40 protein-coding genes and 1 pseudogene (2 of these 41 cut by a window edge) are annotated in these 57,671 nt (G+C 70.9%); 16 read left to right on the forward strand and 25 right to left on the reverse strand.

What is annotated here, in order from left to right:
- The 13 genes from ACIBK4_RS36230 to solA form a co-directional block, all read right to left on the reverse strand.
- Positions 1-168, reverse strand: partial view of a DUF3592 domain-containing protein gene (locus ACIBK4_RS36230; RefSeq protein ID WP_399001799.1) — the start only. The gene continues 276 nt to the left of window position 1, outside the view; 168 of the gene's 444 nt are visible here — the first part of the coding sequence; its start codon is at positions 166-168; its stop codon lies off the left edge, out of view.
- 141 nt (positions 169-309) lie between these two features.
- Positions 310-1,593 (reverse strand): NAD(P)/FAD-dependent oxidoreductase, encoded by a 1,284-nt coding sequence (locus tag ACIBK4_RS36235; RefSeq protein ID WP_399001801.1) that lies wholly within the window; start codon positions 1,591-1,593, stop codon positions 310-312.
- Between the two features lie 13 nt (positions 1,594-1,606).
- Positions 1,607-2,272 (reverse strand): haloacid dehalogenase type II, encoded by a 666-nt coding sequence (locus ACIBK4_RS36240; protein WP_399001803.1) that lies wholly within the window; start codon positions 2,270-2,272, stop codon positions 1,607-1,609.
- 73 nt (positions 2,273-2,345) lie between these two features.
- The gene (locus tag ACIBK4_RS36245; protein ID WP_399001805.1) at positions 2,346-3,290 is read right to left on the reverse strand and encodes an aldo/keto reductase; all 945 of its coding nucleotides are present in this window, start codon (positions 3,288-3,290) and stop codon (positions 2,346-2,348) included.
- The gene (locus ACIBK4_RS36250) at positions 3,287-4,741 is read right to left on the reverse strand and encodes an aldehyde dehydrogenase family protein (RefSeq protein ID WP_399001807.1); all 1,455 of its coding nucleotides are present in this window, start codon (positions 4,739-4,741) and stop codon (positions 3,287-3,289) included. Before ACIBK4_RS36250 ends, ACIBK4_RS36245 begins: the two co-directional genes overlap by 4 nt.
- The gene (locus ACIBK4_RS36255) at positions 4,738-5,691 is read right to left on the reverse strand and encodes a succinylglutamate desuccinylase/aspartoacylase family protein (protein WP_399001809.1); all 954 of its coding nucleotides are present in this window, start codon (positions 5,689-5,691) and stop codon (positions 4,738-4,740) included. The genes ACIBK4_RS36250 and ACIBK4_RS36255 overlap by 4 nt, the downstream gene beginning before the upstream one ends.
- A 26-nt stretch (positions 5,692-5,717) precedes the next feature.
- The gene (locus ACIBK4_RS36260; RefSeq protein ID WP_399001811.1) at positions 5,718-7,112 is read right to left on the reverse strand and encodes an aminotransferase class III-fold pyridoxal phosphate-dependent enzyme; all 1,395 of its coding nucleotides are present in this window, start codon (positions 7,110-7,112) and stop codon (positions 5,718-5,720) included.
- The gene (locus tag ACIBK4_RS36265; RefSeq protein WP_399001813.1) at positions 7,112-7,975 is read right to left on the reverse strand and encodes an ABC transporter permease; all 864 of its coding nucleotides are present in this window, start codon (positions 7,973-7,975) and stop codon (positions 7,112-7,114) included. Before ACIBK4_RS36265 ends, ACIBK4_RS36260 begins: the two co-directional genes overlap by 1 nt.
- Positions 7,972-8,904 (reverse strand): ABC transporter permease, encoded by a 933-nt coding sequence (locus ACIBK4_RS36270; protein ID WP_399001815.1) that lies wholly within the window; start codon positions 8,902-8,904, stop codon positions 7,972-7,974. Before ACIBK4_RS36270 ends, ACIBK4_RS36265 begins: the two co-directional genes overlap by 4 nt.
- Before the next feature lie 2 nt (positions 8,905-8,906).
- Entirely contained in the window at positions 8,907-10,040 is a 1,134-nt protein-coding gene (locus ACIBK4_RS36275; RefSeq protein WP_399001817.1) for an ABC transporter ATP-binding protein, read from the reverse strand.
- Positions 10,033-11,133, reverse strand: coding sequence for an ABC transporter substrate-binding protein (locus tag ACIBK4_RS36280; protein ID WP_399001819.1), 1,101 nt, complete (start codon positions 11,131-11,133; stop codon positions 10,033-10,035). Before ACIBK4_RS36280 ends, ACIBK4_RS36275 begins: the two co-directional genes overlap by 8 nt.
- Before the next feature lie 131 nt (positions 11,134-11,264).
- On the reverse strand, positions 11,265-12,245 hold the full coding sequence (locus tag ACIBK4_RS36285; protein WP_399002192.1) for a succinylglutamate desuccinylase/aspartoacylase family protein: 981 nt from the start codon (positions 12,243-12,245) through the stop codon (positions 11,265-11,267).
- A gap of 5 nt (positions 12,246-12,250) precedes the next feature.
- Positions 12,251-13,384 (reverse strand): N-methyl-L-tryptophan oxidase, encoded by a 1,134-nt coding sequence (gene solA / locus ACIBK4_RS36290; protein ID WP_399001821.1) that lies wholly within the window; start codon positions 13,382-13,384, stop codon positions 12,251-12,253.
- 142 nt (positions 13,385-13,526) lie between these two features.
- On the opposite strand from solA, the gene ACIBK4_RS36295 reads away from it, so the two are divergent.
- Positions 13,527-14,273 carry an IclR family transcriptional regulator gene (locus tag ACIBK4_RS36295; RefSeq protein WP_399002194.1) on the forward strand — a complete coding sequence of 249 codons (747 nt, stop codon included), beginning with the start codon at positions 13,527-13,529 and terminating at the stop codon, positions 14,271-14,273.
- A 29-nt stretch (positions 14,274-14,302) separates the two neighbouring features.
- Here the strand turns inward: ACIBK4_RS36295 and ACIBK4_RS36300 are convergent, their stop codons facing one another.
- Genes ACIBK4_RS36300 through ACIBK4_RS36315 form a run of 4 tightly spaced genes read right to left on the reverse strand, consistent with a single transcriptional unit; the run spans position 14,303 to position 20,901 of the window.
- Positions 14,303-15,292, reverse strand: a complete 990-nt coding sequence (locus ACIBK4_RS36300; RefSeq protein WP_399001823.1) for a D-2-hydroxyacid dehydrogenase — start codon at positions 15,290-15,292, stop codon at positions 14,303-14,305.
- Positions 15,285-16,769, reverse strand: a complete 1,485-nt coding sequence (locus tag ACIBK4_RS36305) for an NAD-dependent succinate-semialdehyde dehydrogenase (protein ID WP_399001825.1) — start codon at positions 16,767-16,769, stop codon at positions 15,285-15,287. The genes ACIBK4_RS36300 and ACIBK4_RS36305 overlap by 8 nt, the downstream gene beginning before the upstream one ends.
- The gene (locus ACIBK4_RS36310) at positions 16,769-19,648 is read right to left on the reverse strand and encodes an FAD-binding and (Fe-S)-binding domain-containing protein (protein ID WP_399001827.1); all 2,880 of its coding nucleotides are present in this window, start codon (positions 19,646-19,648) and stop codon (positions 16,769-16,771) included. The genes ACIBK4_RS36305 and ACIBK4_RS36310 overlap by 1 nt, the downstream gene beginning before the upstream one ends.
- Positions 19,645-20,901, reverse strand: coding sequence for an aspartate aminotransferase family protein (locus ACIBK4_RS36315; RefSeq protein WP_399001829.1), 1,257 nt, complete (start codon positions 20,899-20,901; stop codon positions 19,645-19,647). Before ACIBK4_RS36315 ends, ACIBK4_RS36310 begins: the two co-directional genes overlap by 4 nt.
- A gap of 349 nt (positions 20,902-21,250) precedes the next feature.
- Between ACIBK4_RS36315 and ACIBK4_RS36320 the strand changes: the two genes are divergently transcribed.
- The 4 genes from ACIBK4_RS36320 to ACIBK4_RS36335 all read left to right on the forward strand — a co-directional run bounded on the left by ACIBK4_RS36320 (position 21,251) and on the right by ACIBK4_RS36335 (position 26,555).
- Positions 21,251-22,609 (forward strand): MFS transporter, encoded by a 1,359-nt coding sequence (locus tag ACIBK4_RS36320; RefSeq protein ID WP_399001831.1) that lies wholly within the window; start codon positions 21,251-21,253, stop codon positions 22,607-22,609.
- Between the two features lie 47 nt (positions 22,610-22,656).
- Positions 22,657-23,322 (forward strand): HAD-IA family hydrolase, encoded by a 666-nt coding sequence (locus ACIBK4_RS36325; protein ID WP_399001833.1) that lies wholly within the window; start codon positions 22,657-22,659, stop codon positions 23,320-23,322.
- Positions 23,323-23,366: 44 nt separating this feature from the next.
- Entirely contained in the window at positions 23,367-24,761 is a 1,395-nt protein-coding gene (locus ACIBK4_RS36330; protein WP_399001835.1) for an NAD(P)/FAD-dependent oxidoreductase, read from the forward strand.
- Positions 24,762-24,962: 201 nt separating this feature from the next.
- The gene (locus ACIBK4_RS36335) at positions 24,963-26,555 is read left to right on the forward strand and encodes a PucR family transcriptional regulator (RefSeq protein ID WP_399001837.1); all 1,593 of its coding nucleotides are present in this window, start codon (positions 24,963-24,965) and stop codon (positions 26,553-26,555) included.
- 48 nt (positions 26,556-26,603) lie between these two features.
- On the opposite strand, the gene ACIBK4_RS36340 is transcribed toward ACIBK4_RS36335, so the two are convergent.
- From ACIBK4_RS36340 to ACIBK4_RS36360, 5 genes and pseudogenes are all read right to left on the reverse strand, one after another.
- The gene (locus ACIBK4_RS36340) at positions 26,604-27,482 is read right to left on the reverse strand and encodes a TauD/TfdA dioxygenase family protein (RefSeq protein ID WP_399001839.1); all 879 of its coding nucleotides are present in this window, start codon (positions 27,480-27,482) and stop codon (positions 26,604-26,606) included.
- 81 nt (positions 27,483-27,563) lie between these two features.
- Positions 27,564-36,919 (reverse strand): annotated as a pseudogene (locus ACIBK4_RS36345) (SDR family NAD(P)-dependent oxidoreductase).
- On the reverse strand, positions 36,919-40,896 hold the full coding sequence (locus tag ACIBK4_RS36350) for an amino acid adenylation domain-containing protein (protein WP_399001841.1): 3,978 nt from the start codon (positions 40,894-40,896) through the stop codon (positions 36,919-36,921). The pseudogene ACIBK4_RS36345 and the gene ACIBK4_RS36350 overlap by 1 nt, the downstream one beginning before the upstream one ends.
- Before the next feature lie 522 nt (positions 40,897-41,418).
- A complete protein-coding gene (locus tag ACIBK4_RS36355) occupies positions 41,419-41,817 on the reverse strand; it encodes a signal peptidase I (RefSeq protein ID WP_399001843.1) in 399 nt (132 codons plus the stop codon).
- 45 nt (positions 41,818-41,862) lie between these two features.
- The gene (locus tag ACIBK4_RS36360) at positions 41,863-43,083 is read right to left on the reverse strand and encodes a glycosyltransferase (protein ID WP_399001845.1); all 1,221 of its coding nucleotides are present in this window, start codon (positions 43,081-43,083) and stop codon (positions 41,863-41,865) included.
- A gap of 509 nt (positions 43,084-43,592) precedes the next feature.
- On the opposite strand from ACIBK4_RS36360, the gene ACIBK4_RS36365 reads away from it, so the two are divergent.
- Complete coding sequence (locus ACIBK4_RS36365) at positions 43,593-44,282, forward strand: hypothetical protein (protein ID WP_399001847.1); 690 nt, start codon at positions 43,593-43,595, stop codon at positions 44,280-44,282.
- A 236-nt stretch (positions 44,283-44,518) separates the two neighbouring features.
- Here ACIBK4_RS36365 and ACIBK4_RS36370 read toward each other — a convergent pair whose 3' ends face one another.
- The gene (locus ACIBK4_RS36370; protein ID WP_399001849.1) at positions 44,519-44,956 is read right to left on the reverse strand and encodes a RidA family protein; all 438 of its coding nucleotides are present in this window, start codon (positions 44,954-44,956) and stop codon (positions 44,519-44,521) included.
- A gap of 185 nt (positions 44,957-45,141) precedes the next feature.
- Here ACIBK4_RS36370 and ACIBK4_RS36375 point away from each other — a divergent pair, with 185 nt between their 5' ends.
- The 7 genes from ACIBK4_RS36375 to ACIBK4_RS36405 all read left to right on the forward strand — a co-directional run bounded on the left by ACIBK4_RS36375 (position 45,142) and on the right by ACIBK4_RS36405 (position 52,815).
- Positions 45,142-45,981: a fumarylacetoacetate hydrolase family protein gene (locus ACIBK4_RS36375; protein ID WP_399001851.1), complete on the forward strand. Its 840-nt coding sequence runs from the start codon at positions 45,142-45,144 to the stop codon at positions 45,979-45,981.
- A 2-nt stretch (positions 45,982-45,983) separates the two neighbouring features.
- Complete coding sequence (locus ACIBK4_RS36380; RefSeq protein WP_366431923.1) at positions 45,984-46,469, forward strand: cupin domain-containing protein; 486 nt, start codon at positions 45,984-45,986, stop codon at positions 46,467-46,469.
- Between the two features lie 5 nt (positions 46,470-46,474).
- A complete protein-coding gene (locus ACIBK4_RS36385) occupies positions 46,475-47,419 on the forward strand; it encodes an acyl-CoA thioesterase (RefSeq protein ID WP_399002196.1) in 945 nt (314 codons plus the stop codon).
- Between the two features lie 61 nt (positions 47,420-47,480).
- Positions 47,481-49,145 carry an AMP-binding protein gene (locus tag ACIBK4_RS36390; RefSeq protein WP_399001853.1) on the forward strand — a complete coding sequence of 555 codons (1,665 nt, stop codon included), beginning with the start codon at positions 47,481-47,483 and terminating at the stop codon, positions 49,143-49,145.
- Positions 49,142-51,511, forward strand: a complete 2,370-nt coding sequence (locus ACIBK4_RS36395; protein ID WP_399001855.1) for a bifunctional salicylyl-CoA 5-hydroxylase/oxidoreductase — start codon at positions 49,142-49,144, stop codon at positions 51,509-51,511. Before ACIBK4_RS36390 ends, ACIBK4_RS36395 begins: the two co-directional genes overlap by 4 nt.
- 29 nt (positions 51,512-51,540) lie before the next feature.
- Positions 51,541-51,945, forward strand: coding sequence for an acyl-CoA thioesterase (locus ACIBK4_RS36400; RefSeq protein WP_399001857.1), 405 nt, complete (start codon positions 51,541-51,543; stop codon positions 51,943-51,945).
- A gap of 12 nt (positions 51,946-51,957) precedes the next feature.
- Positions 51,958-52,815, forward strand: coding sequence for a PaaX family transcriptional regulator C-terminal domain-containing protein (locus ACIBK4_RS36405; protein WP_399001859.1), 858 nt, complete (start codon positions 51,958-51,960; stop codon positions 52,813-52,815).
- A 10-nt stretch (positions 52,816-52,825) separates the two neighbouring features.
- Here ACIBK4_RS36405 and ACIBK4_RS36410 read toward each other — a convergent pair whose 3' ends face one another.
- Both ACIBK4_RS36410 and ACIBK4_RS36415 read right to left on the reverse strand, forming a co-directional pair.
- Positions 52,826-53,446, reverse strand: coding sequence for a hypothetical protein (locus ACIBK4_RS36410; RefSeq protein ID WP_399001861.1), 621 nt, complete (start codon positions 53,444-53,446; stop codon positions 52,826-52,828).
- Complete coding sequence (locus tag ACIBK4_RS36415) at positions 53,443-54,009, reverse strand: RNA polymerase sigma factor (protein ID WP_399001863.1); 567 nt, start codon at positions 54,007-54,009, stop codon at positions 53,443-53,445. Before ACIBK4_RS36415 ends, ACIBK4_RS36410 begins: the two co-directional genes overlap by 4 nt.
- 115 nt (positions 54,010-54,124) lie before the next feature.
- Here ACIBK4_RS36415 and ACIBK4_RS36420 point away from each other — a divergent pair, with 115 nt between their 5' ends.
- From ACIBK4_RS36420 to ACIBK4_RS36430, 3 genes are all read left to right on the forward strand, one after another.
- Positions 54,125-54,580, forward strand: a complete 456-nt coding sequence (locus ACIBK4_RS36420) for a MarR family winged helix-turn-helix transcriptional regulator (RefSeq protein WP_399001865.1) — start codon at positions 54,125-54,127, stop codon at positions 54,578-54,580.
- A gap of 42 nt (positions 54,581-54,622) precedes the next feature.
- Positions 54,623-56,344, forward strand: a complete 1,722-nt coding sequence (locus ACIBK4_RS36425; protein ID WP_399001867.1) for an MFS transporter — start codon at positions 54,623-54,625, stop codon at positions 56,342-56,344.
- Between the two features lie 419 nt (positions 56,345-56,763).
- Positions 56,764-57,671: the 5' portion of a hypothetical protein gene (locus ACIBK4_RS36430; RefSeq protein ID WP_399001869.1), read on the forward strand. 124 nt of this gene lie beyond the right edge of the window; the window shows 908 of its 1,032 coding nt (coding positions 1-908); its start codon is at positions 56,764-56,766; the stop codon falls past the right edge of the window.

The following is a 57,671-nucleotide window of genomic DNA, read 5'->3' on the forward strand; positions in this document are numbered from 1 at the left end:
GGGGTCGCTCTCGTCCCCGGAGACCCACCGTTGCTCGACCACCACCCCGGTGGTGTCCTTCAGATGGGGCCGCACGAACGAGAGGCGTATCCGCATCAGCACCGCGACCACCGTGACCAGGGCCACGCACGCAGCCCACAGCCCCACCAGAGGCAGGAACCAGCTCAATTCGAGACTCCTTCCCGATGGCACTCGGACGGCACACCACCGCCGCTCCAGGCCGATGCCACAAGTCTGGGAGGTCATACCCGTGTGTCATCGGTGGAACCACGTACAAATGCGGACTCGCGTCCCATCGGCAGGACACGCTCAGCGCAGCCGGTCCTTGGCCTTGTAGTAGGCGCCGCCGAAGGGCAGGAACCAGGCGGTGCCGTTGTAGAAGGGGACGGGGACCTTCGGGAAGCCGAGGCCGCGCAGGGGGTTGGCCTCCGGGTGGCCGTCCATGACCTCGGCGATCGCCCGGCCCATGTAGCTGGCCATCTGGACGCCGTGGCCGCAGTAACCCATGGAGTAGTACAGGCCGTTCTCCTCGCCCGCGTGCGGCATGCGGTCCCAGGAGAAGCCGACGTTGCCGCCCCACACGTAGTCGATCCGGACGTCGGTCAACTGCGGGAAGATCTCCGCCAGTTCGCGCTTCAGGACGTCGCCGCTCTTGACGTCGGAGGCCGGGTTGGAGGGCGCGAAGCGGGCCCGGCCGCCGAAGGCCAGGCGGTGGTCCGGGGTGAGGCGGACGTAGTGGCCGATGTTTTTGGAGTCGACCACCAGACGGGCGTTCGGGATGAGTTCGCGGGCGCGCTCCTCACCGAGCGGCTCGGTGACGACGACGAAACTGCCGACGTTGATCAGCCGCTTGCGGAACCAGGGCATCGCCTTGTCGGTGTAGGCGTCGGTGGCGGCCATGACCTGCTTGGCGCGGATGGTGCCGTGCAGGGTCTCCACCAGGAAGCCGCCGCTCGGCAGGCGGGTCAGGCCGGTGGCCGCGTTGCGTTCGTGGATCCGCGCGCCGGCGCGTTCGGCTGCTTCGGCGAGGCCGTGGACGTACTTGCCGACGTGCAGTCCCGCGCTGAGCGGGTCGAGCAGGGCACCGTGGTAGAAGTCCGAGCCGAGTTCGGTACGCAGGTCGCTGCGGCTCAGCAACGTGGTGTCGTGGTCGAAGTTCTCGGCCAGGTCGCGCTGGGTGGCCTTCATCGCCTCGAAGTGCTGTGGTTTGTACGCCACTCCGAGGCGGCCGGAGCGGTTGAAGTCACAGGCGATCTGCTCCTTCTGCGTCAACTCCTCGACCACGTCGACGGCTTCACGGAACGCGTCGTACAACTCGCGGGCGCGGTCCTGCCCGTAGCGCTTGCGGGCCTCGCCCACGCCGATGGTGATGCCCTGCGTGCACATGCTGCCGTTGCGCCCCGAGGCGCCGGAGCCGATCTTGTCCTTCTCGACGAGGACGACGTCGGCGCCCTTGCCGGCGGCGTGGTAGGCGGTGGACAGGCCGGTCAGGCCGCCACCGATGACGACCACGTCGGCCGACTCGGGCAGGTCCTTGCCCGAACGGTCGGGCAGGGGCGGGGCGGTGTCCAGCCAGTACGGGATCTGCTTCATGCGGGGCTCCTGTTCAGCAGCCGAGGAGGGCGGGCAGGCCGGACAGGTCGGGCAGTTCGTCGTACGGCTGGTAGGCGGTGCTGCCGGGGCGGCCGTAGCGGTTGATCCACACACGGCGCTTCAGGCCCAGGTCGCGGGTGGGGATCAGGTCGTACTCCCAGCCCTGCGCGGTGTGGATGACCTGGGACGGGTCGACGCCGATGGTCCGGTAGGCGTGCTCGAACGTCCGACGGTCCGGCTTGTACGCCTTCGCCTGCTGGGCGGTGATGACGTGGTCGAACTCGACGCCGATGTTGGCGATGTTCCGCGCGATCAGTTCGTCGTCGGTGTTGGAGATGACGGCGATCTCGTAGCGGGACTTCAACGCCCGCAGGGCGTCCGGGACTTCGGGGAAGGGGCCGAAGGTCGGTACGGCCTCGACGAGGGCGTCGCCGTCGGATGTGCGGTACTCCAGTCCGTGCAGGCGCATCGCCATCCGCAGGCTGGAGTGCAGGACTTCGTGGTACGGGCGGTAGGGCTCCAGGACGGCCTGGAAGCGGATGACACGGAAGTCGTCGAGGAACTCGTCGACGTCCAGCCCGTCCAGGTCGAGCCGGTCGGCCAGGACCTTGAGCGTGGTCGGGCCGAGCTGGAAGTCGACCAGGGTGCCGTAGGCGTCGAAGGTGACGATCTCTCGCATGAAGTGCAGCCTCGTTTCAGGGAGTTCGGGGGACGGACTTCGGGGAGCGGACCTCAGTGAGGGGGCTTCGGGGTCAGACGACTTGCTCGCCGGGGCGCACGATCTCGTCCAGTGCCGCGAGGTCGGTCGCGTCGGGGATCCAGTCGGCCGCCGTCGCGTTGGCGGTGACCTGCTCGCGGGTCATCGCACCGGAGATCACCGAGCCGACGGCCGGCAGCGCGGCGAGTCCGCCGACGGCCACCTGGAGCAGGGTCAGTCCGCGTGCGGTGCCGTACGCGGCGAGCGCCTCGGCACGGTCGAGGGCCGCGTCGGTGAGCCAGCCCTGCCGCCAGGACAGGCGGCTGCCGGGCGGGGGCTGTTCGCCGCGCCGGTACTTGCCGCTCAGCAGGCCGTTGGCGAGCGGGTAGTACGGCAGCAGGCCGACGCCGGTGCGCAGGCAGGCGGGGACCAGGTCGGTCTCGGCGCCGCGGTCGAGGAGGTGGTAGCGGGCCTGGGTGCTGACGAAGGCGTCGGTGAGCTGTGTGGCGGGGAGGCCGGAGCAGCCGAGATGGAGAATCTTGCCTTCGGCGACGAGTTCGCACAGGACCGCGATCGTGTCGTCGAGCGGGGTGACGCCGTCGGGCTCGTGGTACTGGTACAGGTCGATGCGGTCGGTGCCCAGGCGACGCAGGGAGGCTTCGACGGCGTACCGGATGTAGGGGCGGGAGCCGCGCGGACCGAGCCGGGCGGCTTCCCCGTCGGGGGTCATCTCCATGCCGAACTTGGTGGCGAGGACGACGTCGTCGCGGTGGCTCTTGAGGGCGGCGCCGAGGAGGCGTTCGCCGTCGCCGCGCACTGCCCCGCTCTCGCCGGAGCCGCCGTACATGTCGGCCGTGTCGAACAGGGTGACGCCGGCGTCGAGTGCCGCGTGGACCACGGCAGTTGTGGCCTCCTCGTCGAGTCGGGAGCCGAAGTTGTTGCCGCCGAGGCCGACCACCGAGACGGTCGGCCCGCGCTCGCCGAGGGTGCGGTACCTCATGACCCGTTCCCGAATCCGATGCAGACGTTCTTGGTCTGTGTGTAGCTCGCCAGCGCCTCCAGGCCCTTCTCCCGGCCCCAACCGCTGTGCTTGTAGCCGCCGAAGGGGAGCTCGATGCCGGTGCCGACTCCGGTGGCGTTGACGTAGACCTGGCCCGCCCTGATGCCTTCGGCCATGCGCAGCGCCTTGTCGATGTCGCGGGTCCAGACGTACGAGGCAAGGCCGTACGGAGTGTCGTTGGCGATCGCGAGGGCTTCCTCGGCGTCGTCGAAGTCGATGACGGTGACGACGGGGCCGAAGATCTCCTCGCGGGCGCAACGGGCCCGGTTCGTGAGGCCGGTGAGGACGGTCGGCTCGATGTAGTAACCGTCGGCGAGCGCGGGGTCGGCGGGGGCGCCGCCGCCGGTGCGTACGTCGGCGCCCTCCTGCCGGGCCAGGTCCAAGTAGCCCTGCACACGGTCGCGTTGACGGGCGGCCACCAGGGGTCCGACGTCGGGGTCGTCCAGGCCCGGGCCGAGGCGCAGCGAGGCGGCGTGGGCGACCAGGTTGTCGAGGAACTCCTCGGCGCCGCGTTGCAGCAGGATCCGGGTGCCGGCCGAGCAGGTCTGTCCGGCGTTGCCGAAGGCGGAGCCGGCGACGGCGCCCAGGGCCAGGTCGAAGTCCGCGTCGGCGAAGACGACGACGGGTGACTTGCCGCCCAACTCCACTACAGAAGGCACCACGTTGGCCGCCGCCGCCTGGGCGACCTTGATGCCGGTCGGCACCGAGCCGGTGAACGTGACCTGGTCGATGTCCGGGTGTCCGGCGAGGGCGGCGCCGGTCTCGCCGTCGCCGGGGAGGACGTTCAACACCCCTGGCGGGAGGCCGCATTCGAGGGCGATACGGCCGATCTCCAGCGGGGTGAGGGGTGCTTCGGGAGAGGGCTTGAGGACGACGGTGCAGCCTGCGGCGAGTGCCGGGGCCGAGCCCCTCGCGGTGTTCTGGAGCGGGTAGTTGAAGGGGATGATCTGTCCGGAGACGCCGATCGGTTCGCGGACGGTGTAGTCGATCAGGCCGGGGCCGAGCGGGATGGTGGAGCCGCCGAGCTTGTCGGCCACGCCCGCGTAGAACTCGAAGTAGCGGGCGGCCGCCTCGACATCGGCCTTCGCCTGGCCGAGCGGCTTGCCCACGTCGCGGCTCTCCAGGTGGGCCAGTCGCTCGCAGTCGGCGCGGATCGCTCCGGCGATGCGGTTCAGCAGCCGACCCCGGTCGGCGGCGCGCATCCGGGCCCACTCGGGCGCGGTGAAGGCCGCACGGGCCGCGGCCACCGCGTGGTCCACGTCTGCCGGGCCGGCCAACGCCACTTGGGCAATGGCCGTTCCGTTCGACGGGTCGAGGACAGTGAAGGTGCGGTCGTCCGCAGCGGGGATCTGCTTGCCGTCGACGACCAGCAGCCGCGTGTCGTCACTCATGGCCGGATCTCCCCCTCCACCGTGCCGAAGATGACGACCTCGTCACCGGGGTGGACCGTGCGGATCCGGCGGACCCAGAGCACGATGCCGTCCTGCGGGGCGCGGACCTCCTCCACCGTGTTGCCGTAGTGGTCCACGACGTGGGCGATCAGGTCGCCTTCCTTGCAGCTCTCCCCCGGGTCGGCGTGTCCGACGAAGAAGCCGCCCGCCGCTGAGCGGGCGAAGGTTCCGGTGACCGCCGTGTAGGTGTCGCGCAGTTCGGGCCGGCCGTCGGTCATGCCGAGTTGGCGCATGATGTTGCGCACCGAGTTCATGTGCAGCTCGACGGTCGACTCGCGGTAGGTGCCGCCGCCCGCCTCGATCGTGATCGCGGGCTTGCCCGCCGCGAGGGTGGGGTGGCGGACCGTGCCGCCCCACTTGCCGCCCTTCCAGACGAGTTGGTGTCCGGCGGCCAGACCGATGCCGGTGGCCAGGTCCTCGTAGCCGCCCTGGACGATGACCAGCGGGGCGATCTCGCCGAAGGTGCCGCCGGTGTGCAGGTCGACGAGGGCGTCGACGGCGGGGACGACCTGCTCGACGAAGGTGGCGGCCAGCCGCAGCGAGTACGAGCCCTCGGCGTCGCCAGGAAAGATGCGGTTGAGGTTGAGGTGGTCGAGGCCGCTGCTGCGGGCGGCCGCCTCGAAGGCCGGGGTGTTCACGCAGGGGATGCCGACGAGCGTGCCGCGCAGCGTGGCCGGGTCGGTCTCGGCGAGGACGCGGCGGACGGCCTCCTGGCCGTCGTACTCGTCGCCGTGCACGCCCGCGTCGACGCAGAGCACCGGGCCGGGCTCGGTGCCGTTGACGACGATCAGCGGGATGCCGAGTTCCACGCCGTAGCTGCTGGTGCCGACCGGGATCAGACCCTGGGCGCGCTCGCCGGGGGCGACGGTCAACGGACCGATGGAGTACATGAGTTACTGCCTTTCGGAGGCGGGGGTCACAGGCGGGCGGACGCTTCGTCGAGGGTGTTGGCGATGATGTCGGCGATACGGTCGAGGAGCCCGCGGTCGCTGATCAGCGGGGGCGCTATCTGGACCAGGGGGGCGGCGCGGTTGTAGACACGGGCCAGGAGGCCGGCCTCGCGCAGTCGGCGCGGTATGAGGTCGGCGACGAGTGCGGCGCGGGCGGTGTCGCTGAAGCCGCCGTCGTCCAGGTCGCCGGCGAGTTCGCAGGCGTAGAAGAAGCCGGTGCCTCGTACGTCGCCGACGATGGGCAGGGCCGCCAGGGAGGTCATGCGGGTGGCGAGGTGGTCCTGGAGGCCGCGGACGTTGTCCAGGATTCCGTCGCGTTCCATGATGTCGAGGCTGCGCAGGGCGATCGCCGCGCTCAGGGGATGTCCGCCGAAGGTGTAACCGTGGTTGAGGACGGCGCCGGGGCGGTTGAGGACCTCGGTGACCTTGGTGCCGACGAGGGTGGCGCCCATGGGGGCGTAGCCGGCGGTGATGCCCTTGGCGACGGTGACGATGTCGGGGCGGGCGCCGTAGCGGTCGCCGCCGAACCACTCGCCGAGGCGGCCGAACGCGGTGATCACCTCGTCGGCGACGAGCAGGAAGCCGTAGCGGTCGGCGAGCGTTCTGAGGCCGGGCCAGTAGCCCTCGGGCGGGGTGATGCAGCCGCCGCGGTTCTGCACCGGTTCGGCGATCAGCATCGCGATCGTCTCCGGGCCCTCGGCGAGGATCGCGTCCTCCACCTCGCGCAGCAGCCGGGCCGTGAAGGCGGTGTCGTCCGCCGACTCCCCCGGCAGGCCGAAGCGGTTGGTGTGGGAGACGAACCGGGTCTCGATCGCGGGCGGGCCGTAGGGCTCCTTCAGGCCGGGGTCGTCGGTGAGCGACAGGGTGCCGACGGTGAGGCCGTGGTAGGCGCCGCGGCGGGCGATCGCCTTGGTGCGGCCCGTGTCGCCGCGCAGGGCGTGGTACTTGCGGGCGATCTTCCAGGCGGTTTCGACGGCTTCGGCGCCGCCGCCGGAGAAGAAGGTGTGCTCGATGTCGACGGGCGCGATCCGGGACAGCCGTTCGGCGAGTTCGATGGCCGTCGGGTGGGCGGAGGCGGACCAGAGCGGGCTGAAGCACAGTTCACGGAGCTGCCGGTCGGCGGCCTCGGCGAACTCGGCCGCGTAGGAGTAGCCGAGCTGGCAGCAGTACAGGCCGGAGAGGCCGTCGATGTAGCGTCTGCCGTCCGCGTCGTCGACGTAGGGGCCCTCGCCGCGCTGCACGACGAAGAGGTTGTCGCCGTCGGTGCCGACCGAGCCGTTGGGGGTCATGTTCAGCAGCAGGTGTCGGGACGCGGAGGCCGACAGTTCGCCTGACGAGGTGCGGGTGGTGCTGGTGGTCATCAGGTCTCGATTCCGGCGGGTAGGCCCACGGTGGTCTCCGTCGGCAGCAGGCCGTCCTGCCTGCCGGAGCCGCCGAGCCGGCGCACCGCGCCGACCAGTGCGAGGGCCACGACCGCGACCGCGATGAGCAGCGCGCTGACGGCCGTCACGGACGGATCGACGTCGTACTGCAGGACGTTGAACACCTGGACCGGCAGGGTCACGGTGTCCACGGAGGACAGGAACTGGGAGACGAAGAACTCGTCGAAGCTGGTGATGAAGGAGAAGACGGCGGCGGCGACCAGCCCGGGCATGGCCAGCGGGAAGGTGATGCGCCGGGCGACGGTGAGACGTCCTGCGCCCATGCTGGCCGCGGCGTCCTCCAGCCGTTCGTCGATGCCCTTCAGGGTGGCCATGAGGATCATCACGGCGATGGGTGAGGCCAGCACGGTGTGGCCCAGCGCGATGGCGATCGGGCTGCCGAGCATCGAGGCAGGCTCGAAGAGCAGGAACAGGCCCAGGGCGATGACGACTTGGGGGATCACGAGGGGCGCGAGGACCAGGCCGTAGACCGCGGTGCGCAGGGGCAGTTCGCTGCGGACCAGTGCGGTCGCGGCGGTCACGCCGAGGATGAGTGAGAACACCGTCGTCAGGGCGGCGACCAGGGCGCTCAGGGAGAGGGCGGCCGGCCACTTGCTGCCGTCGGCGAACAGCTGCCGGTACCAGCCGAGGGTCCAGGAGTGGGGTGGGAAGGAGCCGAAGGCGTCGTTGCCGAAGGAGGTGACGACGATGACGACGATCGGCAGGGCCAGGAAGAGCAGGATCAGGGTGGCGAAGACGGTGAGGCCGACGCGTCCGGCGAGGGTGGAACGGAGGCCGATCATGATGCCGTACCCCGCTTCCGGTACGCCTCGCCCGCCGACTTGAGGAGTCGGAGGAGCAGGAGGCCCGCGAAGGTGAGCAGCAGCAGGACGATACCGAGTGCGGAGGCGCCGTTCCACTGGTTCTGCTTCATGACCTGGTCGTCGATGAGCGAGGCCACCATGGTCTGCTTCGCACCGCCCATCAGGGCCGGGGTGAGGTAGTAGCCGAGGCAGAGGATGAAGCACAGCACCCCGGCGTTGACCAGTCCGGGAGCGACCAGCGGCAGATAGACGCGGCGGAAGATGGTGATCCGTCCCGCGCCCATGCTGGCCGCCGCGGCGAGCAGCCTGCGGTCGACACCGCGCATCACGGCGTACAGGAGGAGGACGGTGTACGGGAGCATCACGGAGGTGGTGCCGATGACGACCCCGACCTCGTTGTAGAGCAACTGGAAGGGTGCGCCCGGGAAGTGAAGATCCGTCAGGACATTGTTCACGACGCCGTGTTCGCCGAGCAGGATGATCCAACCGTAGGTGCGCACCAGCGCGCTGATGAAGTGCGGGACGATCACGACCAGCATCACGAGGCCGGCCCACAGGGGCTTCAGCCGGGTCACCGCGTTGGCGAGCAGGAAGCCGATGACGAGGCTGAGCAGGGAGGTCTCGGCGGAGATCCGCAGGGTGGTGAGCAGGATCTCCAGGTTGGCACCCTGGAACGCGTCGGCGTACCAGTGGAGGGTCCAGCCGCCTTCCTCGCCCTTGAGGCTGAGGAGGAGGGTGCTGAAGATCGGGTAGACGAAGAGGATCAGGAGGTAGACGACGACCGGTGCGGCGTTCAACAGGCCGTAGCGGGTGCGGCGTTCGGCCAGCGCTCGGCGCAGACGGTTCATGCGGCCGCGTGTCGCGGTGGGCGTCGGCCGCGGCTTCGCGGCGAGAGCGGTTCCGGCCATGCTCACCCCCCGTGTTCCGCGTCGGCGAACACGCTGACGTCGGACGGCTCGGCGGTCAGACCGACGCGTTCACCGGGCGCCGGGGCCCGCCCGGCGGGGAGCTCCAGTCGTACGACGTCGGTGTCCGCGCCGCCGGTCGGGCGGACCGTGACCCGCACCAGCGTTCCGACGTAGGTGACCGTCTCGACGGTCCCGGTGCAGAAGCCGTCGCCGGCGGGGCAGAGGGTGATCCGGCCGGGCTGGACCGCGCCCCGGACGCGCCCGCCGGATCCTTCCGCCAGGGGGCGGGCCTTCAGCAGGCCGCCTGTGTCGAGGCGCACGAGTGTGTGCTCCGATGTCCGCTCCTGGACGCTGCCGGCAAGGAAGTTGGCCGCGCCGAGGAAGTCCGCGACGAACGGGGTGCGCGGGACCTCGAAGAGTTCCCTCGGGGTGTCGAACTGGTCGATCCGGCCGTCCCGCATCACCGCGATCCGGTCGGAGAGGACGAGGGCCTCTTCCTGATCGTGCGTCACATAGATGACGGTGAGGCCGAGTTCGCGCTGGATGCGCTTGATCTCGGTCTGGAGCTGGTCGCGGAGTTTCTTGTCGAGGGCACCGAGCGGTTCGTCCATGAGGATCACCGGCGGGCGGTAGACCAGCGCCCGGCACAGGGCGACGCGCTGCTGCTGGCCGCCGGACAGCTCGCGCGGACGGCGGCGGGCCATGCCGTCGAGGCCGGCCATCTCCAGGGTCTCGCCGACCCGGCGGCGCAGCTCCGCCTTGGGTATTCCGCGCAGTTGGAGCGGGAAGGCGACGTTGTCCCAGACCGTCATGTGCGGGAAGAGCAGGTACTGCTGGAAGACGAAGCCCAGGCCGCGCTTCTGCGGGGCCAGCCGGGTCACGTCACGGTCGCCCACGACGATGCTGCCGGAGTCGGGTTCGCAGAACCCGGCGATCATCATCAGGGTGGTGGTCTTGCCGGAGCCGGAGGACCCCAGAAAGGTGACGAACTCGCCCGCCGCGATCTCCATGGAGACCTCGTCCACGGCGGTGACACCGCCGTACGTCTTGCGAAGTCCCGTCACGGACAAGGGTTTTCCGGTGCCGCTGTCCGGTGGCCGGGTGATCACCGGAGCTTTCACGTCCAGTTCAGGCATGCGACCACTCCTGCCAGCGCTTGGAGACGGCGTCCTGGTTCTTGATCCACCACTCGACGTCCAGGTCGAAGCCGGACTCCAAGTGGGCGGCGGAGCCTGCCAAGTTGTCGGCGGTGGCCGTGGAGAGCTTCTTGTAGGCGGCGGGCACGGTCGGGGCCATCGGGTACAACTCGGCGTAGGCGGCCTGCACTTCGGGCCGCAGCGAGAAGTCGATGAGCTGGTAGGCGGCGTCGAGGTTGGCGGCGCCCTTGGGGATGGCGAGCCCGTTGCTCTGGCGGCGGGCGCCGTTCCACTGGTAGGCGAGCGGCACGCCTTGCTTGATGAGGGCGTCGAGGCGGCCGTGCCACACGCTGGAGGCGACGACCTCCTCGCGGCCCAGCAGTACGCCGGGGAGGGCGCCGGTGTCCCAGAACTTCTTGACGTGTCCCTTGATCGCGTCGAGGGACTTGAAGGCCCGGTCCACGTCGAGGGGGTACAGCTTGTCCGGGTCCACGCCGTCGGCGAGGAGGGCGAACTCCAGCTCGGGCAGGTCGGCGTCCAGGGCCTGGAGCGCGCGGCTGCCGGGGAACGCCTTGGTGTCCCAGAAGTCGGCCCACGAGGTCGGCTTCCTCCCGCCGAAGGCGTCCGTGCGGTAGGCCATGACGCTGGCCCAGTAGTTCTTGCCGATCGCGTTGGTGGTGAGGAGGGACTTGGCGATGCCGGCGTTCTTGGAGTTCTTCAGCCGGTCGTAGTCCAGTGTCTGGGTGGCGCCCTGCTGCTTGAAGAGCACGAAGTCGGCCATCGAGTCGTCGATGACGTCGAACTGGGGGCGGCCCTGTTTGATCTGGGCGAGCATCTGCGCGTACTCGATGTTCACCACCTTGACCTGGATGCCGGTCTCCTTGGTGAACGGTTCGTAGACCGCCTTCTGGTTGGCGTCGCCGTAGGTGCCGCCGCTGTCGCGCACGACGAGTGTCCTGGAGCTCTTGCCGCCGCTGTCGACGGACCGGCTGGTGCCGGTGCCGCAGGCGGTGAGCGTGGTGGCGGCGATGCCTGCGGCCACTCCGCCGACTCCGCGCAGGAACACTCTGCGGTCTATCCGGGCATCTCTCACCGGGGCCTCCTGGTGGTGCGGTACGTGATGAGGGGCTGGGGTGCGGGTGGAGTGGTTGGGGTGGTTCTCTTCGGTGCGGGTCCGTTGTGGCCGGTCGCGCGGTTCCCCGCGCCCCTTACCGGGCCCTGGTGTCAGTGGGTGGAGGGGCGGGGGACGGCTATGGCGGCCAGTTCGGTGCCGGGGGCTACCGTCAGGCCGTGCATGCCGTAGAAGACTCGGCCGCCGGCCGGGGTGTGGACCTTGTGTTCCCGGCCGTCGGCCGGGTCGATGACGCGGCCGATGACCTGGCCCTCGGTCACGTCGTCGCCGGCGGTGAACTCCGGGTACCACAGGCCGGTTTGCTCGGCGGTGACGCCGGCGACCCAGACCCATTCGCGTACGGGTTCGCCGGCACTGCCGTCGGAGGTGAGGACGTCGAGCCGGCGCAGCATCCCGTGCAGGCCGTCGACCAGACGGCGGGCGGCGTCCGGGTCGCGTTCGCCGAGTTGGCCGGTCTCGACGAGGATCGCCGGGATCCCGGCGCGGGCGGCGGCGGCCTGGCTGTTGCCGCCCTTGGTGTCGAGGCCGATGACGATGTCCTCGATGCCGAGCGAGCGGGCCATGTCGGCGGTCCTCGCGTCGTGTCGCACGTCGCCGGTGAGGCGGTAGCCGACGAAGTTCCGCAGGACCTCGTCGATGCCGCCGGCGTGCAGGTCGGCGTAGGCGTCGGCGCCGTTCACCAGGTGGGCGAAGAGCCACGCGGCCAGCCGTTCGGTGGGGCCGCCGTCGGGGTCGCCGGGGAAGACGCGGTTGATGTTGACGCCGTCGAGCGGGGAGATGCCGAGCCGTCCCCGGTAGACGGCCGGGGGGTTGGCGACGGGGCAGATGATCAACTGACCGTGGACCAGGGCGGGTTCGAGGAGGGCCGCGAGCCGGGTGGCTGCGTCGATCCCGGTGAACTCGCCGCCGTGGACGCCTGCGGTGATCAGGACCCGGGGGCCGGGGTGGGCGCCGTTGACCAGGGTCAGCGGGATGTCGACGGTGAGGGTGCCCAGGTCGGCGGGGACGGTGCCGCGGGTCTTGGTGCCGGGCGCGGCGCTCAGCGTGCCCACAGTCAGCAGGTCGTCGGTCATGGCGCTCACGCGTCTGCTCGGTCGAGGGTGGAGATGAAGTCGATGGGCTGCGGCGAGGCATCGTCCAGCGCGAGGTCCGCGGCGATGTCGCCCATGGCGGGCGAGAGTTTGAAGCCGTGGCCGGAGAACCCGGCGAGCAGCACCACGTTGTCGTGGCCCGGCAGCGGGCCGACGAGGGGACGGCTGCTCTCGGTGTAGCCCTCCATGTAGACGGAGAGGCGGATCGGGTCGGGGTGCAGGTCGGGCATGTACCGGCCCAGGAGTTCGGTGAAGATGTCCAACTCCCCTGGTTCCACGGTCCGTTCGAGCCGGTTCGGGTCGCCGGCCGGACGGTGCAGGGCGCGGGAGAGGCCGAGCTTGACGGAGACGCCGTCCGGGGAGGGCAGGCCGTAGCAGTGGGTGGGGGCCGTGCGGATGAAGGCCGGGCGCTCCTGGCCGGACCAGTCGTCGGTGGTGGGCACGTACCAGGCGTTGACGAGGCGCCTGATGTCCACCTCCCAGGGCAGGTCCGGCAGCAGGTCGTTCACCCACGGGCCGACGGTGACCACGGCGCTGTCGAAGCGTTCGGTGCCGGCGTCGGTGCGGATCTCCACGCCGTTCGCGTGCGGCACGATCTCGCGGACCGGGGTGTAGCGGTGGATGCGGGCGCCGAGCTCCTCCGCTCGGCGGGCGGCGCTCAGGATCGTCAGCTCGGGCCGGATGAAGCCCGCGTGGCGGTCCAGTACGGCCGCGTCGCCGGCCTCGATGCGGAACTGGGGGAAGCGCTTGGCGAGCGCCTCGGTGTCGAGGACCTCGTGGTCGAGGCCGTGCTCGGCGACGGACTCCAGGACGGTCGCCATCTGCTGGTGTTCCGTGGGCCCCATGAGCAGGCAGCCGGTCAGGCGGCGCAGTTCACGGCCGGTCTCCCGCTGCAGCTCCTCCCACAGGATGTCGGCGTGCTTGAGCAGCGGGACGTAGCGGGAGTCCTCGAAGTGGGCACTGCGGAAGATCCTGGTCTCGCCGCCGGCCGCGCTGCGGTCGTGGCCCGGGGCGAAGCGGTCGTACCCGACGACCTCGGCTCCGCGGGACGCCAGGCGCCAGGCGGCCTGGCTGCCCATCGTTCCAACGCCGACGACGGCGACGCGCTTGCTGGCTGCCACCCGGAGTTCCTCTCTTCGGAGACCGTGCCACTATGTGGCACGCTGTGCTAGAATCTGGCACGAGAATGGCAGTGCCGTTGACGGGGGTCAAGAGGCTGTCGTCAGACCATTCGCAGGATTAACAGGGGGAAACCAGATGGAAATGAAGAGCGTCACCAGGTCACTGCGCATTCTGGAGGCGGTGGCCCAGCACCAGCCGGTGACGGTGGGGGAACTGACCAAGCTCTTCGGACTGCCCAAGTCGACGGTGCAGCGCACGCTGGTCACACTGAACGAGGCGGGGTGGCTGCGGGCCAACCGCAAGGACACCACACGCTGGGAGATCGGCGCCCGGGTGCTGGCCGTACGGCCCGCGGCGCTCCAGGGATCGAGTCTGTTCGCGGCCGCGAGGGAACCCATGATCCGGCTACGGGACGCGGTCAACGAGACCATTCACCTCTCGGTGCCGGACGCGTTGCAGTGCATGGTGGTCGTGGACCGGGTGGACTGCGATCACGCGGTACGGACGTTCCACACCATCGGCGACACCTCACCGCTGCACGCCACCGCCACGGGCCGCACGATCCTCGCCCATCTGCCGAGGGCCGACGTGGACGAGCTGATCGACCGCGGTCTGGAGAGCTACAGCGCGTCCACACCTGCCGAACCCGACCTGCTGCGCGCCGAGTTGGAGCGCGTGCGGACCGACGGCTACGCGGTCAACCGCAACCAGTACCGGCCGGACGTGTGCGCGCTGGCCGCCGCGATCCTCGACGAGAACGGCACGCCTCTCGCCGCCGTGGCCGTCTCCATGCCGGACTCGCGGTACGACGCCGAACGGCTCCCCGAATGGGGGCAGTTGGTGGCGGACACGGCCGCGGAGATCGCCGGGCGGCGCATGGGAGGGTGAGCCCGCGCGGCAACCGTCGGCACCCGAACTCAGCACGGCTCCATGGCGGTTCGGTCCCTCACATAGCCCTTCTCCTTGTCGACCACGTTCCGCAGCGGCCGGCCCTGCGCCCTGCGGGTGAGGTTCTCCAGGAACAGGTCCGCCAACTCGACACGCCAGCCGGTCACTTCGCCCGCCGTGTGCGGGGAGACGATCACGCCGGGCATGTCCCACAGCGGTGAGGCGGCGGGCAGCGGCTCCTGCGCGAAGACGTCCAGGGCCGCCCCGGCCAGCCGGCCGTCCGCGAGGTGCTTGACGAGCGCCTCTTCGTCCACGAGACCGCCCCGGCCGACGTTGACCAGCCGGGCCCCGGGTTTCATCGCGCCGAGGACGGACGCGTCGACCATGCAACGGGTGGCCGGGGTGAGCGGGGCCGCGAGGATCACGTAGTCCGCGTCGGCCAGCGCGGTCCGCAGGCCCACGCCCTCGTGCACCGTCCCGAAGTCCGGGTCGTCGGCACGTGCGGTGCGCCCGGCGCCGCACACCCGCATACCCACCGCGCGCAGCATGCGGGCGACCGCACGGCCGATGGGCCCGGTCCCCCAGACCAGCACCTTGCGGCCGCCGATCCGTTCGCTGTCGCGGGGACGCCACTCACGACGCCGCTGGTGCTCCCAGCTGCCGGGGAAGTCCTTGGCGAGGGCGAGGATCAGGCCGAGTACGTATTCGGCGATGGCCCGGTCGTAGACGCCCCGCGAGTTGGTCAGCACCACGTCCGGGTTCTCGACGAGCGCCGGGAAGAGCAGCGAGTCCACTCCGGCGGCGGCCACGTGGACCCAGCCGGGGGCCGGGCCCGGGTCCTTCGGCCAACTCGCCGCGACCGCCGGGGTGATGGAGTGCCAGCACAGCAGGATGTCCGCGCCCGGCAGGAGGAGCGGCAGTTCCTCCTCGGTGGCGTACACCGTTTCCGCGAGCGCTTCGATCTGCTCGGCGTTCGGTGGCAGGACGCCCTGGTGCAGGACGACGAGCCGGTCAGTCACGGCCGTCCACCACGGGGATGGCGAGGTACTTGTACTCCAGGAACTCGTCGATGCCGACCCGTCCGCCCTCGCGGCCGAGACCGGACTGCTTGACGCCGCCGAAGGGTGCGGCGGGGTTGGAGACCAGGCCGGTGTTGATGCCGACCATGCCGGTCTCCAGCCGCTCCCCCACACGCAGGGCGCGGTCGAGGTCGCGGGTGAACAGGTAGCCGACCAGGCCCCATTCGGTGTCGTTGGCGGCGCGGACGACCTCGTCCTCCGTGTCGAAGGTGAGGATCGCGGCAACCGGGCCGAAGATCTCCGCCCGCATCAGCTCGGAGTCCGGGCGGACCTCGGTGATCACCGTCGGCGGATAGAAGTGGCCCGGCCCGTCCGGGACTTCACCGCCGGTCAGTACCTTCGCGCCGCGCGTCACCGCGTCCCGGACGAGACCGTCGGCCTTGGCGCGTCCCGCGGCGTCGATCAACGGGCCCACCTGGGAACCGGGTCGGGTCCCGGGACCGACGGCGAGTGCGGTCATGCGCTCGGCGAGCCGCTCGGCGAACGCGTCCGCGAGCGCGCTGTGCACGAAGAAGCGGTTGGCCGCGGTGCACGCCTCGCCCATGTTGCGCATCTTCGCGACCATGGCGCCCTCGACGGCCCGGTCGAGGTCGGCGTCCTCGAAGACGATGAAGGGCGCGTTGCCGCCCAGCTCCATGGAGGTGCGGACGACGGTGTCGGCGCACTGGGCGAGGAGCAGTCGCCCGACCTGGGTCGAGCCGGTGAAGGACAGTTTGCGCACGCCCCCGCCGCGCAGCAGGGGCTCGATCACTCCGGCGGCGTCGGTAGTGGTCACGACGTTGAGCACGCCCTCGGGCAGTCCCGCCTCGGTGAGGATACCGGCAAGGGCCAGGCTGGAGAGCGGGGTCTGCGGGGCGGGCTTGAGGACCATGGTGCAGCCGGCCGCGATCGCGGGTCCGATCTTGCGGGTGCCCATCGCAAGGGGGAAGTTCCACGGGGTGATGAGGAGGCAGGGGCCCACCGGCTGCCGCATGACCAGGACGCGGTTGGCTCCGTCCGGGGTCCGGGTGAACCCGCCCTCGATCCGTACGGCCTCCTCGGAGAACCAGCGGAAGAACTCCGCCGCGTAACCGACCTCGCCGCGCGCCTCCGCGAGGGGCTTGCCCATCTCCAGGGTCATCAACAGGGCGAGTTCTTCCCGCCGTTCGAGGATGATCTCGTAGGCGCGGCGCAGGATCTCACTGCGGGCGCGGGGCGCGGTCGCCGCCCAGGCCTCCTGCGCCGACACCGCCGCATCAAGGGCGCGTTGCCCGTCGGCCGGTGACGCGTCGGCCACCTCGCACAGCCGCTCGCCGGTCGCCGGGTCGTCCACGGCGAAACGACCGCCGTCGCCCGCGTCCTGCCAACTCCCGCCGATGAACAGCTGCTTGGGAACGGTCTCGACGACAGACGTAGAGGTAGACGTGGTGGTGGTCATCAGCGGGTTCCTCCGGACGGGTTCGGGTCGAGCAGTTGGGCCAGGTGCCGGGCCTGCGGGCCGTCCGGGCCGGTCAGATGGGCCGCCTGGGTACGGCAACTGAAGCCGTCGGCGAGGACGGTGGCGTCGGGATCGAGTGCGGCGAGCTTCGGAGCGAGGGAGAGGGCGCCGACGGCCATGGAGGTGTCGTAGTGCTCGGCCTCGAAGCCGAAGTTGCCGGCCAGGCCGCAGCAACCGTTCGCCTCGTCGACCTGTCCGACGCCGAGTCGTCGCAGCAGTGCGCTCTGGGCGGTCTCGCCGAAGACGGCGTACTCGTGGCAGTGGGTCTGGAGCGTGACGCGGTCGGGGACGGTCGCGGGTTTCCAGTCGGGGTCGGCCAGTTCGGTCAGCGCGCCGGAGAAGGTGTGGACGCGTGCGGCGACCCGGCGTGCGGTGTCCGTGCCGAGGAGGGCGGGTGCGTCGTGGCGGAGTGCGGCGGCGCAGCTCGGTTCGGGCACGACGATGGGCAACTCGCCCTCGGCGTCGAGTCGTTCGACAGTACGGGTCAACACCCGCCGGGCGATGCCGAGTTGGCCGGTACTGATCCAGGTGAGCCCGCAGCACAGTCCGTCGCGCACGGTCGCGGGGACACCGGCGTCGGCCAGGACGCGGGCGGCGGCTCCGGCGACGTCGGGGCGGAAGGCCCGGGTAAAGGAGTCGACGAGCAGGACGGCGGCCGGAGTCGACGGTTGCGCAGGCACCTGGGCCCGGAGGTCACGGCGTCGGGCGAAGCGCGGCAGAGTGCGCTCGGTAGTCACCCCGCCGAGCCGTGCGACCAGTCGGCCGGGCGGTCCACCGAGTACGGCGTTCACGGGGCGGGCGAACCAGCGGGCCAGCGCCGCCCACCAGGGCAGCCAGCCCAGGCTGTAATGGCTGAGCGGGCGCAGCCGGCGCCGGTAGTGCCGGTGCAGGAACTCCGACTTGTACGTCGCCATGTCGACACCCACCGGGCAGTCGGCGGCGCAGGCCTTGCAGGACAGGCACAGGTCGAGGGCGTCCCGTACCTCCGTCGAGCGACTGCCGTCGGTGACGACGGTGCCAGGGCCGTCGCGCAGCATCTCCTGCAACAGCCGGGCGCGGCCCCGCGTGGAGTCGCGTTCGTCGTGGGTGGCGCGGTAGCTGGGGCACATGGCTCCGCCGGTGTCGCTGCGGCAACGCCCCACGCCGATGCACCGACTCGCCGCTTCGGCGAGGCCGCCCGGATCGTCGGGGAAGGTGAAACCCCCTTGCAGAGAAGGGGAGTTGGCCGGCGCACGGGAGGTGATCGGGTACAGCGCGAGGTCGGCGTCGACGGCCGCCGGGTCGACGATCACCCCGGGATTGAGGATGCCGTCGGGATCGTACAGCCGCTTGTAGGAGGCGAACGCGGCTCGCATGCGCGGGCTGTACATGGTGGCGAGGAGTTCGCTGCGGGCGCGGCCGTCGCCGTGTTCGCCGGACAGGGTGCCACCGTGTGCGACGACCAGCGCGGCGGCTTCCTGCAGGAAGGTGCGCATGGCGGCGGCGCCCTCGGGCGTCGCGGGGTCGAAGTCGATGCGGACGTGGACGCAGCCCGCGCCGAAGTGTCCGTACAGCACACCGGTGAAGTCGTGCTTGGCAAGGAGGGTGCGGAAGTCCCGTAGGTAGTCGGCGAGTTGGTGCGGGTCGACGGCCGCGTCCTCCCAGCCGGGCCAGGATGTGCCGCCGTCGACGAGGCGGGCGGCGAGTCCCGCGCCGTCCTCGCGTACGCGCCACAGGGAACGGCGTTCGGCGGGGTCGTCGATGACGCGGCCCGCCACCATCCGTTCCCCGGCCCGGAGTTCGGCGAGGACATCGGTAGCGCGTGCGTCGGCGTCGGCCTGGTCGGTGCCGTCGAGTTCGACGTAAAGCCAGGCGGCGCCCTCGGGCAGACCGGTGACGGCGTGCGGGCCGCGCCGGTGGCGGAGGGTGGCGACGATGGCCTCGTCCATCCCCTCGACGGCGGTGGGCCGGTGGCGCAGGATCGCCGGGACGTCCGAAGCGGCGTCCACGACGTCCCGGTAGCCGAGCGCGAGCAGTGTGGTGGCGGCGGGCACGGGGTGCAGTCGTACGGTCGCGCGGGTGACGATCGCGCAGGTGCCCTCGGTGCCCACCAGGGCACGGGCCGTGTGTCTGCCGTGCTCCGGAAGGAGGTGGTGGAGCTGGTAGCCGGAGACCTGGCGGGGGATGCGGCCGAGTTCGGTGCGCAGGGCGGCGAGGTTGTCGTCGACGAGCCGGGTCAACTCGCCTTCCAGCGTGGCGATCTCAGCCGCGTTCCCGCTCTCGACCGCGCGCAGTCCCCCGACCCCGGCCACCGCGCGCACTCCCGTGGCCGTCACGATCTCCAGCTCCTCGACGTGCTCGACCGTCCGGCCGTAGCGCACCGAGTGGTTCCCGCACGCGTCGTTGCCGATCATGCCGCCGAGGGTGCAGCGGCTGTGGGAGGACGGGTCGGGGCCGAAGAACAGGCCGTGCGGGGCGGCGGCGCGCTGGAGATCGTCGAGGACCACGCCGGGTTCGACGACGGCGGTGCGGGTCTCGGGGTCGACCGCTACGACCTTGTTCAGGCGGCGGGAGAAGTCGAGAACCAGGCCGGGTCCGATCGCGTTGCCCGCCATGCTGGTGCCCGCCCCGCGCGCCGTGAGCGGGATGCGCAGGTCGCGGCAGGCCCGTACGAGCGCCGCCACGTCGTCGGCGGAGCGCGGGAAGGCGACGGCGAGGGGCGGCACCCGGTAGTTGGACGCGTCGTACGCGTACTGTGCGCGCCGCCCCTCCCCCGTGTCGACCTCCAGGCCCGGAGCCGTCCGGGCCAGCAGGTCGACCAGGGAGCGGGCGTCGGTCATCCGCCCGTGCCCGCCGCGACGGCGACCGACCAGGCGCGCAGCCCCTCGTCGATCGAGCCCGCGTCGACGATCAGCGGCGGGATCATACGGACGACGTTGCCCCACGGCCCGCACGGCAGCAGGAGCAGCCCCTCCTCAACGGCCGCGCGCATCACGCGAGTTGCCGCTCCGGGGTCGGGCTCGCCGTCCTCCGTCACGAACTCGCTCGCCAGCATCAGACCGAGCCCGCGCACGTCACCTATCGCGGGATTCTTCGCAGCAACTTCGTCCAGCCCCGCGCGCAGCCGGGCGCCCATGGCGGCGGCGTTCGCAACGAGGCTCTCCTCCTCGACGACGTCGAGCGTGGCGACGGCCGCGGCGCAGGCGACCGCGTTCCCACCGTACGTACCGCCCTGCGAACCGGGCCGGGCCTTTCGCATCAACTCGTCGGAGGCCGCGATGCCGGACAGCGGGAAGCCGCTGGCCAGCCCCTTGGCCGTGATGAGGATGTCGGGGCGGACGTCGAAGTGGTCGTGGCCCCAGAAGCGGCCGGTGCGGCCGACGCCGGTCTGGATCTCGTCGAGGACGAGCAGGATGCCGTGACGGTCGGCGCGTTCCCGAAGTCCTTGCAGGAAGGCGGAGTTGGCGGGGACGTAGCCGCCCTCGCCGAGGACCGGTTCGACGAAGATCGCGGCGGTGTCGTCGGGATCGGAGACGGTCTGGAGGAGCTGGTCGAACTCGCGCAGGGCGAAGCGGGTCGCCGTCTCCTCGTCCCACCCGTAGTGGAAGGCATGCGGGAACGGCGTGATGACGACCCCGCCCATGAGCGGCCCGAACCCGGTGCGCACCTTGGCGCCGGAGGTCGTCATCGACGCGGCGGCGACCGTACGGCCGTGGAAACCGCCGTGGCAGACGACGACGTTGGGGCGGCCGGTGGCCTGACGGGCGAGCCGGAGTGCCGCCTCGACGGCCTCGCTGCCGGAGTTGGCGAAGAAGAGGCTGTCGAGCCCCTCGGGGAGGACCTGGCCGAGCCGCTCGACGAGACGCTGCAACGGCTGGTGCATGACGGTCGTGTACTGGCCGTGGATCAGCGTGGCGACCTGCTCCTGCGCGGCGGCGACCACTTTGGGGTGGCAGTGGCCGGTGCTGGTGACGCCGATGCCGGCGGTGAAGTCCAGATAGCGGCGGCCGTCCGTACCGAAGAGATGCACCCCCTCGCCGCGTTCGACGACGACCGGTGTGGCCTGGCGCAGGTGCTCGGACAGGTGGCTCATACGGCGGTTCTCCCACGACGTGAGGAGGTGCGGGGGACATCTCCCACCCTGTGGGCGGTGCGCCGGGAGGGGCAACGGTCAACGTGTTCCCCCGGCCCGCCCGCTGTGGACGGTCTGTCAACCGGACCGCGGCCGCGGAACACACTGTCAACCCGCCGGTGGCGATGCGAACACGGTGTTCATTGACGGTGGCCGCGCGCTGAACCAGGGTGTTGGCCAACCCCGGACCGCCTCACCTCCCCCACTCCTCACCCCGGTGACCTGTCGGTCCCTCCGGCGTACAGCGGCGTACGCATTCGAATGCTTGACGCACGATCTCCTCCGCCCCGCGTCCCCAGGAGCCTCAAGCATGTCCGTGACCTCGTCCTCCACCACCGGAGGTGCCTCGTCGCTCGACGACGCGCCCGTCAGTTCCTTCCACCGCCGGATCATGGCGGTCGCCATGGGCGGCCCGTTCTGCGACGGCTATCTGCTGGGCGTGATGGGCGTCGCCCTCGGCCTCATCACCCCCGCACTCGCCCTCGACACCCTGTGGACCGGCCTGGTCGCCGCGTCCGTCCTGATCGGCGTGTTCATCGGCGGTGTCGTCTTCGGTCCGATCACCGACCGAGTCGGCCGGCACCTGATGTACGTCCTCAACCTGGCCGCGTTCGTGGTCTTCTCTGCGCTCCAGTTCTTCGTCGCGGAGGCCTGGCAGCTCGTGGTGCTGCGGCTCCTCATCGGCGTCGCGATCGGCGCCGACTACCCCATCGCCTCCGCCCTCACCACCGAACTGGTCCCCCGCCGACTGCGCGGCCCCGCCCTCTCCGGCCTGGTACTGGCCTGGTGGATCGGCTACGGCGTGAGCTACTGGGTCGGCTGGGCGCTGACCGGTCTCGGTGCCGACGCCTGGCGCTGGATGCTGGTCTCCGGCGCGGTCCCGGCGCTGGTGTTCCTCGTCTTCCGGGCCGGGATCCCCGAGTCCCCGCGCTGGCTGGCCTCGCGCGGCCGGATGGACGAGGCGCGAGCCGTCGTGCACCAACACCTGGGCCCCGACATCGACGCCGACGAACTCCTCTCCGAGCCCCGCCGCGAACACAGCGGCGGCTCCGGCCTCGGCAACCTCGTCGAGATCTTCAAACGCGGCTACACGGTGCCGGTCGTCTTCTGCTCCGTGTTCTGGATCTGCCAGGTCGCGCCCGCCTTCGCGGTCCGCTCCTTCCAGCCCCAGATGCTGTCGGCCTTCGGCGTGGAGAGCACGTACGGCGCGAGCGCGCTGATCACCACGCTCGCCGTCGCGGGCATCGCCCTCGGTCTCGTGGTCGTCAACCGGATCGGCCGCCGCCCGCTGCTGATCAGCACCTTCGCCTGCATCACCGTGTCGTTGCTCGCGCTGGCCGTGCTGCCACTGCACTGGGCGTTCCTGGTGGTGACGCTGTTCGCGGCGTTCCAGTTCTTCGAAGCGGCGGGCAGCGGGCTCCAGTTCGTCTACCCGAGCGAACTCTTCCCGACTGATCTGCGAGCCACGGGAGTCGGCATCGCCACCGCGATGAGCCGGGTCGGTTCGGCCACGTCGACGTTCCTCCTCCCCATAGCCGCCGACGACTTGGGCGTACGCGGCACGCTCGGCATCGCGGTGGTGATCACGCTGGCGGGACTCGTCGTGTCGTACTTCCTCGCCCCCGAGACCAAGGACTTGAGCCTGGCGGAAGCCAGCGGCCGCCCCTGAAGCTCCCCGGATTCTGAACGCCCCGCCCCCATCAAGGAGTTCACCCCATGCGCAAGGTCGTCAGCTTCGACTGCTACCGCACCCTCATCAACTTCGACACCCGCGCCGCCACGCACGAGATCGTCGAGGACCGGCTCGCCCGACTCGGCGTCGACCCGGACCAGTTCCACCACGACGCGTACGTCATGCGCTTCCAGGGTGTCGTCGACGCGTACCGCCCCTACCGCGAGATCGTGCGCGGCACCCTGCGCAACGTCATGCTGCTGCACGGCCTGGAGTACCGGGACGAGGACGGCGAGGCGCTGGTCGAGGCCATCAAGAAGTTCAAGCCGTTCCACGAAGTCCCGGACGCGCTGCGCCGGTTGAAGGGCGAGTACGACATCGCGATCCTCTCCAACAGCGAGGACGACCTCATCTCGTACGCCGTCGACGAGTTGGGCGTCGAGTGGGACTACGTCCTGACCGCCGAACAGGCCGGGGCGTACAAGCCGTTGCCGCAGGCCTTCGAGTACCTGATGAAGGCGACCGGGCGCGGCCCGGAGGACATCATCCACACCGCCCAGGGCTGGGAGTACGACATCATGCCGACCAAGCGGTACCCGGGCATGCGGCGGATCTGGGTGAACCGCTACGGCTTCCCCGGCTCGGCCGCGTTCCAGCCGTACGAGGAGATCAAGGACCTGTCCGAGCTGCCCGGCCTGCTCGGCGTCTGAACTCCCGGCACCCGCACGCCCGCCGCTTCGAAAGGAACACCCCCGTGAGCGCGACCACGCTCGGCCGCCCCGGACCGGTCAACGGCCGGATCTCCCACTGGTTCTCCGAACTCCCCACGCCCCGCCCCGCGTTGCCCGGCGACCGCGATGCCGATGTGTGCATCGTGGGCGCGGGTCTCACCGGGTTGTGGACCGCGTACTACCTGAAGCTGGCCGACCCTTCGCTCCACATCACCATCCTGGAGGCCGAGTTCGCCGGGTTCGGCGCCTCCGGGCGTAACGGCGGCTGGGCATCGGGGCTGGTGCCCGGGGCCCGTGACCGGCTGGCCAAGCAGTACGGGCGGGACGCGGTGCTCGACTATCAGCGCGCGATGAACGAGGCCGTCGACGAGATCATCGCCGTCGCGGATCGGGAGGGCATCGACGCCGACATCGTCAAGGGCGGCACCCTGCGCGTGGCCCGGACCCCGGCGCAGGCGAGCCGACTGCGGCACAAGACCGAGGCCGATCACGAGTGGGGCGTCACGGACGCGGTGCTGCTGACACCCGAGGAGGCCGCCGAACGTATCCGCATCGAGGGAATGACGGCGGCCGCCTGGACACCGCACTGCGCCCGCTTGCAGCCGGCGGCCCTGGTGCGGGGGCTTGCCGACGTGGTCGTACGCCTTGGTGTGAGCCTCTACGAGAAGTCGCCGGTGAGCGTCGTCGAGCCGGGGCGCGCGGTCACCGCACATGGTGTGGTGCGCGCGCCTGTTGTCCTGCGGGCGACGGAGGGGTTCACCGCGTCGCTCAAGGGACTGCGGCGGGCTTGGTTGCCGATGAACAGCTCGATGATCGTGACCGAGCCGCTCGCGGAGGGGGTCTGGGAGGAAATCGGGTGGGCCGGGCGCGAGACTCTGGGCGACACCGCCCACGGTCACCTGTACGCACAGCGCACTCCGGACGACCGGATCGCGATCGGCGGGCGCGGGGTGCCGTATCGGTTCGGGTCGCGAACCGACTCCGACGGTCGCGTGGCTGACCGGACGATCGCTGAGCTGACCGAGACCTTGTACAAGGTGCTGCCGCAGACCGCCGGCACCCGTGTCGATCACGCTTGGTGTGGCGTACTCGCGGTGCCGCGGGACTGGTCGGCGACGGTGGGGCTCGACCGGGCGACCGGACTCGGCTGGGCCGGCGGGTATGTGGGACACGGGGTGACCTCCACAAACCTCGCCGCCCGGACGCTCACCGACCTGGTGTTGGGACGAGAATCCCGGCTGACCCGGTTGCCGTGGGCCGGGCACCGATCCGGTACATGGGAACCGGAACCGTTGCGATGGCTCGGGGTGCGCGGGCTCTACGTGGCCTATCGCTTGGCGGACATGCACGAGACGGGCGGGCGAGGCCGTACGTCCCCGATAGCCACGGTCGCGGATCTAATCGCACGCCGCCCCTGACCCCCCTCAGGGGCGCGGGGCTGTGTCGATATGCGGCTCCGCCGCGTGGGCGCGACCAGCCACAACGAGCGCGCACCCGCCAACGCAACAGGCACGCTACGGCGACCAGGCGCACCCTTCTGAGAAGCTTGCACACCCCTCACCCAACCCCGCAGAGTGTTCCGGAGCCCCACCGCCCCACCTCCGGAGGAACCCGCCCTCATGCCGTTTCTCACGGTCGCCGACGTCCTGCGACTCCCTGTCATCGCGGCCGGAATGCCCCGAGTGGCGGCCGGGGAGGGGCAGTTGGGCCGCACGGTCCGGTGGGTCCATGTCACCGAACTGCTCGATCCCGCATCGTTCCTGGAGGGCGGGGAGCTGGTCCTCACCACGGGTATGCCGCACCCCTCGGATCCGACACAACTGCGCGGCTACGTCGACCAGTTGGCGGACGTCGGGGTGGCGGGGCTGGTCGTGGAGCTGGGGCGCCGGTACCAGCAGGCGCCCCCGGATCTCGTCACCGCGTGCAGTGAGCGGGATCTGCCGCTGATCGTGCTGGCGCGCGGGGTGCGGTTCATCGAGGTGACTCAGACCGTGCACGCCCTGATCCTGGACGCGCAGGGCGAGTTGCTGCGCCGCGCCCAGCATGTGCACGAGTTGTTCACGTCGCTCACTCTCCGCGGGGCCGAGCCCGAGGAGTTCGTGCAGACCGCCTCGGACCTCTCGGGGTGTCCCGTCGTACTGGAGAACTTGATCCACCACGCGGTGAGTTGGGCGGTGGCCGGACGCGCGGACGGGCAGGTGCTGGATGCCTGGCCGCGTCGTTCACGCGCCGCCGGGACGCCGGACCGGGCGGCGGCCAGCGGGCCCGAGGGGTGGCTGGTGGCGCCGGTCGAGGAGCGGAGCAGTCGGTGGGGGCGGCTGGTCATGCTGCCCCTCACGGCCGGACCGCCCTTCGGGCCCGAGCACACGATGATCCTCGAACAGGCCGCCACCGCCCTCACGTTGGCCCGGCTCACCGGTGCGCCGGAGTGGGACCGGCGGGCGCACAGTTCCGTCCTGCTCGATCTGCTGCACTGGCGGTATCGCAGTCGGACCGAGGCGCGGTTGCGGGCCGAGGCGCTGGGGCTCCCCACGACCGGGCACCGTCTCCTGCCGGTCGTCGTCGACCACTCGGGGGCGCGAGTCGGTGACGTCACGGTGAGCGCCCACCTTGCCGAAGGGCTCCTCACATCCGGCGTCAAAGCTCTGGTGGGAGACCTATCGGGGCGTCGTACCGGACTGCTCATGGCACTGGCCCGCGCGAGTGCGTGGCAGCCGGTCGTGGAGCGCATCGCCGTCGATCTGCGGGCCACGTTCGGGGAGGACGTGGTCGTCGCCGTCGGCCCGGGGGTCACCGAACTCGGCCAGGTCACACGGTCGTTCCGCGAGGCCGAGGAGGTCGCCGACGCCATCGGGCCCACCTCCCGCGACCGCCCTTTCCATGTAGCCTCCGACGTCGGCCTGCCGGAACTGCTCTACTCCCTGCGCGACGACGTCCGGGTCCAGAAGTACGTGGAACATCGACTCGGTCGCCTGGTCCAGCACGACGCCCGGCACGGCAGCGACCTCCTCAGCACCCTGCGGGAGTACCTCGACGCCGCCGGCAACAAGTCGATCGCCGCCAAGCGCGTGGGACTCTCCCGGCAGGCCTTCTACCAACGCCTCCATACCATCGAACGCCTCCTCGGCGCCGACCTGGAAGCCGGCGCCGAACGCACCCAACTGCACGTGGCCGTCACGGCGTTGGAGGTTCTGCGGACGTCGGAGCCGTGAGCAGTGGTCGTGGGTTCGAGGCACCGTCGCTTCTGTCGGGGAACCGGATCACGCGTGCAGGCGACTGCCGTTGACCGCGATCCGGCGGCCCTCGCGGGTGTGCGGGAAGTAGTCCCAGACGGCGTGGTGTTGGACGCTGCGGTTGTCCCAGAGGACGAGGGTGCGCTCCTGCCAGCGGACCCGGCAGTGCAGCAACTGGGTGCGGGCTATGTGCGCGTACAGCATCTCCAGCAGTGCGTCGCTCTCGACGCGGGACAGCTGGGTGATGTGCGAGGTGTAGGGGGCGTTGACGAACAGCAGCTTGCGGTCGGTCTCCGGGTGGCGGGCGACGACCGGCTGTTCGGTGCGGGGCACCTCGTACTCGGGCGGCGGGGTCTGTCCGGCGGCGGTCCAGGGCAGGGCTCCGTCGTGGACGGCGGTGAGGCTTTCGAGGAAGCCGCGCATCGCCGGTGAGAGCAGTTCGTAGGCGAGGTGCATGTTGGCGAAGACGGTGTCGCCGCCGCTGCCGCCCTCGGGGACGGTGGTGATGTACAGCAGCGAGCCGAGGGAGGGTTCGGCGTCGGCGGTGCCGTCGGCGTGCCAGCCGTTGCCGGCCACGGCCTTGGACTCCTTGGTCGCCTTGATCTCCAGGATGTACGGATCGGATCCCTCGGGCGCGAGGGCCACGGGATGCAGTTCACCGAAGACGCCCGCGAACCGCTTGTGTTCCTCGGGGGTGATGTCCTGGTCGCGGAAGACGAGGACGTGGTGGGTGTGGAACGCGTGCTTGAGTTCCTTCTCCTGTTGCGGTGTCAGCTCCCGCGACAGGTCGAGGCCGGAGACCTCCGCGCCCAGCAGCGGGGTGATCGGGGCGACCGACAGGGTGTCGTAGGGCTCGGCGGGGCGAGTGGTGAGCCGCTCGACGGCCTTGAGTGCGTAGTCCTCCATGAGGGACCTCCGTGGCATCGGTGGGGGCGAGGGTGAGGGAAAGCGCGGGTGCGGGGGGGGGTGCCACGCACGGTGACCGCCTCAGGGTCTCCCGGCGGGGTGCGGCAGTGCGGCAACGGCGTCTTGCGTGCTGGGCGGGGCCGCCGCGAGCGCGGCTGCGATCGCCTGCACGTGGGGTTCCGCGACGAGTTCGTAGTGGGTGGCGTCGACGTGGTGGAGGCGGAAGGGCCGGGGCAGGTGAGCGTCCCACGCGCCGGGGGCGGTCGGTTCCGGGGCCAACACCCCTTCCTCTACGGGGCGTTCGGCGAGCCATACCTCGGCGGGCGTCCGGTCCAGTCGTGGCAACCGGTGCTCGGCCATGGCCGCGAGGTTGGCCCGGCAGCAGTCCGCGAGGCGTTCGGCGTAGGCGCGGCCGGACTCCGAGAGCCGTCCACCGCCGCTGCCATCACCATCAGCATCACCGTTGCCGTTGCCGCTCAGCTCCCGGGCGAATACGGCGTCCACCTGTCGTTCGTCGTAGGCGGCGAGCCGTCGTCCGGCGCCGGGGGGCGGCGGGTCGAGGAGGTGCACGGCGTCGACGGGTCGGCCGTCCGCCTCGGCAAGTGCCGCCATGGACAACGCAGTCCAGGCGCCGAACGACCAACCGGCAAGGATCAGGCGGCAGTTGGGGTCCGGGAACGCGGTCCGGACGGCTTGCAGGTAGTGGGCGGCGCGGTCGGCGATCGACCGGGCGGGGCGCGCCGGGTCGCGCAGTTTCGGGTCGGCGATGAGGCAGACGGTCACCTCGTCGGGCAGGGCCGCGACCAGGGGACGGTAGGCCTGGATGTCGCCGCCGACCGGATGGACCAGGCACAGGACATCAGGGCCGGAGCCGCGCTGCCACACCTCGACGTCCACCGCGTCGGCGGACGCGCGGGTGCCGGTGTCGAGGTGGCCGAGGAGTTCGGCGAGGCTCACCCGGTGGCTGAGCCGGGACAGGTCGATGTCGGTGCCGTAGCGGCGTTTCACCTCGTCGAGGAGTTCCAGCAGGGTGAGCGAGTCGGCGCCGAGGTCGTACAACGCCGTATCCGGGGCGACGGCGTCCACGCCGAGCAAGTCGGCCAGGATCTCGGTGAGTTCGGCAAGGGGATCGCCGTGCACAGGGTGCGCGGAGGCCACCGGTCCGGAGTCAGGGGCCGGTTCGTAGAAGGTGCGAGCCTCCGTCAGGGGCGTCGTGTTGACCATCAGATGCGGCAACTGCAGGTGCAGGGCCCGTGCGAAGACGGCCGCACCGTCCTCGGGGGTGAGCGCCACCTTGAGGTGTTCCTGGTGGCGGGCGTCGGTGGTCAGGGCGTTCTGCGCCATACCTACGTCACGCCAGGCGTCCCAGCCGATGCTCATACGGACGGTGGAGGCGTCGTCACCGGGCGGCGCGTGGTGGGCGTAGGCGTCGAGGCAGGCGTTGGCCGCCGCGTAGTCGAACTGTCCAACTCCCCCGAACCGGGCCGCCATTGACGAGCAGTAGGCCGCGTAGTCGGGGTCGTGCTCGGCGATGAGCCGTTCCACGAGCAGGGCTCCGCGCAGTTTGGCGGTCGTGGCGCGGCGGGCGGTGACCGGGTCGCGGCGGGCGAGGAGGCTCCCGGCGGCCGTGCCCGCGGCGTGGACGATGCCCGCGAGGCCGTCGAGGTGCGGGGCCAGACGGTCCGCGACCGCGGTCAGGTCGTCGGTGGCGAGGTCGGCAGGGATCAGCGTGACGCGGTCCAGGTGGGCCCGGAGCGCGGCCGGCGGCTCCGTCCCTCGGGCGACGAGGACCACGCGGTTGCCGGGGTGTTCCAGGAGGTGTGCCGCCAGGGTGGCGCCGATGCCGCCGGTGCCGCCGAGCACCAGGTGGGTTCCTGGGGCGGCCGACCGGACGGCGGGCGTTGGAGACGCGGGGGCGTGGACCGGCTGGAGGGTGCGCTGCCACCAGAAGCCGTCGCGCAGGGCGGTCGCCGGTTCGGTGATCGTGTCGTCCAGGAGCAGGTCGGGCAGGTGTGCCGCCCAGTCGGCCGGTCGGGGGCCGGGGAGGTCCAACCACCGCAGGAGCACGCCCAGTTCCTGGCGGGGCACTTCGAGGGCGGCGGCGAGCAGGCCCGCCTCAGGGGTGCGGACGGTACCGGTGACCGGCTGCGCCCCGTGGGACAGCAGCCAGACACGGGGCCGTACGGCGTCCGGGACGTCGGCCAGGGCTCGCGCGAGGGCCGCGACGGTGTCGAGGCATGCCAACTGGGCCGTTTCCAGGGCGTGTTCGTCGAGGCTGCCGTCGAGGGCCAGCGGCAGTGCGTGCAGCCAGTCGACGCCGGGTCCCGGGTGTCGGGTGACCGTCTCCAGCAGGGTGGCGAGTTGCCCGGAGTCGGTGGGATCGACCTCGTAGCGGTCCGCGTCGAGACGAGTGAAGGTCTCGCCGGCGCGCACGGTCACCACGCGGGCGTAGTGCCGCTCCAGGAACCGCCACGACGCGTCGACCGCGTCCGCCGGAGTGACCACCACGGCGGTGCGCAGGGGTTCATGGGTGCCGGTACGGGCCCGGCGCAGCCGCGTCCACTGCGGCTGGTGCAGCCACTCGCCGGCGGGCAACCGCCGTGGTCCGACCGGGGATTCGGGCGTACTGGTGTGGGCCGCCACGGGCGGGCGCGGGAAGTCGTACTCCGCCGTCTCGAAGGCGGGCGGCGGGAAGTCCCAGGGCGCGGACGCGGGCCCTTCGGGCCAGACGAGAGTGTGCCCGGCCGTCCATGCCTCGACGAGGGAGGACGCGTCCCCGTCCGCGAGATCGGCCTGCGGATGCGGCGCCACGACCTCCCCCATCGCGTCGAGCCACGCGACGGCGGAGGTGGCGTCCGGGCAGACCGCCGCCGCCCGGTGCCCCAGCGCGGGCCGCCCGGCCTGGAGATGGCGCAGCACCTGCGGATAGGTGTCGGGATGCGCCCTCAGGTAGGCGGCGATACGGCGTCCATCCGCGCGTACGGCGACCTCGGAGCTGCCGGACAACACCAGGCACGGCACCAACTCGCGCGCGGTGTAGGCGACTTCCACCGCTTCGGGCTCTTCCAGCAACAGGTGGGCGTTGGTCCCGCCGATGCCGAAGCTGCTGACGGCGGCCACCCGCGCCCCCTCCTGCTGCCATGGCTCGGCACTGACCGGGATGCGGAACGGCCCGTCGTCGATCTCCGGGTTGAGCCGGTCGAAGTCCGCCATGGGCGGGACGATCCCGTGGTGCACGGCGAGGACCGCGCGCACCATGCCGACGACACCGGCGGCGGCGCCCAGATGCCCGATCTGGCTCTTCACCGAGGACAACGCCACGCGCGCGTCGTCCGCCAGGCCGTACGCCTGGCGCAGCGCGGCCGCCTCCACCGGGTCCCCGAGGCGGGTACCGGTGCCGTGTGCCTCCACATAGCCGAGGTCGGCTCCGCTACGGCCGCTGCGGTGCAGGGCGGTGCGGATCGCGGCGCGTTGTCCGGCCAGGGCGGGGGCACTGTAACTGAGCTTGTCCGAGCCGTCGTTGTTGATGCCCGAGCCGGTGATGACGGCGTAGACGGTGTCCCCGTCCCGGCGGGCGGCGGCGAGGGGCTTGAGGACGACCACGCCGCTGCCGCTGGCGCCGACGGTGCCGGCGGCGTCCGCGCTGAAGGGCCTGCAGTGGCCGTCCGGCGAGAAGATGTGCTGCGGCCGGTAGGTGTAGCCGTCGGTCAGGTCGGTGTCGACGAGGACACCGCCGACGAGCATCACGTCGGCGTCGCCCTGCCGCAGCAGCCCGGCGGCGACGTGCACCCCGACGAGCGAACTGGAGCACGCGGACTGCACGGTGAAGGCGGGGCCGGTCAGGCCGAGGTGGTAGGCGGCCTTGGTGGCCAGGAAGTCCTTCTCGTGGTGCAGCGCGAGCCGGAAGGTGTCGGGCAGCGCGGTCGGGTCGGCCTCGCGCAGCATGTTCTGGAAGTAGGTGTTCTCCCCGCAGGCGGCCAGGAGTCCGACCCGGTGGGCAGTGGGGTCCGCGATGCCGGCGTGGGCGAGCGCTTCGACGCAGTTCATCAGGAGGTGCCGCTGTTGGGGGTCCATGAGCCGGGCCTCGTGCGGGCTGATCGTGAAACGGCCCGGGTCGAAGGCGAGCATCCCCGCGAGCTGGCTGCGGGCGCCGACCCGGCCGTCCGTGGTCGGGAAGTGCTCGATGCCCCGGTGGCCGGAGACCACCAGGTCCCAGAAGGCGGCCAGGTCGGGGGCGCCCGGCAGTCGTACGGCCATACCGACGACGGCGATGGGTTCCTGGGCCCGCTCCCCCGCCGGCTGCGGGGCGTCGGATACGACGGCGGTCGCGCCGGTGCCCTCCATTGCACGCCCCTCGATGAGTCGGGCCAGCGCGCGGAGGCTGACGTGCTCGAACAACTCCGGGACGGAGAAGGCCAGTTCGTCCTCGCCCGCACAGCGGAGCTGGAAGCGCATCAGGTCCAGGCTGGTGGCGCCGGCGTCGAAATACCGCTGCTCCACGCCGATCGCCTTGCCGGTCACCATCTCGAACAGGGCGGCCAGCCGTCCTTCGAGCGGGGAGACGACCGGAGCGGTCACATCGACGGAGCGCAGCTCGCGGCCCGGGGCGGTCTGCGCGGCCCGGCGGTCCAGCTTGCCGCTCGGGGTGCGCGGCAGCTCCGCCAGGCGGCGGAACCGGCTGATGCGCACGTAGGCCGGCAGCAGCCCGGCGAGATGATCCGCGAGCTCCGCCACGTCGGGGTCGCCGCCCCGGCACTGCACACAGGCCACCAGGCGCCCGTCCTCCACCGCCGCGACCGCCTGGGTCACACCGGGATACTGCAGCAACGCGGCCTCGACCTGCCCCAACTCCAGCCTGAATCCACCGAGTTTGACCTGGCTGTCGTCGCGGCCCGCGTAGTGCAGCAGACCTTGCGCGTCGAACCGGGCCAGGTCGCCGGTGCGGTAGAAGGTCCCGAGGTCGGGGTCGTCGGTGAAGCGGTCGTGGTTCGGCGTGTTGTCGCCGACGTAGCAGCGGTCGGCCATCAGACCGCCGATGAGCAACTCGCCGGTGCCACCTGGCAGAACGGGCAGACCGGCCTCGTCGACGACACGCAGGACGGCGTTGGCCACCGGGTGTCCGATCGCGGGGCGCAGTGGCCAGGCGGCGGGGTCGCCGTCGAGGCACAGGCCGCTGACGACATGGGTCTCGGTGGGGCCATAGTGGTTGAACAGCCGGGCGTCCGGCAGGCCGGCGAACCAGCGGCGGACCGCGTCGGTGCACACCAACTGCTCCCCGGCGGTGACGACTTCGCGCAGCCGGGACGGGAACCGCCCGGTGCGCACCCCGTGTTCGGCGAGCAGTTGCAGCGCGACGTACGGCAAGAAGATCCGCTCCGCTCCCCCGGCCTCCAACTCCCTCAGCAGGGAAGGGACATCGTGCCGCCAGTCGGGTTCCACCAGGCGCAGCAGACCGCCGGAGCACAGGGTGGTGAAGATCTCCTGGAAGGAGACGTCGAAGGACAGCATGGAGAACTGCTGGGTGACGGCGGGGCCGCGCAGGCCGCCGTCGGTGCGCTGCCAGGTCAGCAGGTTGCACAGGGTCCGGTCGGGGACCTGGACGCCTTTGGGGGTGCCGGTGGAGCCGGACGTGAACAGGGTGTAGAGCGGGCGCAGCCCCTGGTGCGTGGGCAGTTGGGGCGCCGCGGCCGGGGCGTCGGCGAGGGTGAGGAGGTGCCGGGGCAGGGACGGTGGTGCGATCGCGGCGAGGACGGCTTCGTCCTCGGGTGCCACGAGGACGCACAGGGGGTCGGCTTCGTCGAGCACGTGCCGCAGCAGTGGTGGTGGGTAGGCGGGGTCGAGCGGTACGACGGTGAGGTTGAGGCGGGCCGCCGCCAGGAGCGCCACGAGGTGTTCGACGGAGGGCTGGAGGTAGAGCGCCACGGCCGCCGGCGCGCCGGGATCGGCCGGGAGGCGGGGGCTGAGTACGGCCGCCAACTCGGCTGCCTGGGCGTCGAGTTCGGCGTAGGTGAGAGTGCTCTCGGCGGTGGCGACCGCCGGGGCGTCGGGGGTGCGGGCGACCTGCCGGGCGAAGCCGTCGGCGACGGTGGTGAAGTCCGGTGCCCGCGTGAGGCCTTGGCCGTGGTCGGGCAGGGTGCGACGGTAGTCGGCGACCAGTTCGTGCAGGGTGATGTCGGTATCCGTGTCGCCGGTCAGGTGGTCGAGGGTCTGGCGGAAGAGGCGGGCGGCGGCCTGGGCGCGTTCGGCGCCGATGTCGTCGCGGTACTCCCACAGGCAGTCGAACCCGTCCTCGTGTTCCACCACCGACAGCGTGAGGGCGCACTTGGCACCCAGCGGCTCGGGCCACAGCGGCCGCACCTCGCAACCATCCAGGCGCAGTGCCGAGAAGTCGGTGTTCTCCAGGACGAACAGGTAGTCGAACAAGGGGGTTCGCTCGCGGAAGGCGCGGCCCGCGAGGACGTCGGCGAGGGCGACGTCCTGGTCCTGGAGCACGGCACGGACGGCTTCGGAGTGCGCCGAGAGCTGAGCGTCCAGTGAGCGGTGCGGCTCCATCGGCAGGTCCAGGAGCACGGTGTTGGCGAACATGCCGACCGTGTCGGCGAATTCGGGGCGGGGCCGGTTCACCACCGGCGTGGCGACCAGCGGACGCCCCTGCCCGGTCACGCCGTACAGGCTCGCGGCGAACGCGGACACCAGCAACTGGAAGCGCGTCAGGCCGAGTTGCGCGGCGCGCCGGTCCAGCGCGCCGCGGCGGACCAGGTCGAGCGAGGTGCGCAACAGGCGGGCCCGGGGCGCGGCGGGCGTCGGCAGCACGGGGGAAGGTGCGCCGTCACGGGCGTAGTGGGAACGGAGCCGGGCGCGGCGGTCCTCGTAGGCGGAGCTGGTGTGCCAACTGCGTTGCCAGCGGGCGAAGTCCAGGGGTGTGAGTGCGGACGACGGTGGGACGTCCTCGCCGGCGCAGGCGGCGGTGAGGTCGCTGAGGAGGAGGTTGAGGGACCAGCCGTCCACGGCGATGTGGTGCAGGTGCAGCAGGAGCAGTCCGCCGTCGGGCCGCGTCAGCCAGGCGGCCCGCAGCATCCGGGGGTTGCCGAGGTCGAAGCGATGGTCGAAGAACCGGTCGGCGGTGTCCTGCCACTCCTCTCCGGGGCGGGCTTCGAGCGCGTGCCACGGGTCGTAGGGATCACCGGTCTGCTGGAGCAGCCCGTCGGGGGTGGGCAACAGCCGGGTGCGCAGGGCCACATGCCGTTCCACCATCGCGCGCACCGCGCGGTGCAGGGCCGCCGTGTCGACGTGGCCCCGGACGCGGAAGGCCAACGGCACGTCGTAGGAACGGTTTTCGGGCTCGCGTTGGTGCAGGAGCCAGAGGCGTTCCTGCTCGCTGGTGGCCGGTGCGGTCCGCTCGTCGGAGGGGCCGGGTACGGGTGGGTGTTCTCCCGCGATCGCCTCCGGGGCGTGCACGGCGTCGGCGAGGGCGGCGAAGTCCGAGCGCAGGACGAGGTCGTGCGGCAGGTCGACGGCGAAGCGGCTGAGGATCTCGAAGCGGAAGCGCAGCGCCTTCAGCGAGTCGCCGCCGCTCGCGGCCCAACGGTCCCCGGGCCGCAGGCCGTTGACGGCGAGGATGTCCTCGGCGACCTTCAGCACCCGCAGTTGCTCGGCGCTGACGGGTACGTCACCGTCCTGCGCGCCGCGCCACGGGGTCCCGGCGTCGCGCAGCAGGACGGCCCGGTCGACCTTGCCGTTGGCGTTGCGCGGCAACTCGGCGACGAGGTGGGTGTGATGGGGGCGCATGTACGAGGGCAGGGCGGCGGCAAGGTGACGGTCGTAGGCGTCGTAGGAGAGTTCGTCGCCCAGGACGAGGAAGGCGAGCAGTTCGCTGCGGTCCGCCTCGTCGCGGCGGGTGCAGATGTAGGCCTGGCGGACAGCGGGGTGGGCCAGGATCTGCCGTTCCACCTCGCCCGGTTCGATGCGGAAGCCGCGCACCTTGACCTGGCGGTCGGCCCGGCCGACGTAGGTGATCCGGCCCGCGGTGTCCTGGCGTACGAGGTCTCCGGTGCGGTACCAACGGCGTTCGCCGCCGTCTTCGTGCGGCAGCCGTACGAAGCTCCGACCCGTCTGTTCCGGGAGGTTGCGGTAGCCGAGGGCCAACGCCGGGCCGGACAGCAGCAGTTCGGCCACTTCGCCCGGTTCGGCGGTGCGGTCGTCCTCGGTGCGGAGCAGTACGCCGGTGCCGGGGAGCGGGGTGCCGATCGGGATGGTGTCGCCGGCGAAGTCGCGCGGGATGGGGCAGCAGAGAGCGAAGGTCGTCGCTTCCGTCGGCCCGTACACGTTGTGCAGGACGGTGCGGGACGCTGAGTTGGTCTCGTACCAGCGGCGGACGATGCGCGCGTTGAGCTGTTCACCGCCGACGAGTACCTGTCCGATGCCGGCGAAGCAGTTCGGTACCTGCTCAACGACCGCGTTGAACAAGGCCGTTGTGATGAACAGGGTGTCGACGCGGCGCTCGCTCAGCACCCTGGCGAACCGGGGCGCGCTGTGGACCTGTTCATCGTCGAGTACGACGCAGACGCCGCCGGTCAGGAGCGGGACCCACACCTCGAAACTCAGCGCGTCGAAGGCGGGGTTGGCCAGACAGGCGAAGCGGGCGCCGGGTCGTAGGTCGACGTAGCCGGGCCGAGCGAGGCGCAGCACTCCGGCGTCGGTGACCTCGACCCCCTTGGGGTGCCCCGTGCTGCCGGAGGTGTAGAAGACGAAGCCCGTGGCGGTGTCGCCGGGGTGCCCCGGCGCCACCGCGGGCCGGCCGGCCCCCGCACCCGCCACGGGCAGGGCGGCGTCCAACCCCGCCCCCTGCTGCCGCCGGTTGGGGACGTGGGCGGGGTATGGCGCCGCCCGCGGGGGTGGGGGCCCCCGCCCGCGGGGGGGGGCCGCGGGCGGGGGGTGGTGTTTACCCCGACGCCGGGGGGGGGGGGGGGGGGGGCCCCCGCCCCCACGGCGGGCAGGCCGGCCCCGTCACCGTCCAGGAGCAGGTCGGCGTCCAACGCGGCCACGTGCTGCGGCAGTTGGGGGACGTGCGCGGTGTCATGGACGACGGCGACGGCGCCCGAGTCGTCGAGTATGTGCCGTTGGCGGTCGGGCGGGCTGAGTCGGTCGAGGGGGACGACGGTGGCTCCGGCGCGGCGGATGCCGAGCATGACGCAGACCAGTCGCCAGGAGCGGGGCAGGTGCACGGCGACCGCGTGGCCGGGGCGAACTCCGGCCGCGGACAGGCGCGTTGCCACGCGGCCGCTGGCTCGTTCGAGTTCCGCGTAGTCGAGGACCCGGTCGCCGTCCTCGACGGCGATGGCGGTGGGGGTGCGGCGAGCCTGGCCCAGTACGGATTCGGCGAGGGACGCGGACCTCGTAGGAGCCGGGGAGACTCTGCGGGCATGGCGGAGGTCCATCACGCCTCCCGTATCGGCAGAGCCAACTGGGCACCGTGATGGGCCAGTTCGGCGGCGAGCAGTCCGGCGACCTGCGTCACCCCGACGCCCTCCAGGATCTCCCAGTGATCGCATTCCATCGTCTCGACGCGGTAGTCGCCCTCGGCGCGACGCTGCCAGAAGGCACGGACCTCGGAGTGGAAGGGGGTGTCGTCGCCGTCCGGCACGGCCTGCGCGAGGACCGTGCGCGCCGGGGAGGCCGCCGGGAGGTGTTCGCGGGCGGTGAGGCGGTTGTGGTTGTAGAGGTGGAAGTAGCGGTCGACCTGGGCGTCGTCGATGCCGGGGTACATCCCGTTGAACCTCACGAGTTTGTCGCGGAACTCGGCCGCGTCGACAGCGCCGATCTCCGAGCGTGCGGATGCGTCGTCGGTGGCCTGGGTGTCGAGGAGGACGACGCTGACGGCCCGGTGTCCGGCATCGGCCAGGAGGCGTCCCATCTCGTGGGCGACGAGGCCGCCGTAGGACAGGCCGGTCAGGACCAGGGGGGATGCGCCGTCGGGTTGGATGAGTCGGAGGTATTCCTCGGCCATGGCCTCCACGCTCGGGAGGAGGTCCTCGTCGGGGTTCACGCCCGGGGACTGGATGCCGTACAGGCCGACGCTGTCGGGGAGGAGTGCGGCCAGGGGGAGGTAGCAGAAGGCGGTGCCGCCGGCGGGGTGGACGCAGACGACACGCGGGCCCGTGCCGGGGCGGAACTCGATGAGGCTCCCGGGGGCGCGGGCGGTGCCCTCCTCGCGCAGCAGCGCGGCCAGGGCCTCGATGGTGGGGCGGGTCATCACCTCGCCGACCGGGAGACGGCGGCCGAACGTCTCGGTGACGGCGTGGGCCATCTTGATGGCGGAGAGCGAAGTGCCGCCGATCTCGAAGAAGTTGTCGCTGACGCCGATGTCGGGGTGGAGCAGGATGCGCTGCCATATGCGGTACAGGCCGTGTTCGATGTGGTCGCGCGGAGCAGCCGTGTTGACCTGGTCGGAGCTCGACTCCTGGGCCAGGCGCAGGAGTTGGGGCCGGTCGAGTTTGCCGCTGCGGTTGAGCGGGAGCGCGTCGAGGTCGAGGAAGACGGCGGGGATCATGTAGTCGGGCAGTCGGCGGGCGATGGCGGTGCGCCAGTCGTGAGTGGTGCGGGCCGGTGCGGTGCCCCGGCCGATGCCGGCGAGCAGGCGGGGCTGGCCGGTCGCGTCGTGGTCGACGAGGACGGCGGCTTCGCGGACGCCGGGCAGCGCCATGAGCGCGGCCTCGACCTCGGCGGGTTCGATCCGGAATCCGCGGAGTTTGATCTGGTCGTCGGCGCGGCCCAGGTAGTGCGCCTGGCCGTCGGGCAGGCGTCGGGCGAGGTCTCCGGTGCGGTAGATCCGCTCGCCGGGCTCGAACGGGTCGGGCAGGAAGCGTTCCTTGGTGAGGTCGGGGCGGCCCAGATATCCGCGTGCCAGCGAGGCTCCGCCGAGGTACACCTCCCCCACCACGCCGGGCGGGACGGGTTCCATGCGGCTGTCGAGGATGTACATACGGGTCCCGGGCAGCGGGCGGCCGATGGGGCAGGGCCGATCCAGCGGGTGGGGGTCGTAGTATGCGGTGCTGTAGAGCGTCGCCTCGGTGGGGCCGTAGCCGAAACAGATCCGCAGGCCCGGGAGGTGCTGTGTCATGCGGTGCAGGGCGGCTTCGGTGAGCGACTCAACTCCCGTGAGCAGTGTGCGCAGTTGGAGTCCGCGCAGGCGTACGGCCGGGTCCTCGTCGATCCACTTGACGTAGGCGGGCGGCAAGAAGGCCTGGGTCACGGCGTGTTCGCGCATCCATGCCAGCAACTCCTCGGGGTCGCCGCGCAACTCCGCGGGGACGATGTGCAGTTCGCCGCCGGTGGTCAGGGGCAGCAGCAGTTCGTGGATCGAGGCGTCGAAGCCGATGCTGGACCAGGCGGAGCCGACCTCGCCGGGGGCGGTGCCCATGCGGGCGTGCCAGGTGGCGAAGAGGTTGAGGACGCTGCGGTGCTCCACCGCGACGCCCTTGGGGCGTCCCGTGGACCCGGAGGTGAAGATCACGTAGGCGAGGCGGTCCGGGGTGGGAGCGATACCTGCGGGTGGTTCGTGGCGGGTTGCCCCTTCAGCTTCCGCAGCCGCCAAGTCGAGCCATTCCGGGGCGCGTTCCGCGCTGTCGTGGTCGCTCAGCACGAGGGGGCAGGCCGCGTCCTCGACCATGTTCGCGAGGCGTTCGGTGGGCTGGCCCGGGTCGAGCGGGAGGTAGGCGGCGCCCGCTTTGAGGATGCCCAGGATGCCGACGGCCAGGTCGCGGGACCGTTTCGCGTGGAGGCCGACGACGTCGCCGGGGCGGACGGACCGGGCGACGAGGGCGTGCGCGAGGTGGTTGGCACGGCGGTCGAGGGTCGCGTAGTCCAGCGAGCTGTCGCGGTCGACGACGGCGGTGCGGGTCGGGCGCTCGCGGACCTGGGTCTCGAAGAGTTCGACGAGTCCGGATGCCGCATGCGGGGCGGACTCGGAGGTCCCCGACCGCGTGGCGTCGCCGTCGAGCAGCTCGCGCAGGCGTTCCTGAGGGGCCATCAACTCCAGGGCGCGGATGTCCCGTTCGGGGTGGCGGGCCATGTCGGTGAGCAGGTTCCGCAGATGGCCGGCCCAGCGCTCGGCGGTGGTGTGGTCGAGGAGGGCCGTCGCGTAGTCCAGGTACCCGCTGATACGGCCGTCGGACTCGGTCGCCGAGACGGCGAGGTCGAACTTGGCCGGGGCGTCGGCGATCGGCAGCGGCTGGGCATCGACTCCGGGCAGGTGCAGCAGGTCCCGCCGTTCGGGCACCCAGGCCAGCATGGTCTGGAACAGCGGGGTGCGGGAGGCGCTGCGCGGCGGGTTGACCAGCTCGACGATGCGCTCGAACGGCAGGTCCTGGTGGGCGAGTGCCTGGCGGACGACGGCGCGGGTGCGGGTGATGGCCTCGGACACGGTGAGGGAGCCGGACAGATCGATGCGCAACGGGAGGGAGTTGACGAGGAAGCCGATGAGACCGGCCGCGCCGGGGCCGCGCCGGTTGGCGAAGGGGCTGCCGACAACGATGTCCTCCTGCCCGGAGAGACGCGACAGGAGAATCGCCCAGCCCGCCAGCACGGCTACGAAGGGGGTCGCACCATGCTGTCTCGCGAGGCTCCGCAGCCCGGCGGTGACCTCGGCGTCGAGGCTGAACTCGGCACGGGCGCCCTCGTATTGCTGTTCCGTGGGGCGTGGACGGTCGGTGGGCAGGTCCAGGACGGGCGGCGCGTCGTGCAGCGCGCGGCGCCAGTAGTCCTCATGGGCGCCGAGCGCGCCGTCGAGGACGGCCTGCTCCCGGGTCTGTGTGTGCTCGGCGAACTGCACCGCGAGCGGCGGCAGGGGGTTCGGGGCGCCTGCCGCGAACGCCGCGTAGAGCTTGCCGAGTTCGTCCATCATGACGTTCATCGAGACGCCGTCGTAGATGCTGTGATGGAACGTCAGCAGGAGTACGTGACGCTTGAGCCCCACGGCGAGAAGGCGTCCGCGTCCGAGGGGGCCGGTGTCGAGGTCGAACGGCCTTTGTTCCTCGTCGAGTTGACGGGCGGCCACTCGCGCCTCGGTGTCGTCGGCCGCGGTGAGGTCCTCGAAGGTCAGGGCGAAGCCGGCGCCCGGTGGGTCGATGTGCTGGTGCACCTCCCCTTCGGTGGCCACCAGCCTTGTCCGCAGCGTCTCATGACGATCGGTCAGCTCGTCGAAAGCGCGGGACAGCAGGTCGTTGTCGAGCGGGCCGGTCAGGGAGAAGGCGATCGTCTCGTTGTACGCGGCGTTCGCGCCCGGCAGTTGGGCCAGGAACCACAGTCGTCGCTGGGCGAAGGAGGCCGGACGGATGCGGGGCGCCGACTCGGCATCGTCCGTGGCCGTGTCCGTGGACGCGCGTGGAGTGGGGACAGGGTGGGGGGTGGTGTGCACCGGCGGTTACCTGGCCTTCCCATCGGTGTGGGGCGGGGTGACATCGGGAGTGACGAGCCGGGATCACCGGACTGCCGTCGGTCCTGAAGCGGCGTGCTCGCCGTCGAGCGGGCGTCGTGGTGGGGGCGGGGTCGACGGCCGGGAGGCGCGGGGCGCCGTCAGCGCGGAACCGTCACCGCTGGACGGGGCACACGTCAGGTCGTTGATCGGGGGGCGAGTCCACGGGGCGAAGAGGCCTGAAGCGGCCCGGCGATTCGATAATTCGATTCCCGAAATTACTGGCCAATTACTTGGTCACATCGTTTTCCTGCGCTCCCGGATTCCCTTCCGGAACTCCGTGACACAGCCGTAATCATCAATCACAGGCTCAGGACATGTCAATACTCGACATTCCGCGACACCTCACAGAACACCCACAGCGAAAAAGAGCCCCATGAAACTCCCATATGGGAATAAAGGCTCCACAACGTCGCACACTTTCCCCCGGAGTGCGGCGAAACGCCATTACGGGCAAAGAAGGCCTCATGTTCCGGCGGACGAACTCGCCCGCCCCTCCTCCTGCGGTACGGCGTATCCGGGGACAGAAGGCCAGCGCAGAGTCAGTACGACGGAGTCGTCCTCGGCGGTCCAGGAGTGATCCACTCCCTGGCCCCAGACGACATAGTCGCCCTGTTCTTCCAACAGCACGCTTCGGCCGGGGAACTCCATACGGAAGCGACCCGAGATCAGGACCAGGAGAGCCGCGCGCACTTCGCCCTTCACCCACTGCGCCCGCTGTTCGCCGCGCGGGTGGACGCCCCATTTGACCTCGACAGCGTCGCTGTGGAGAGGAGTGCCTTCCTCTTTGAAGTGCCCGAGCAGCCACCCCCGGTCCAGTGCCGCGTCTTTGCCCGCATTACCCACGTACACGCCGTCTTCCATGCGCCGGAAGGCTAGCAGCCGACCACTGCGGCAGTAACAGGGTGCCTAGCGCATCGTCCCGGGCCGAATGGCGTCGAGCAGCAGGTTCGCGGCCACCGCCGCTCCGTCGGTGCGGATCCTGCCGCCCAGAGCCTTGGCCCGAGCCCGTGTCTCAGGTGCCAGGGCCGTCTTGAACGCGACGCTCAAGGACTCGGTCGTCGGAGCCGGACTGTCGAGTGCCGCACCGAGATCCAGCTCCGCGACCTGACCGGCCCAGTAAGGGTTGTCCGCCAACTGGAGAGGGACCACCACCTGCGGCGCACCCGCCCGGGCGGCCGTCAGCGTCGTGCCCGCACCACCGTGGTGGACGACGGCGGCCACCCTTTCGAACAGCTGCTGATGGCTGACCTCGCCGATGGCGAGGCAGTCGTCCTGGTCGTCACCCAGGTCCAGGTCCGCCCAGCCGCGCGAGACGAGTACGCGGTGATCCTGTGCCCGGATCGCCTCGACGGCCCTGCGGGCGATGTCCGGGGACGGGCGGATGCTGCCGAAACCCACATAGACCGGCGGCGCGCCCGCGTCCAGGAACGCCAACAGGTCGGCCGGCAGCGGGCGTTCGTCCGGCAGCGTCCACGCCCCCGTCTGGATCACGTCGAGGCCCGGGGTCTTCCGCCACGGTCCCAGGACCGGATCCGCCGCCAGCCACGGCCGGTCGGTGAAGACGTGATCGCGGACGTTGTCCACCGGGGACAGACCGAGAACTGCCCGGTGTTCGTTGAGCGGTTCGGCGAATTGCGCGTTCACGTTGCGGGCGTCCAGCTCCCACAGCGTCAGGTTGTCGTTCGCCTCCGGCTCCGGCCAGCCCGGCCGCGGGGGCGGCGCGTGGTACGGCGACGGCAGGTTGACCGCCGAATAGCTCGTGTACACGTAGCGGACGCCCGCGGCCTCGGCCACGGACCGCGCGGCGATCTGCGCCAGGCCCGCCGCCACCAGCGCGTCACATCCGTCGAGCGCCGCGGGGAAGATGTCGAACTGTGCGTCGAGCATTTCGGCCCGGTACCGGGCCAGTTCCGCCGCCGACGGCAGCTTCGTCCCGCTCATCAACGCCCGTACCGGTGGCCCGACCGGCACCAGTCGTACCCCGAGACCTGCCAGCCGCTGCGCGAACTCCTCGTCGGGCGGGGCGCACATCCGCACCTCCACGCCGAGCTCCCGCAGCCGCACCGCGAGTGCCACCAGCGGTTCGACATCGCCCCGCGTCCCGTACGTGGACAACAGCACCCGCATTCCGCGTCCTCTTTCGCTCGGTCTTCCGGTGCGTCTCGGCCCGCGCCCGCCCGGGTTTCGAGCGGTCCACGTCGACGGCGAGGGGTCGGCGGCAGCAGTCTACGTCGCGTGATCCTCAACGCGGCAGTAGTCCTCGAACACCGGAATGCAGGCATCCGCGGCGCCTCACCCTCGCCCGGGTGCACACGCAAGTCAGCGCCGTCGTACCGGATTTGGAGGCGTTAGGCTCCGCCCGAGTGCCGGTTCCGGAGCGCCGTACGGTGGTCGGTCCACTCCCTCATGGCCGGGTGACGAGGGCAGTGTCTCCTTGAACTTCGGAGACCGGCGGCCGGAGTTGCCCCTCCCACGGCCCAACTCGGCTGTTTCCACGCCGACTTCTTCCTTCGTCGGCAACGGCGAATACCCACCGGGCACCTTGGGGACAATCTCGTCGATCAACGTTCGCTCCCTCTCACACGGAGCCGTCGTCGGTGACACAGACTGAGAGCCACTCCATGCGTAGTTCGTCCGTGCCCGTTCCTGACGTTTCGATCATCTTGCCCTGCGCCGGATTCGCGACGCGCTTCGGTGCGCCCTACTCGAAGGAGCTGCACTGTCTGGCTCCCGGGGTCACCGTGCTGGACCGCAGCCTGGAGACCGTGGTCGAGCTGGCCAAGAGCGGACTCAACGTGCGCGTGGTCGTCGTGTTCGGGGCACACAAGCTCGACACAGTGGGCTATCTCGCGCGGTACGCCGAGACCTTTCAGATGGTCTTCGTCTACCAGGACCATTCGCTCGAACCGGATCTCGACGGCGCGATCCGGTCCGCCCTGCCGATGACGCAGGGGCCGGTGGCCCTTGTCCTGCCCGACATCGTTGTCTCCGGCGCGGGCAGTGCCGGCAGTCTCCTGGCCGCACTGCGGCAGACGGAGGTCGCGGGGTGGAGCGTCGTGGCCGCCGAGGAGCGGAACCCCGACACCCTGCGGCAGATGGGCGCGCTCGCCGTGGTCGAGGGGGACGGCATCACGACGGTCCGCGCGGCCACCGACAAGCCCTCGGATCCGTCGGGCTACAACGCGTTCTGGGGCATGGTGGCAGTCACCGAGAAGGAGGCACACCGCTTGCCCGACGTGGCGAGCAAAGGGGCGGACAGCCCACTGGCCGGTGCCGTCGCCCTCATCGTGGAGCGAATCGTCAACTACAACACCACCATGGGCTGACTCCCGGGGCACCGACTCGGGCTCGATGGGAGAACCCGCCGCCCCTGATGTGAACGACACGGGTTCGTCGCGTCGGGCCACAGGTCGTACCGCCACCCCGGTGCCTTCAGCGCCGATAGGTCCACGCGGGGTATCGGGGTAGCGGGGTAATCGCACCCTCGGCCGGACCAGCCCAACCAACCCCACCACCGCGCCCGGCGATCACTGAAGTTCCTCGCCACAGCCACTGCGATCCGTCATGCCCTGGAGTCGTCCCGGCCCTCCGCCCGGATGAGCCGCTCGTCCGGGATCACCGCGACCCCCAGGATCTCGATCATCGCCTCCGGCTGCCACAGCGCGGTCGTGCCGATCCCGGCCATCGCCGGATAGACCGGCCCCGCGAGCTCGCGCCAGACCTTCCCGATCTCCTTGCCGTGCGCCTGGTAGTCGGGGATGTCGGTGAGGTAGATGGTCAGGCTCACCAGGTCCTCGGGGATGCCACCGGCCGCGCGCAACGTGGTGAGCACGTTGCCGAACGCCTGCCGGAACTGCTCGACGATGCCGCCGGAGACGATCCGCATGTCCGCGTCCAGGGCCGTCTGTCCGCCCAGGTAGAGCGTGTTGCCGCTCAGCGTGCCGTGCGAGTAGCCGCTCGGTGCGGGGAGCGAGGGCGGGTTCACCGGGATCGGAGTCATTGCTGGTTGCTCCTCGGATGGATCGGACGGACCGGACTGGGCTGGACTGCACGAGCTGACTCAAGCAGCGTAGCCCATCTATTGACTGTTTTCGACGGTCGTGAAAATCTCGCTATAACGCACCCCGGACATCCCGACCACCCCGGTCGCTCCGGCCGCCGCCCCCACCCCGAGGGAGTACGCCCATGAAGCTCGCCACCGTGGCCCACGGAGGCCGTACCACGGCCGCCGTGCTCGACGGCGACCACTGGCGGGCACTGCCGGCCGACGACCTGTCCGCACTGCTGGCGACCACGGACCCCGACCGCATCGCGAGCCTCGCCGGGGCCGAACTGCCCGGCGCCACACCGGTGTTGCCCCTGCCGTCCCCGCGCAAGGTCGTCTGCTGCGGCCTCAACTACGCCGACCACATCACCGAGATGGGCCGCGAACTGCCGGCCCACCCCACGCTCTTCGCCAAGTACGCCGACACGCTGACCGGCCCCGAGGACGACCTGGTCCTCCCACCCGGCCTCGACGTGGACTGGGAGGCCGAGCTGGCGGTCGTCGTCGGGGCCGAGCTCCGGAACGCGGACCGGCACACGGCCGAACGGGCCATCGCCGGATACACGATCGCCAACGACATCAGCGTGCGCGACTGGCAGAAGCGCACCCTCCAGTGGTTCCAGGGCAAGGCATGGGACCGCACCACCCCGCTCGGCCCGGTGCTCGTCACGCCCGACGAGCTCGACCCGGTCGCGGGCGTCGAGGTGATCTGCCGGGTCAACGGCGTCGAGCGGCAGCGCGGAAACACGAGCACGCTGGTGTTCGACGCCGCCGACCTGCTCGCCTATGTCTCCACCTTCACGGTCCTGCGCCCCGGCGACATCGTGCTCACCGGCACCCCCGGCGGCGTGGGCTCGGGCATGAAACCACCGGTCTTCCTCGCCGACGGCGATCTCGTCGAGACCGAGATCCCCGGCATCGGCACCCTGCGCAACCGCTTCCGCCTCACCGACCACCGCCTCACCGACTCCAGGAGCTGATCATGGAACCCGATTTCTCCAAGTACGTCCTAGAGGGCGACAACTCGTCGTACGCCAACGAGTCCGGACTGGTCGTCCCGGTCGTGACGCGCGGTGGCCTGGAGGTCGGCGCCACGGGTCAGTCCGCAGGCGCGACCCGGATCTCGGGCGTGTCCGTGCAGCACACGCCGGCCACCAAGCTGTGGTTCGGGAAGGTGAGCAACGAGTCGGGCTATCGCTCGGTGCCGCACCACCACGGCGAGGCCGAGACCGGCGGCTACGTGCTCTCCGGCCGGGCCCGCATCTATTTCGGTGAACGCTTCGAGGACTACCTCGACCTCGCGGAGGGTGACTGGGTCTTCGTCCCGCCGTTCATGCCGCACGTCGAGTGCAACCTCGACCGCAACAACCCGCTGACCTGGATGACGACCCGTACTCCGGAGAACATCGTGGTCAACCTGGCCGAGGTCGCCGACGCCGACCTGCGCGACTGGCTGGACCGGCCGTGAACGACATCCAGAGCACCAGCTCAGACTCCTACGCCACCGGCGCCGACCTCCGCTCCGTCCCGACCTCGGCGGCCTTCACCGCGGCGATCGCCCTCACCCCCGTCGAGCCCGAGCACTTCGACCTCGCCTTCACCGCGACCACCCAGCCCTGCCCCTGGCCGAAGGCGTACGGCGGTGACATGGTCGCGCAGGCCACCGCCGCCGCGATGCGCTCGGTCGAGGGCAAGACGCTGCACTCGATGCACTCCTACTTCCTGCGGCCGGTCGACATCGGCGCCGAAGTCCGTTACGAGGTCGAGCTGTTGCGCGACGGCCGGGGCTACGCCACCCGGCAGGTACGCGGCTTCCAGAACGGCAAGCCCGTCTACACCTGCCTAGCCAACTTCGCCGCGGGCGAGCCGGGCGCCACCTACGCCGCCGAACCCCCTGTCGGCGTACCGGGCCCGACCGAACTGCCCAGCTCCGCCTCGTACTTGCGCGACACGGCCGCGCCCCGGGGCACGATGACCGACACCTCCGAGGAGTACTGGAGCGGCGGCCGCAGCTTCGACATGCGGCACGTGCCCGGACCCGTCTACCTCACGGTCGAGGGTGAGCGCGTACCCCAACAGGCCGTGTGGGTAAGGCCGTTCGACACCCTGCGCCCAGTCGCCGGCCTCACCGACGAGCAGCGCGACCTCGCCGCGCTCGCCTATGTCTGCGACTACACGATCCTCGAACCCGTCCTCCGCGTACTGGACCTGCCGTGGGCCCTCCCGGGACTCATCACCGCGAGCCTCGACCACGCGATGTGGTTCCACCGGCCCGCCCCCATGGACGGCTGGCTCCTCTACGCCCAGGAAGCCGTCGCCGCCGACGCCGGTCGCGGCCTCGCCACCGGCCGGTTCTTCACTCCCTCCGGTACCCACCTGGCCACCGTCGTCCAGGAAGGCCTGATCCGCAGCTCTTGATTCCCACGCAGCTCCTGATCCCTGCACGGCCCGCCCCCGGCCTGCGGAAAGGACCCTCCCGATGGACCAGTTGGACCAGATGGGCCTCTCGCCCTCCGCCTATCCGGACACGTTCGCCCGCGACCACCTCCCACCGCGTGCCCAGTGGCCGGTCCTGGAGTTCACCACCGACGAACTCCGCTACCCCGAACGCCTCAACGCCGGCGCCGAGTTGATCGACATCCCCACCGCCACCTTCGGCCCCGACCGCCCGGCCCTGCGCACACCGGAGGGCGAGGTGTGGACCTACGGCGAACTCCTGCACCGCGCCAACCAGATCGCCCACGTCCTCACCGAAGACCTGGGCCTGGTCCCCGGCAACCGCGTGCTACTCCGCTCCCCCAACAACCCCTGGGTCGTGGCATGTTGGCTGGGCACCCTCAAGGCCGGCGGCATCGTCGTCACCACGATGGCGGCCCTGCGCGCCCGCGAACTCACGCCCGTCGTCGAGAAGACCCGCCCGACCGTCGCCCTGGTCGACCACCGCTTCACGGCGGACGTCGAGACCGTCCGGGACACCGTCCTGCCGGACCTCACGATCGTGGCCTACGGCGGCGACGCATCCGACGACCTGACGCGTCAAGTGGCTTCGAAATCAGGGGAGTTCACGGCGGTCGACACCGCCGCCGACGACGTGGCCCTCTTCGGACCCACCTCGGGCAGCACCGGCGTACCGAAGATCACCACCCACTTCCACCGCGACATCCTGTCGATCGACAACACCTTCGGCCGGCACACGCTCCGCCTGCAGCCGGACGACCTGGTCTCGTGCACCGCCCCGCTCGCCTTCACCTTCGGGCTCGGCATCCTGGTCGTCTGCGCCCTGCGGGCCGGTGCCTGCGCACTACTGACGGAGGCCGTAGCGCCGGAGCCGCTGGCCGAGTTGGTCGCCGAGGCCGGGGTCACCGTACTGGCGACCGCGCCCACGGCATACCGGCAGATCCTCAAGGCCGGCAAGGCCGACCGGCTGCACGGTCTGCGCGGTGCGGTCAGCGCCGGGGAGCACATACCGGAAGAAGTGTGGGAGCAACTCCGCACCGAGACCGGCATCAAGGTCATCGACGGCATCGGCGCCACCGAGATGATCCACATCTTCATCTCCGCCGCCGGTGACGACATCCGGCCCGGCTCGACGGGACGGCCGGTCCCCGGGTACCGCGCCACGGTCCTCGACCTGGACGGCGAGGAGGTCGCCCCCGGTGTCGAAGGGCGGCTGGCCGTGATCGGCCCGGTCGGTTGCCGTTACCTCGACGACCCGCGCCAGGCGAACTACGTGGTGAACGGCTGGAACGTCACCGGCGACACCTTCGTGCGCGACGAGGACGGTTACTTCTACTACCGCACCCGCACGGACAACATGATCGTGTCCTCCGGCTACAACATCGGCGGTCCCGAGGTGGAGTCGGCCATCAACACCCACCCGGACGTCGTCGAGTCGGCGGTGGTCGCCAAGCCCGATCCCGAACGCGGCTCTGTCGTCTGCGCGTTCGTCGTCCTGGCCGAGGGCATCGTCGGCGACGCGGCCAAGGTCAAGGACATCCAGGACCACGTCAAGGCGCAGCTGGCGCCGTACAAGTACCCCCGGGCGGTGCGCTTCTGCGATGCGCTGCCCCGCAACACCAGCGGAAAGCTTCAGCACTTCCTGCTGCGTCGGCTCGTAGAGAACGAGAAGGAGACCCAGGCATGAGGATCGCGATCGTTGGCGGCGGGCCTGGTGGGCTGTACCTCGCCGCGCTGATGAAGCAGCTCGACCCCACGCACGAGATCACCGTGTGGGAGCGCAACGCCCCCGACGACACCTTCGGCTTCGGCGTGGTCTTCTCCGACGAGACCCTCGGCGGCATCGAGAACGCGGACACCGTCGTGCACGACGCGATGGAGAGCCGGTTCGCGCGCTGGACCGACATCGACATCGAGTTCGACGGCCACCCCTTCACCGTCGGCGGCCAGGGCTTCGCGGCGATGGCCCGCAAGGACCTGCTGCACATCCTCCAGGAACGGGCCGCCGAACTCGGCGTCACGGTCAACTACCGCACCCTCGCCCCGGAGGTCGACGAACTCCGCGGCTCCTACGACCTCGTGGTCGCGGCGGACGGCATCAACTCGGCGGTGCGCACCAAGTACGCCGACGCCTTCGTCCCCTCCCTGGACCAGCGCACCAACAAGTACATGTGGCTGGGCACCGACCGGGTCTTCGAGGCGTTTCAATTCCTCGTCAAGCAGACCGAGTTCGGAACGATGCAGATCCACGGCTACCCCTACTCCGACGCCGGTTCGACGTTCATCGTCGAGATGGCCGAGGACGTGTGGCGCAAGGCGGGCCTCGACGCGACCGAGGGCACGCAGTTTCCGCCCGGGGTGAGCGACGAGCGGTCGGTGGACCGGATCCGCGAGATCTTCGCCGCCGAACTCGCCGGGCACAACCTCCTTACCAACAACTCCCGTTGGCTGAACTTCACCACCGTCCGCAACGAGCGCTGGCACCACCACAACGTGGTCCTGCTGGGCGACGCGGCCCACACCGCGCACTTCTCCATCGGTTCCGGCACCAAGCTGGCGATGGAGGACGCCCTCGCGCTCGCCGCGTGTCTGCACGAACACCCCACCGTGGACGAGGCGTTGACGGCGTACGAGACCGAGCGCCGCCCGGTGGTGGAGTCCACGCAGCGCGCCGCGCAGGCCTCCCTTGAGTGGTTCGAGAACATCGGCCGGTACGCCGACCAGGACCCCGCGCAGTTCTGCTTCAACCTGCTCACGCGCTCCCGCCGGATCACCTTCGACAACCTCAAGGACCGCGACCCCGGCTTCGCCGACCTCATCGAGCGCGGCTTCGCGGAAGCCCAGGGCCTCACCAAGTCGGTCCCCGCGATGTTCCAGCCGTTCGCCATCGGCGGCCTGGAGCTGAAGAACCGGATCATCGTCTCGCCGATGGACATGTACTCCGCCGTCGACGGCGTGCCGGACGACTTCCACGTCGTCCACCTCGGTTCCAAGGCGCTCGGCGGCGCGGGCCTGGTCATGACCGAGATGGTCTGCGTCTCCCCCGAGGCCCGCATCACCCCGGGCTGCACGGGTCTGTGGAACGACACGCAGCGCGACGCCTGGACCCGGGTGACCGACTTCGTGCACGGCCGCAGCACCGCCAAGATCGGTCTCCAGCTGGGCCATTCGGGCCGCAAGGGCTCAACTCGCCGCATGTGGGAGGGCATTGACGAGCCGCTGACCGAGGGCAACTGGGAGGTCGTGGGCCCGTCTCCGCTGCCCTACGGCACGGGCTGCCACCAGCCGCGCGAGATGACCCGGGCCGACATGGACACGGTCGTCGCCGACTTCGTGGCCGCGGCCCGCCGGGGCGCCGAAGCAGGCTTCGACCTCCTCGAAGTCCACGCCGCCCACGGCTACTTGCTCTCTTCCTTCCTCTCCCCCATCGCCAACCACCGCACCGACGAGTACGGCGGCGACCTCACCAACCGGCTGCGTTTCCCGCTGGAGGTCTTCGACGCCGTACGGTCCGCGTTCCCCGCCGACCGCCCGGTGACGGTCCGGATCTCGGCCACCGACTGGGTGCCCGACGGGAACACCGAGCACGACGCGGTGGAGATCGCGCGGGCGTTCGTCGCACATGGCGCGGCTGCCGTCGACGTGTCGTCCGGCCAGGTCACCCGGGACGAGAAGCCGGCGTACGGCCGCTCGTACCAGACCCCGTTCGCCGACCGCATCCGGCACGAGGTCGCCGCTCCGGCGGGCGCGGCCGTGATCGCCGTAGGAGCGATCTCGTCGTACGACGACGTCAACTCGATCCTGCTCGCCGGGCGGGCCGATCTGTGTGCGCTCGGCCGCACCCATCTCTACAACCCGCAGTGGACGCTGCAGGCGGCCGCCGAGCAGGAGTACCGCGGTGCGGGTGCCGACTGGCCGGTGCAGTTCGCGGCCGGCCGCCGCAAGCCGCCGACCTCGCGGACGGATGCGGTCCGGCCGCGGCTCGCGCTGCTGCGCGAGACTCCACGGGACACGGTTCACCTGCGCTGGACCCCGGGCAGGGCGGCGGAATGAGCGGGCCGTTCGGCGTGCACCGTGCGCGCGTGGAGTGGATCGACACCGACGCGGCGGGGATCTACCACAACACCACCGTCGTCCGGTTCGCCGAGGCGGCGGAGGCCGAGCTGATGCGCGCGTACGACATCCCGGGCTACTTCCCGGTGGCGCCGAGGGTGCGCTACGAGGTGGAGTTCGAGGCGTCGATCCGGTTCGGCGAGGAGGTCGAGACCCGGGTCGAGCTGATCCGCCTCGGCCGGTCCTCGATGACCTTCGGCTTCGAGGTGTGGCGCACCGCCGAGGACGGCAAGCCGAACTGCCGCGCCGCGCACGGCAGTTACGTCACCGTCCACGTCCCCGACAAGGCGACCGGCGGCAGCGCGCCCTGGCCGGCCGCCTGGCGTGCCGCGCTGGGCGGCCGGGCGGAATCCGCCTCCGTACGGGCGCACTGAAATACTACGATCGTGACGGCAAGCGACTTCGAAGACGACAGCCCGGGCCAGCCCGCCCCGCCGCGATCCCTGATCGTGACGGTGTACGGGCTCTACGCGCGCGAGGTCGGCGGCTGGATCAGTGTGAGCACCCTGATCCGGCTGCTCGCCGAACTCGACGTGGACGCCCAGGCGGTCCGCTCGTCGATCTCCCGGCTCAAGCGCCGCGAGATCCTGGTGTCCGAGCGCCGGGACGGCCGCGCGGGCTACGCGCTCTCGCCGTACGCCCGTTCCGTCCTGGAGACCGGTGACCGGCGCATCTTCGAACGGCACGCCGTCACCGACGACGGCTGGGTCATCGCCGTCTTCTCAGTGCCGGAGAGCGAGCGCCAGCACCGGCACCAACTCCGTTCCCGGCTGGCCTGGTTGGGCTTCGGGACGGTCTCGTCCGGGATCTGGATCGCCCCGGCCCACGCCCTCGACGACACCCGCGACCACCTGCTCCGGCACGGCCTGGACCAGTACGTCGACCTCTTCCGCGGCGACTACGTGGCCTTCGGTGACCCGGCCGAACAGGTGGGCCGCTGGTGGGACTTGGACGCGCTCCAGAAGCTCTACGACGATTTCGTCGCCGAGTTCACGTCGATGGCCGGGCGTTGGGCCGGACCGGGCCGGACCTCACTGTCGGACCAGGACGCGTTCATCGACTACGTCCATGTCCTCACCGCCTGGCGCCGGTTGCCCTATCTCGACCCGGGCCTGCCCAGCTCCCTCCTCCCCGCCACCTGGTCCGGCACCACGGCGGCCGACCTCTTCGCCACGCTCCGGCACACCCTGGCGGACCCGGCGCACGCCTTCGCCCGGAGGCTGCTGGACGACGACCCGTCGTGATCCGGCGAGGTCAACTCCCGAACGCCTGACGGAACTTGGCGACGTCCTCCGGCGTGGCCTCGATCGCGGCGCACATCGGGACGAAGCCGTCCTTGGCGCCGATGATGTAGTGCCCGCCCTCCGTATACGTCAGCGTCTCCGAGACCTCGGTGTCGCTGGTGAGGACGACCGTCTCCGCGTCGCCGCCCTTGAACCACCGGTCCACGTGGAACGTGGCCGTCGAGCCGTTGACGGACGTGGCCGTTCCTTCGAAGAGGGTCGGGTATTTGCCCAGGGTGTCGACTCCGGGCACCATGCACTTGCCGGAGCCGCCCTCGGCGGTGAGCCGCAGTGCGCCGGCCGGGGCCCCGGTCTTGGTCGCGGCCGAATGCCCGTTGCCGTCACCGCTGTTGGCCATGATTCCTCCGGCGACGCCGCCGCCCAGTACCAGTAGTCCGGCCGCCGCGAGTCCGAAGAGATGACGGCGTGCCCATCCCGCGGTCGCGATGCCGGCGGCCGTGGTCGCGGACTGCAGCGCGGTGTCGGTGTTCAAGGTGTCCTCCACAAGGCGGTCGATGTCGGGCGGCGGAGCAACTCCGGTCAGTGCCGGGTCCGCGGACTTCAGCCGGGCCAGCAACTCGTCGTCATTCACTGACTGCTCCTTCCTTCATCCCTCTTGTGTCCGGTCGGTTCGGCATCCTTTCGCCCCAACTGTGCGGCGATTTTCTTCTTCGCCCGATGGAGCCGGATGCTCACCGCGTTGGACGTCAGCCCGGTCGCCTCCGCGATCTGGCGCGGCGCCAGCCCCTCCCACGCCCACAGCCGCACCACCTCGCGGTCCAGCGCCCCGAGGGCATCGAGCGCGGCATGCAGCTCGCTGTGATCGGCGGCCCCCGCCGGAGTCTCCTCCTGACTGCGGATCAGCCGCTCCACGAGCCGGAGTCTGCGCCCGTCGGCCCGGCGGGCGTTCGCCAGACACCCGCGTGCCACGCCGTAACACCACGGCAGCACGTCACCGGGATCGGGCTCGTCCGTGCCCAGCCCGGGGACGTCGTCGAGCCGGCGCCACAGGACGAGCATCGTCTCCGACAGGACGTCCTCGCCCATGTCGGCGCTCGTCCGTCGCAGCAGATACCGGTGCAGCGGTTCCACCACCAGGTGCGCCAGTCCTTCGAAGCGCGCCCGCCGCATCCGGCGCGCCTCCTGTTCCGTCATGGATTCCACACCCCGTACTGTCCGGCAGCCGCCGGTTCCTTTCATGACGCAGCACCACGCGCATCTTGTTTCAAGTTACACGTAAGTGCATAATGTCGTTATGCATAAGCGGGTTATGGATCCAGCGATCTCCGAGGCCTCATCCGAGACATCGCCCGAGGACCTGATCGTCGCCGTCGAGAGGATGGTCCGCTACGTCCGGCAGAGCGCCGTCACCGGCGGTCTGAGCATGGCCGCCTCCGCCGTCCTCGGACGCCTGGGCCGTGAGGGCCCGTGCCGGCTGACCGATCTGGCCCGGGCCGAGGGCGCCACCCAACCGAACATGACGCAACTCGTCACCCGGCTGGAGCGCGCGGACCTGGTGCGGCGCACCGCGGACCGCAGTGACGGCCGGGGCGTGCTGGTGGAGGTGACCGACACGGGCCTGGAGGTCTCCCGACAGCGGCGCGCCGAACGCGCCCACGCCCTGCACCTGCTCATCGAGGAACTGAGCGAGCCGGAGCAGCGGGCGGTGCGGATCGCCCTCCCCGCCCTGGCCCGCGCGATCCAGGACCGCCAGGACCGCTCCTGACGTCTCCGCATCCCCCTTCAACTCCTTGGAGGACCAGCACACATGAGCGCACCACGTGGAAATGTCGCCGGCCCGTTCCGGCAGCCCAAGGCCGTCTGGGCCGTCGCGTTCGCCTGCGTCATCTCCTTCATGGGGATCGGGCTCGTCGACCCGATCCTGCCCGCCCTGGCCAAGAACCTGCACGCCACGCCGAGTCAGGTCTCCCTGCTGTTCAGCAGCTACCTGATCGTGACGGCGGTGGCGATGCTGTTCGTGGGCTGGTTCTCCAGCCGCTTCGGCGCCAAGCGCACCCTCGTCATAGGCCTGGCGGTCATCGTCGTCTTCGCCGCCCTGGCCGGCACCTCCGGTTCCATCAACGGCATCGTCGGCTTCCGCGCGGGCTGGGGGCTGGGCAACGCCCTGTTCATCGCCACGTCCCTGGCCGTCATCGTGGCGTCGGCCAGCGGCGGGTTCGGTGGCGCGATCATCCTGTACGAGACCGCGCTGGGCCTCGGTATCGCCGTAGGGCCGCTGCTCGGCGGCGAGTTGGGCGGCATCAGCTGGCGCGGACCGTTCTTCGGCGTCGCCGTCCTGATGGCCATCGCGCTCGTCGCCACCGTCGTATTCGTGCCGGACCTGCCCAAGCCGGAGCGGGTCACCTCGCCCCTCGCGCCGCTGAAGGCGCTGCGCCACCGCGGTCTGCTGACGATGGGCATCATGGCGCTGCTGTACAACTGGGGCTTCTTCACCATGCTGGGCTACGCCCCCTACCCCATGGAGCTCAACGCCCACCAGCTCGGTCTCGTCTTCACCGCCTGGGGACTGCTCGTGGCCGCGTTCAGCGTCTTCTTCGCGCCGCGCCTCCAGGCCCGCTTCGGCACCGCACCGGTCCTGTACGCGAATCTGGTCGGCCTCTCCATCGTGATGGGGGTGATCGCGGCGGGTGTCGCCACGCCGACCGTGGTCATCGTGGCGGTCATCGTCAGCGGTGCCTTCATCGGCGTCAACAACACCCTCACCACCCAGGCCGTCATGCTCGTCTCGCCGGTGGAACGACCGGTCGCCTCGTCCGCGTACGGCTTCCTGCGCTTCATCGGTGGTGGTCTGGCCCCGTACGTGGCGGGCAAGCTCGCCGACGCCACCGATCTGAGTGTCCCGTTCTATCTCGGCGCGGCCACGTTCCTGCTGGCCATCCCGGTCCTGGCCAGCGGCCACAGCCTGCTCCGCGAGGCCGAACAGCGCTCCGACGAGGGCGAGTCGGTCGGCCCGACCCTCACCCCCGTCGGCAAGCCCGTGAGCGGAAGCGCACCTCGGATCATCGTCGCCGTCTCCGCGCACGACCAGGCCCCCGCGATCGTCGACGCGGCGGCCCGGCTCGCCCGCGACACGCACAGCCCGCTGGAGGTCGTGCACGTCCAACTGACCTCCGTGGTCGAGGAATTGGCCGCCGACACGGAGACGCGCGACCAGGCCCGAGCGGCCGTGACCGCCCACCTCGACCGCCTCGCCGCGCAGGGCGTCCCGGCGACCGGCCAGATCCTCACCACCGTCGGCGACCACTCCGCGGCCGGCCGTGTACTGGCCCGGCACGCCTCCGACACGGGCGCCCGCGCCATCGCCGTCGGCCACTCGCCGCACGGCCCCCTCACCCAGTTCGCGGAAGGCAGTTTCACCACCGCCGTCACCCACGCGGCCACCTGCACCGTCGTCCTCGTCGAACCCGACAACGCGCCGCGACCCCTCACCTCGGCCTCCCTGTCGGCACTGCGCGACGGGGCGGCCTGACCACCACCGCACACCGACATGTGGCGGGCCCGGCAACCGACGGGCCCGCCACAAACATGTGCGGACCCTCGTAACAAGCACCCGGGAGCGACCGGTACGGGAACCCGAGGTCAGGTCGCAGGTTCACGAATTCCCTGACGCGCCGTCATGAAATAACCGTGTTAACTCGGCGCCCGAACCCTTGCCAAGCAGAGATAGTACGTGCTCGGATTATCTCTGTCGGGCGGTACCCCACCGCTCCGAATCCGCTGCTCAACCCATGCACCGCGGGGTCTGTCCGCCCTGCCTCCGCTCCCTGTCTCCCCCCTCTCCCTCTCTTCGCTCCCCCTTTCCGTCACCGTGTCCGGAGCGTGTCTGCGGCATGTCCGCAGCGCGCCGAAGAGCGCGCTCGGTACCCCCGGCGATACCTGGAGAAGCCCGTGTTCGATCTTTCGTCCGTCGATCTGCTCGACGCCTTCACCCGCGAGCTGAAGCTCTGCAAGCTGCGCAGCGACGAGCACGTCGTGGTGCTGTCCGAGCCCGGCAGCCGCGGTGACTACGTCGCCGCCGCGTTCGGTGCCGCCAAGGCGTGCGGGGCGCACGTCATCTCCGCGACCGTGCCGGGTGGCAGCCCCGCGCCGATGCCGAGCACCCACACCGGTGCGGGTCCCGGCCTGGTCTCCGTGCTCAACGACCGCACCGCGCAGGACCTGTTGAAGTCCGCCGACCTGGTCGTCGACCTGACCCGCGAGGGCTTCATCCACGCGCCGGTCCAGCAGGAGATCCTGCGCGCCGGGACCCGCATCATCTTCGTCTGCGACGCCCCCGACGTCCTGATCCGCAACCTCCCCAAGGAGGGCGACAAAGCAGAGGTGTTGGAGGGCGTCGACCTGCTGAAGCGGTCGTCCGTCATGCGGGTCACCTCGGACGCGGGAACCGACCTCACCGTCCAACTCGCAGGTTCCAAGCCGGAGTTCCAGTGCGGCTTCGCCGACGACCCGGGCCGCTGGGACCACTGGCCGAGCACGATGGTGCTGTGCTGGCCGGAGATCTCCGACGGCCAGATCGTGCTCGCCGAGGGCGACATCCTGCTGCCCTTCAAGGAGTACGTCCGCTCCCCCGTCACCCTGCAGATCGCGGGCGGTCACATCGAGAAGGTGTCCGGCGGCGCCGAGGCCGAACTGCTGTCGACGTTCTTCGAGGACGCCCGGGACCAGTGGGCGCGCAGCCTCTCCCACATGGGCTGGGGCCTGATGCGCACGGCCGACTGGTTCGCCACGGCGATGTACGGCAAGGACGACCTGATGGGCATGGACGCCCGCGCCTTCGCCGGCAACTTCCTCTGGTC

Origin of the sequence: Streptomyces sp. NPDC050528, assembly GCF_044457795.1 — a bacterium.
Classification (GTDB): domain Bacteria; phylum Actinomycetota; class Actinomycetes; order Streptomycetales; family Streptomycetaceae; genus Streptomyces.

What these genes read in the sequence shown, in the direction of transcription:
- ACIBK4_RS36335 (WP_399001837.1), top strand. Translation starts at nt 24,963, where the DNA reads ATGCCGTTTCTCACGGTCGCCGACGTCCTGCGACTCCCTGTCATCGCG.
- ACIBK4_RS36325 (WP_399001833.1), top strand. Translation starts at nt 22,657, where the DNA reads ATGCGCAAGGTCGTCAGCTTCGACTGCTACCGCACCCTCATCAACTTC.
- ACIBK4_RS36415 (WP_399001863.1), bottom strand. Translation starts at nt 54,009, where the DNA reads ATGACGGAACAGGAGGCGCGCCGGATGCGGCGGGCGCGCTTCGAAGGA.
- ACIBK4_RS36380 (WP_366431923.1), top strand. Translation starts at nt 45,984, where the DNA reads ATGGAACCCGATTTCTCCAAGTACGTCCTAGAGGGCGACAACTCGTCG.
- ACIBK4_RS36275 (WP_399001817.1), bottom strand. Translation starts at nt 10,040, where the DNA reads ATGCCTGAACTGGACGTGAAAGCTCCGGTGATCACCCGGCCACCGGAC.
- ACIBK4_RS36340 (WP_399001839.1), bottom strand. Translation starts at nt 27,482, where the DNA reads ATGGAGGACTACGCACTCAAGGCCGTCGAGCGGCTCACCACTCGCCCC.
- ACIBK4_RS36395 (WP_399001855.1), top strand. Translation starts at nt 49,142, where the DNA reads ATGAGGATCGCGATCGTTGGCGGCGGGCCTGGTGGGCTGTACCTCGCC.
- ACIBK4_RS36375 (WP_399001851.1), top strand. Translation starts at nt 45,142, where the DNA reads ATGAAGCTCGCCACCGTGGCCCACGGAGGCCGTACCACGGCCGCCGTG.
- ACIBK4_RS36295 (WP_399002194.1), top strand. Translation starts at nt 13,527, where the DNA reads ATGAAGAGCGTCACCAGGTCACTGCGCATTCTGGAGGCGGTGGCCCAG.
- ACIBK4_RS36320 (WP_399001831.1), top strand. Translation starts at nt 21,251, where the DNA reads ATGTCCGTGACCTCGTCCTCCACCACCGGAGGTGCCTCGTCGCTCGAC.
- ACIBK4_RS36355 (WP_399001843.1), bottom strand. Translation starts at nt 41,817, where the DNA reads ATGGAAGACGGCGTGTACGTGGGTAATGCGGGCAAAGACGCGGCACTG.
- ACIBK4_RS36360 (WP_399001845.1), bottom strand. Translation starts at nt 43,083, where the DNA reads ATGCGGGTGCTGTTGTCCACGTACGGGACGCGGGGCGATGTCGAACCG.
- ACIBK4_RS36265 (WP_399001813.1), bottom strand. Translation starts at nt 7,975, where the DNA reads ATGATCGGCCTCCGTTCCACCCTCGCCGGACGCGTCGGCCTCACCGTC.
- ACIBK4_RS36245 (WP_399001805.1), bottom strand. Translation starts at nt 3,290, where the DNA reads ATGAGGTACCGCACCCTCGGCGAGCGCGGGCCGACCGTCTCGGTGGTC.
- ACIBK4_RS36240 (WP_399001803.1), bottom strand. Translation starts at nt 2,272, where the DNA reads ATGCGAGAGATCGTCACCTTCGACGCCTACGGCACCCTGGTCGACTTC.
- ACIBK4_RS36310 (WP_399001827.1), bottom strand. Translation starts at nt 19,648, where the DNA reads ATGACCGACGCCCGCTCCCTGGTCGACCTGCTGGCCCGGACGGCTCCG.
- ACIBK4_RS36370 (WP_399001849.1), bottom strand. Translation starts at nt 44,956, where the DNA reads ATGACTCCGATCCCGGTGAACCCGCCCTCGCTCCCCGCACCGAGCGGC.
- ACIBK4_RS36255 (WP_399001809.1), bottom strand. Translation starts at nt 5,691, where the DNA reads ATGTACTCCATCGGTCCGTTGACCGTCGCCCCCGGCGAGCGCGCCCAG.
- ACIBK4_RS36420 (WP_399001865.1), top strand. Translation starts at nt 54,125, where the DNA reads ATGGATCCAGCGATCTCCGAGGCCTCATCCGAGACATCGCCCGAGGAC.
- ACIBK4_RS36260 (WP_399001811.1), bottom strand. Translation starts at nt 7,112, where the DNA reads ATGACCACCAGCACCACCCGCACCTCGTCAGGCGAACTGTCGGCCTCC.
- ACIBK4_RS36305 (WP_399001825.1), bottom strand. Translation starts at nt 16,769, where the DNA reads ATGACCACCACCACGTCTACCTCTACGTCTGTCGTCGAGACCGTTCCC.
- ACIBK4_RS36250 (WP_399001807.1), bottom strand. Translation starts at nt 4,741, where the DNA reads ATGAGTGACGACACGCGGCTGCTGGTCGTCGACGGCAAGCAGATCCCC.
- ACIBK4_RS36285 (WP_399002192.1), bottom strand. Translation starts at nt 12,245, where the DNA reads ATGACCGACGACCTGCTGACTGTGGGCACGCTGAGCGCCGCGCCCGGC.
- ACIBK4_RS36425 (WP_399001867.1), top strand. Translation starts at nt 54,623, where the DNA reads ATGAGCGCACCACGTGGAAATGTCGCCGGCCCGTTCCGGCAGCCCAAG.
- ACIBK4_RS36235 (WP_399001801.1), bottom strand. Translation starts at nt 1,593, where the DNA reads ATGAAGCAGATCCCGTACTGGCTGGACACCGCCCCGCCCCTGCCCGAC.
- ACIBK4_RS36270 (WP_399001815.1), bottom strand. Translation starts at nt 8,904, where the DNA reads ATGGCCGGAACCGCTCTCGCCGCGAAGCCGCGGCCGACGCCCACCGCG.
- ACIBK4_RS36315 (WP_399001829.1), bottom strand. Translation starts at nt 20,901, where the DNA reads ATGAGCCACCTGTCCGAGCACCTGCGCCAGGCCACACCGGTCGTCGTC.
- ACIBK4_RS36390 (WP_399001853.1), top strand. Translation starts at nt 47,481, where the DNA reads ATGGACCAGTTGGACCAGATGGGCCTCTCGCCCTCCGCCTATCCGGAC.